The 49146-nt window shown below is 59.1% G+C and carries 32 protein-coding genes and 2 pseudogenes; 9 read left to right on the top strand and 25 right to left on the bottom strand.

Features of this window, described 5'->3' with window-relative positions; translation table 11 throughout:
- Positions 1 to 674: 674 nt before the first annotated feature.
- The 4 genes from AC1DD7_RS23485 to AC1DD7_RS23470 all read right to left on the bottom strand — a co-directional run bounded on the left by AC1DD7_RS23485 (position 675) and on the right by AC1DD7_RS23470 (position 3219).
- Positions 675 to 1004: a DMT family transporter gene (locus tag AC1DD7_RS23485; protein ID WP_131134408.1), complete on the bottom strand. Its 330-nt coding sequence runs from the start codon at positions 1002 to 1004 to the stop codon at positions 675 to 677.
- Positions 1001 to 1354 carry a DMT family transporter gene (locus tag AC1DD7_RS23480; RefSeq protein WP_165478342.1) on the bottom strand — a complete coding sequence of 118 codons (354 nt, stop codon included), beginning with the start codon at positions 1352 to 1354 and terminating at the stop codon, positions 1001 to 1003. The genes AC1DD7_RS23485 and AC1DD7_RS23480 overlap by 4 nt, the downstream gene beginning before the upstream one ends.
- Positions 1351 to 1899, bottom strand: a complete 549-nt coding sequence (locus AC1DD7_RS23475; RefSeq protein WP_165478343.1) for a TetR/AcrR family transcriptional regulator — start codon at positions 1897 to 1899, stop codon at positions 1351 to 1353. Before AC1DD7_RS23475 ends, AC1DD7_RS23480 begins: the two co-directional genes overlap by 4 nt.
- Before the next feature lie 288 nt (positions 1900 to 2187).
- Positions 2188 to 3219 (bottom strand): DUF4192 domain-containing protein, encoded by a 1032-nt coding sequence (locus tag AC1DD7_RS23470; protein WP_131134410.1) that lies wholly within the window; start codon positions 3217 to 3219, stop codon positions 2188 to 2190.
- Between the two features lie 797 nt (positions 3220 to 4016).
- Between AC1DD7_RS23470 and AC1DD7_RS23465 the strand changes: the two genes are divergently transcribed.
- On the top strand, positions 4017 to 4592 hold the full coding sequence (locus AC1DD7_RS23465) for a hypothetical protein (RefSeq protein ID WP_131134411.1): 576 nt from the start codon (positions 4017 to 4019) through the stop codon (positions 4590 to 4592).
- Positions 4593 to 4721: 129 nt separating this feature from the next.
- Here the strand turns inward: AC1DD7_RS23465 and AC1DD7_RS23460 are convergent, their stop codons facing one another.
- The 8 genes and pseudogenes from AC1DD7_RS23460 to AC1DD7_RS23425 all read right to left on the bottom strand — a co-directional run bounded on the left by AC1DD7_RS23460 (position 4722) and on the right by AC1DD7_RS23425 (position 18448).
- On the bottom strand, positions 4722 to 5801 hold the full coding sequence (locus AC1DD7_RS23460) for a hypothetical protein (protein WP_131134412.1): 1080 nt from the start codon (positions 5799 to 5801) through the stop codon (positions 4722 to 4724).
- Between the two features lie 860 nt (positions 5802 to 6661).
- Entirely contained in the window at positions 6662 to 8947 is a 2286-nt protein-coding gene (locus AC1DD7_RS23455; protein ID WP_131134413.1) for a tetratricopeptide repeat protein, read from the bottom strand.
- Between the two features lie 1292 nt (positions 8948 to 10239).
- Positions 10240 to 10525 (bottom strand): annotated as a pseudogene (locus AC1DD7_RS23450) (YnfA family protein).
- A 790-nt stretch (positions 10526 to 11315) separates the two neighbouring features.
- The gene (locus tag AC1DD7_RS23445) at positions 11316 to 12782 is read right to left on the bottom strand and encodes an arylsulfatase (protein WP_477516793.1); all 1467 of its coding nucleotides are present in this window, start codon (positions 12780 to 12782) and stop codon (positions 11316 to 11318) included.
- Between the two features lie 43 nt (positions 12783 to 12825).
- Positions 12826 to 15261 (bottom strand): glycoside hydrolase family 2 TIM barrel-domain containing protein, encoded by a 2436-nt coding sequence (locus AC1DD7_RS23440; protein WP_477516792.1) that lies wholly within the window; start codon positions 15259 to 15261, stop codon positions 12826 to 12828.
- Positions 15262 to 15308: 47 nt separating this feature from the next.
- Entirely contained in the window at positions 15309 to 16223 is a 915-nt protein-coding gene (locus tag AC1DD7_RS23435; protein WP_442017882.1) for a carbohydrate ABC transporter permease, read from the bottom strand.
- Complete coding sequence (locus tag AC1DD7_RS23430; RefSeq protein WP_477516791.1) at positions 16220 to 17179, bottom strand: carbohydrate ABC transporter permease; 960 nt, start codon at positions 17177 to 17179, stop codon at positions 16220 to 16222. Before AC1DD7_RS23430 ends, AC1DD7_RS23435 begins: the two co-directional genes overlap by 4 nt.
- Positions 17180 to 17254: 75 nt before the next feature.
- Complete coding sequence (locus AC1DD7_RS23425; RefSeq protein ID WP_442017884.1) at positions 17255 to 18448, bottom strand: ABC transporter substrate-binding protein; 1194 nt, start codon at positions 18446 to 18448, stop codon at positions 17255 to 17257.
- A gap of 884 nt (positions 18449 to 19332) precedes the next feature.
- On the opposite strand from AC1DD7_RS23425, the gene AC1DD7_RS23420 reads away from it, so the two are divergent.
- Positions 19333 to 20508: a pyridoxal phosphate-dependent aminotransferase gene (locus tag AC1DD7_RS23420; RefSeq protein WP_477516790.1), complete on the top strand. Its 1176-nt coding sequence runs from the start codon at positions 19333 to 19335 to the stop codon at positions 20506 to 20508.
- Positions 20509 to 20966: 458 nt separating this feature from the next.
- Here AC1DD7_RS23420 and AC1DD7_RS23415 read toward each other — a convergent pair whose 3' ends face one another.
- From AC1DD7_RS23415 to AC1DD7_RS23390, 6 genes are all read right to left on the bottom strand, one after another.
- Positions 20967 to 21572 carry a TetR/AcrR family transcriptional regulator gene (locus AC1DD7_RS23415; RefSeq protein ID WP_477516789.1) on the bottom strand — a complete coding sequence of 202 codons (606 nt, stop codon included), beginning with the start codon at positions 21570 to 21572 and terminating at the stop codon, positions 20967 to 20969.
- Positions 21573 to 22972: 1400 nt separating this feature from the next.
- A complete protein-coding gene (locus AC1DD7_RS23410; protein WP_477516788.1) occupies positions 22973 to 23992 on the bottom strand; it encodes an acetylxylan esterase in 1020 nt (339 codons plus the stop codon).
- Between the two features lie 235 nt (positions 23993 to 24227).
- Positions 24228 to 24686: an Lrp/AsnC family transcriptional regulator gene (locus AC1DD7_RS23405; protein WP_477516787.1), complete on the bottom strand. Its 459-nt coding sequence runs from the start codon at positions 24684 to 24686 to the stop codon at positions 24228 to 24230.
- A gap of 256 nt (positions 24687 to 24942) precedes the next feature.
- Positions 24943 to 25224 (bottom strand): hypothetical protein, encoded by a 282-nt coding sequence (locus AC1DD7_RS23400; RefSeq protein ID WP_477516786.1) that lies wholly within the window; start codon positions 25222 to 25224, stop codon positions 24943 to 24945.
- 535 nt (positions 25225 to 25759) lie between these two features.
- Positions 25760 to 26335, bottom strand: coding sequence for an RraA family protein (locus AC1DD7_RS23395; RefSeq protein WP_477516785.1), 576 nt, complete (start codon positions 26333 to 26335; stop codon positions 25760 to 25762).
- Between the two features lie 548 nt (positions 26336 to 26883).
- Positions 26884 to 27471, bottom strand: coding sequence for a TetR/AcrR family transcriptional regulator (locus AC1DD7_RS23390; RefSeq protein ID WP_477516784.1), 588 nt, complete (start codon positions 27469 to 27471; stop codon positions 26884 to 26886).
- Between the two features lie 548 nt (positions 27472 to 28019).
- Here AC1DD7_RS23390 and pdhA point away from each other — a divergent pair.
- The 6 genes from pdhA (at position 28020) to AC1DD7_RS23360 (ending at position 36654) form a co-directional block, all read left to right on the top strand.
- On the top strand, positions 28020 to 29168 hold the full coding sequence (gene pdhA, locus AC1DD7_RS23385) for a pyruvate dehydrogenase (acetyl-transferring) E1 component subunit alpha (protein ID WP_477516783.1): 1149 nt from the start codon (positions 28020 to 28022) through the stop codon (positions 29166 to 29168).
- Positions 29165 to 30184, top strand: a complete 1020-nt coding sequence (locus AC1DD7_RS23380) for an alpha-ketoacid dehydrogenase subunit beta (protein ID WP_442017893.1) — start codon at positions 29165 to 29167, stop codon at positions 30182 to 30184. The genes pdhA and AC1DD7_RS23380 overlap by 4 nt, the downstream gene beginning before the upstream one ends.
- The gene (locus AC1DD7_RS23375) at positions 30181 to 31521 is read left to right on the top strand and encodes a dihydrolipoamide acetyltransferase family protein (protein WP_477516782.1); all 1341 of its coding nucleotides are present in this window, start codon (positions 30181 to 30183) and stop codon (positions 31519 to 31521) included. The genes AC1DD7_RS23380 and AC1DD7_RS23375 overlap by 4 nt, the downstream gene beginning before the upstream one ends.
- A gap of 111 nt (positions 31522 to 31632) precedes the next feature.
- A complete protein-coding gene (locus tag AC1DD7_RS23370) occupies positions 31633 to 33240 on the top strand; it encodes a carboxyl transferase domain-containing protein (protein ID WP_477516781.1) in 1608 nt (535 codons plus the stop codon).
- Between the two features lie 8 nt (positions 33241 to 33248).
- Complete coding sequence (locus tag AC1DD7_RS23365) at positions 33249 to 35498, top strand: acetyl/propionyl/methylcrotonyl-CoA carboxylase subunit alpha (protein WP_477516780.1); 2250 nt, start codon at positions 33249 to 33251, stop codon at positions 35496 to 35498.
- Positions 35491 to 36654 carry an acyl-CoA dehydrogenase family protein gene (locus tag AC1DD7_RS23360; protein WP_477516779.1) on the top strand — a complete coding sequence of 388 codons (1164 nt, stop codon included), beginning with the start codon at positions 35491 to 35493 and terminating at the stop codon, positions 36652 to 36654. The genes AC1DD7_RS23365 and AC1DD7_RS23360 overlap by 8 nt, the downstream gene beginning before the upstream one ends.
- Positions 36655 to 37084: 430 nt before the next feature.
- Here AC1DD7_RS23360 and AC1DD7_RS23355 read toward each other — a convergent pair whose 3' ends face one another.
- From AC1DD7_RS23355 to AC1DD7_RS23325, 7 genes and pseudogenes are all read right to left on the bottom strand, one after another.
- On the bottom strand, positions 37085 to 38017 hold the full coding sequence (locus AC1DD7_RS23355) for a cytochrome b/b6 domain-containing protein (protein WP_477516778.1): 933 nt from the start codon (positions 38015 to 38017) through the stop codon (positions 37085 to 37087).
- 3 nt (positions 38018 to 38020) lie between these two features.
- Complete coding sequence (locus AC1DD7_RS23350; protein WP_477516777.1) at positions 38021 to 38995, bottom strand: electron transfer flavoprotein subunit alpha/FixB family protein; 975 nt, start codon at positions 38993 to 38995, stop codon at positions 38021 to 38023.
- An 11-nt stretch (positions 38996 to 39006) separates the two neighbouring features.
- Positions 39007 to 39786 (bottom strand): electron transfer flavoprotein subunit beta/FixA family protein, encoded by a 780-nt coding sequence (locus AC1DD7_RS23345; RefSeq protein ID WP_477516776.1) that lies wholly within the window; start codon positions 39784 to 39786, stop codon positions 39007 to 39009.
- A 304-nt stretch (positions 39787 to 40090) separates the two neighbouring features.
- Positions 40091 to 42247 (bottom strand): annotated as a pseudogene (locus AC1DD7_RS23340) (amylo-alpha-1,6-glucosidase).
- A gap of 2422 nt (positions 42248 to 44669) precedes the next feature.
- The gene (locus AC1DD7_RS23335; RefSeq protein WP_477516775.1) at positions 44670 to 45548 is read right to left on the bottom strand and encodes an NAD(P)-dependent oxidoreductase; all 879 of its coding nucleotides are present in this window, start codon (positions 45546 to 45548) and stop codon (positions 44670 to 44672) included.
- Between the two features lie 67 nt (positions 45549 to 45615).
- On the bottom strand, positions 45616 to 46038 hold the full coding sequence (locus AC1DD7_RS23330; protein WP_477516774.1) for a nuclear transport factor 2 family protein: 423 nt from the start codon (positions 46036 to 46038) through the stop codon (positions 45616 to 45618).
- A complete protein-coding gene (locus AC1DD7_RS23325; protein ID WP_477516773.1) occupies positions 46035 to 47351 on the bottom strand; it encodes a flavin monoamine oxidase family protein in 1317 nt (438 codons plus the stop codon). The genes AC1DD7_RS23330 and AC1DD7_RS23325 overlap by 4 nt, the downstream gene beginning before the upstream one ends.
- A 242-nt stretch (positions 47352 to 47593) precedes the next feature.
- Here AC1DD7_RS23325 and AC1DD7_RS23320 point away from each other — a divergent pair.
- Positions 47594 to 49146 (top strand): choline dehydrogenase (locus AC1DD7_RS23320; RefSeq protein WP_477516772.1); only part of this gene is annotated, 1553 nt, incomplete at its 3' end.

Here is a 49146-nt window from a genome sequence, read left to right as displayed (position 1 = left end):
CCGCTCAGCTAGGAACGCTGGCCACCGCCAAACAACCAGCCCCCGTAAAGCCACGCGTCAACGAAGACTGGAACCGCCGACCCAACCGGAGGTTTTCCAATGACGCAACGTATTCCCCGTCGCGGAGGTATTGACATGAGGCAACAGGGCCCTCAGCTGGCTCATAGTACGGGTTTGGTGGGTCAGTCTCCGGGGTAGCGCGGGATAGCGCAATCGTGCATGGGAGTTCGTAGGTACCAAGGAGTGCTTGGGTGACTCCTTGGGCTTGCCCTACACATTCCATCGACCGGATGAACCATCTACCGAATCGGCCGTACGAGGGTTTTAACGTTCCGGAAATGCGGAATGTCAACAGAGGAAATCTTTGCCTCATAGGTTTGAGTCAACGCCGGAAGGGCTACAAAATTCGAGTTGAATCGTACTGGAAGGGGTCTGGACTGTGAAGTCTCGAAACTTGGCTTCCCGTGGAGCTGTTGAGTCGAAGTCTCGAAACTCAGCGTCCAAGGAATCAGGTGCATCGTGGTCCGGAGCGCGGGAAACGGCTGATGTTGCGCGAATGTTTATAGGGCCGTATGACGCAGCCTGCCAACGGCCTGGTTGTTTTTGCCTGGAATCCCGTTAGCAGCTGATGTCGTGGGCGCGGCCAAGTCTTCCCTGCTTGGTGGCTTCGGCGTTCAGTGTGCGAGGCCCGCACCGATTTCAACCACCAAAACTCCGGCTCCGATGAGCACTATCCCGACGGCCATGAGTGGCGTCAGTGGTTCGTTGAAGAAGATGCGGGCCGATACTGCTGTGAGTGCCACACCGCAGGCTACCCAGATTCCGTACCCCACCCCAAGAGCAAGCCCTTCGCTCAAGGCCAGGCTAAGGAAGACGAAAGCAGAGAAATAGCCGGCAACTATGGGAATCAGCCAGAGTTTCTTCTTCAGTCCTTCCGAAGCCCGCAAGGACATGGTGGCGCTGACTTCCGTAACGATGGCCAGGCTCAGGAAAACCCAGCTCATGTCGCATCTTTCGCTTCTTGGACGCGCTTGGCTTTCTGCGATCCAAGCTCGACTGTTACGACGCCCGCGAGGATGCACAGCATGCCAAGACCCATCAGCCAAGTAAGGGTCTCGTCAAAGATGAGAGCGGACAAAATAGCCGTGGTGGTTACTCCACCTGCGCCCCAGGCGCCGTAAGCGACACTGATGGACATGCCCAAGCGCAGGCATATTGTCAGCAGTCCGAATGCTGCGATGTAGCCGACGACGACCAGCACGTACCAGCCTGGCGTTTCCATGGCGGCTTTGAGGGCGAGGGTAGCGCTCACCTCTGTCAGGATGGCACCGCCGAGTGCCAGCCACTTCTTCACTCTGCTTCTCCGCCCCGGGTCAGCTCCATCAGTTGCGCCAAAATGACGGATCGATCGGCTGCGCTCGGTCTAAGTACCCCGCTGGCTTGCGCGGCCCATAAGCCATCCGCAGCCAAGCGCGCGGTCATGAGCCGGCTGCGCTGCCCAGGGGGCATACCCTCGGGCAGCGACAACCAAGGCTCAAGTGGGCCAGTCCAGGCCGCTTGCAGCTCAGGCCAATAAGCGGACTGAAACCAAAGCGCCCATTCCGCGCGCATGTTTTCCCCCTGGGCCGCAGCCTGAATGTAGGCCCGGTACCGGTCAGCTACCGTTGCCGTCTCCGGGCTCGTGCCAAGGAGGTCAATCATTCTTCGCCGGAGTTGGTGGGCGGCATGTTCGACCAAGGCCACCATGAGTGCTTCACGGTTTGGAAAGTGGTACATCAGGCCAGGCTTGGTTAGCCCGGCTTCGCTGGCAACCCGCTCAAGGGTGATGGTGGCACCTTGGTCCGAGCCGGCTACGCGTAGGCCTGCGTCAAGGATTCGGGGGCGTTGGCTTTCTCGCACATCCAAACTTTACCATCCGGAAGGTAAAGTTTGTCTGACGTAGGTGGTGAGTTCGTCCTAGTGGCTTCCATAAACTGCACCCTCATCGTGGCGCATACGTGCGCGTGACAACGATGTGGAGCGAGCCGGTTTCGATCGCGCGAAGGTATTGAGTCGACGCGGCTGTAGATGTCGTCGCTGACCTCGAATGAGCCGAACCACCACGGGCCTGGAGAACTGGATCTCATCATGGCCTGCCGGTGACACCGATAAGCGTTCTTCCGTCAAGCTGGCTTGCGAGGGCAGCAGTCATGGCAAGTTGAAGCCGTTTCGGTAGGCGGTGTTTTTGTTGGTGTTCCAGCCTGCGATGATGCCGGCGCCCAGCATGTGGTCGGTGAGGCGTGCGAAGCGGTAGCCGGGATTGGTGTCGAGTGCGAGTTGGAGGTATTGATGGGCTTTGGATCCTCTACCTTCCCACCAGTTGATATAGCCGATGGTGGTGAGGATGGGTGCTGCGTGTTGTGGGGCTGTGAGGGTGTAGGTGTGGGTGAGGAGTTGTTTGGCCCATTCGATCCGAGACCAGTTCGGTGCCGTGGTGGTTTGGGCGAAGAGGATGTGTTCGGGTGGTTCGTCGATGCCGGGGATGTCTGCCATGAGCCGGTCGCGGATGTGGGGGAATTGGTAGTAGGCGATGAGCTTCAGGACGCTGTCGTCGGTGGGGTAGTCCTTGGTCTCCAGCATTGTGGTCCAGAGCTGGCGTGCGTCACGGGCCGCTTCAGTTGGTGACCCGTTGACGATCGTTTCCATGTGGTGTTCGACGGCGGCCGCGTGTTCTTGCTTGTCGGTCGCCACCGGGAGGGTCACCTGGTTCGAAGCTGCGATGGTGCTGCCGCGGTAGATGAATTCGGCGTTAACTTGGGAGTATTCGGTGGCGCTGAGGGGGATGGCGATGTCGGGCCCGGGTGGGGTGTCGTAGGGGGAGTACGCACTGTCGGTGACGTAGATGCCGTCGCGGATGGTGATGCCTTCCTGGGCGAGGACGCCAGTGAGGGCTGCGATCGTGGCCCGGTGCGGCCTGGCCTCGCCGGGCTCTGGCGGTTGGGTCGTGTAGAGGGCAAAGACGATGCATGTCGCTCGTTCGTCCGTGGTGAGGTAGGCGGCGACGGTGCGGGCGAAGTGGACCTCGTAGCCTGGTTGCTTGGGGAGGTCGATGCGGAGTGTGGCGCCGACTTTGTCCATGTCGAGGGTGATGCAGACGAGGCTTTCTTGGGGCCAGAATCCTAGGGTGTGGCCGATGAAGCTGAGCAGGTCGGCGGGGTCCTTGATGGTGAGCGCATTCATTGTCCTGTCTCCCTTATGTGTTGTCTCACGTGACTCGCAGTGGATACCGCTCGAGGGGACCACCGTGCCGATCGCGGCGCAACCAATAGGCTCAGCGAGCGTTCGGCTATTTAGAAGGCCCTACGGCAGAGATGCATCTGGTAATTCATGCGGATCCATAGCCGCGGCACCATGACCGTTGACGTCCCAAACTTCATCCCGCAGTAACAGGTCCAGCCAGGGACAGTGGTGCTGCTTTGCAGGTTGATCCCACCGATCGCGCACATGGGCGTCAGAGTGCACGGGCTTGGTTAGCCCAGACAGTCAGATGCCTATAGGAGAGGGGGCTGGTCGAAGACGCGACATACGCGCCGTTATCGGCAGGGGACGTAAGACGGGGCCATGCATATCTGATGCAACTTGAGATGGACACCGCAGAGTCCCCGCCCGCACTTGAGTAAACACCGTCACGCGTCTGTGTCGGTGCCGGCGTCAAAATCTCTCGTCCACGGAACGGAGGTTGCTGAGTTCCGGGATGACTCCGGGGCTGTCCTGCGTGGCTGAGCCCTCACACATTCCCCAACTCGGCCGCGGCCATGTACATGTCTCTCTGAGGCTCCTATACAGCGACGCGTACTGAGGGTTCATATAGGATGGCCGGGGCCGCCGGGCAATGGGCGCCTTGAAAAGAAGCGGAGTCCTTAGAAACCATGGCTACTATCCCTGAGTTCCCTCACGCTTATTCCTCAGAGCTGAGTGTGTCTTCGGCTACCCTCGACCGTTTCGGACGTCGAAACGATGATGGCCTCACAGCGACAGTGGCTGAATACATGCGCAACTCGGGGTTTGTCATAGAAGTCACCCAGCCGACTGGACTTGGTGGGGGAGGGTTCATCGAATACAAAGTGACTGCCGGTATGATCGTCACTGCGGTAAAGGCCTTAGGAGCCGCGGCGCGTTGGGCGGTAGACGCAATAAGAAAGAAACAGCAGGCAAAGCTTAATACGCGCTTGCCGCCTGTGTGGATTCAGTTTTCCGCCAAACATCAGGGTGGAGCGGTGCCGCTACCGGACGCAGGCTTGCTCGTGGGCATTATTGCTGTCCTCCCTGGGTTGCTTAGCCATCTGGAGGAGAAGTTTCCGAATCGCCAGTTCATCTTTGGCGGCGTCTCCGATTGGTATGAGGCACCCGAAGATTCCTCTCAGTCCCGAAGGATCGTCTTTGAAATAGCTGGGGCGGATCTCAGCCCTGGCCGCCTTCTTCGCATGGCGCAGATACTTGAGGACAACCTGGCTCACTCCGAAGTCATAGTCCGGCTGGTAAGAACCCGGAAATGGCTGCCGCGGAAGGTAGAAATCCAAAAATCGAAAACTCTTTGTGGCCAGGATGATTAGACCAGTCAAAGCCTGCCATCAGTCAGTGCCCGTATGTGAGCCTCTAAGCCTTGGGAGTTCGGTTGGCGAAGTCTTCGGTGTAAATCAAACGCGCTACATAAGTCCGGAAGTTTCGCACCTTGCACGGAATCAGGCAAGCCGAGGTGGGATCAGGCAGACTTGCCAGCGACGATATGGATGGGCTGGGTTTAGTTCACCGATAGTCTGCCACATCAGCGAAGCTCCCGGGGCAACACGGTGGGGGCGAATTACTGTGGACATCGGCATTGGTGGAGGCGGTTCGGACATCAGTTTGGCAACTTGTGCGGCTAGCTTTTCTTCCAGCACGGGAGGAGCTACTTGCGCGGCGAGTCCGCTGTCGTTGTCTTGTAGGAACCAGAGATGAAGTCCATTGGGGTACCTGACTAGGAAAAGGTCCGCGTTCTCTGCGCTTCCAACGTGGCAGCCGGCTCTGATACGGGTTACCTCTTCGTTCCAGCGTCGAAAATACTGGCCGGGCGCCGGCGGGAGGTACGAGTTGTCTTGCCTGACTGCCTGTTGGAACGCGGTAATTTTACCCCTGCGCGCGAGGCCCTCGGCGCCGAGGAAAATCTGAGTGGTCGCCGGATACTCCCGCATATTAGCGGCTAACCGATCGCCGATGTATTGCTCAAGCGCTTCCAGGCTTTCAAAGGCAGCTTGTATCATTCGATCATCAGGGGTGTGGCCCCCATGCACGGCCCTATTGCGCAGATCAGCTAGATTGACCCGCCAGTTACGAATAGGCCCTGGTTGTTTGGTGTTCCACTGGCCCCCCAATCGGCCGGCGAACTGTGAGGTCACTTTCTTGGTGACCGTATCTTTAGTATCTAAAATTTTCGCCACAGCAGCGCTGTCCAAATCTTCCTCCCACATCATTAGGAGCATGATCTCGACCAGCAGCGCCTCCGCGGCGGCGCCGGCCAATATGATGGCCGACAGGTTCTTGCCACACGCGTATGCCATACGTGCTTCTCGTCGCATGTCACTGAACGCCGTGAACAGATTAGGGGAATAATCGTTGAACGCTTGGCTTAACTGTTTGATCTTTTCCTGGGGCAGCTCGGGACCCCGAAAACTACTTGCATACTGCTCGTCCTGGTTCGCCACGAACATAGTCATCTCAGGTTTCGCGAATATCTCACCGGAGGAAAGCACGACGGGGAGGATCGCCGGAAGGCTCTTTCTCACTACGAGACTAAGAGGTCTCGTTGTGACTATGTGGTGCGACCTCTGAAATGAGCGCAGGATACTGAGTGCATTGTCGAAGCCGGTTGACAGTCCATCCTCATCCGCTAGTGCTAGCGGTCCCGTGATCTCGGCGACGGTGACGCTTCGGGGCCTGTGAAAAGACGATGTACGCTCCTTCCCTCTTCCGCCTAACGTGTCCATGACGGCGGCGAGAGCTGTATCTGGAGTTTTGTGTTCGGATTGGTGGAATCGCACCTGCGTACGGAACACACTTTCCAGGCCTTGACGCTTCCCCATAGACACAGACGGTGATTTGTCTCTTGGATCCAATACCTCAGCTATCGGCACCTCGTATAAGTGCGGAACGTCCAGAGGCTCAGGCAGTGGGATGAAGTATGCCACGACGGCTGTTTCTGGGGTCCACTGGCGACGCAGTGAGTGCGGCACGGAGTAGCGAGGCCACCTTGAGATTACGGGGGCAATGAAGTTGAGGCTCAATTGCCGCGGGCTCTTGCTCGCCACTTCATCCATTTTTATTCCTTCAACCTGCCAGTCGATGCAACCACAGCATCAAGTCTGCTCCAGTCGTTTAGAGCAGGGCGTTACCCGCTTCTAGTGGTTCAACCTCCAATGACCAAATACTATTGGCGGCCCCAGGGTATTCGCACGCGCGACCCGTTCAAAGCCGCGTGGTACTCCGCAGATAACGGACAACCGTTTTTGCGAGGGTCCGCTTTGTTGAGTTTCACCAAGACACATCGACGCCGGTTCACTACCATCGGTTTGGACGAATTTTTGAATGCGCTAGTCACCTGTGACTCGTCGGGCAGCGAGGATTCAGTGGCAGTAGTACGGTGCTGTTACTTCTCCTTCGCCTTCAGATGATCATTCAGCACCTTAAGACACTCAGCCGCGTGCCGGTGGCCCATCGTGGAGGCCTGCCCAAGCAGCCCCAGTGCTTCGTCGTAGTCCTCTCGTTCGGCTGCAATCATGCCTAGTTTGGTTATTGATCGAGGTTCCTTCATGCTTGCGGCCTTTTTGAATAACTCCTCTGCCTCCTGCTGTTTGCCCTTGTCTTCAAGGTCGTCAGCGAGGAGGAACATCGCCAAAGGAAGTCCTAAATTGGATGCCTGCTGATAGAGGGCTGTTGCTTCCCCCTTTCGATCCTCCTCTGAGAGAAGAAGGCCGAGGTTCACCATGCTCTGGGCATCGCCGTCGGTAATTGCTTTTCGGTATTGCACTTTGGCTTCTTCAATACGGCCGCTACGCGCAAGGAGGACTCCCAGACAATGTATTCCGAAGGTGAAACCCTGTTCGGCCGACCTTCTGAGTAGCTTCTCGGCGCCGTCGAGTTCTCCGCGCTCAGCCATTCTTTTTCCCTGTAACGCCAGCCCATATGCGTCACCTCTATCGGCCGCCATCGTTGCGAGCCTCTCGGCTTCGGCGTGGTTCCCCATACCCTCCATGTGCGAGGCAAGCACGGCCATGGCCGCCGGGTTACCATGTCGGACCGCCCGAGACAAGAGACGTTCAGCTTCTGCGTGTTCGCCCCGTCGAGAAAGAATGAGGGACAACTGATGCATCCCTGCCCCATTGCCCCTGGCCGTCGCAGCCCTGTAGAGGGCCTCGGCCTGCTCCTGCCGACCCTCGCCCTCTAACTGCATGCCATAGTTGGTCATCCCAAGACCGCTGCCTGCGACAGCGGCCCGCCTGTACCAGCCGCGGCCCTCGTCCTCTTCCCCTCGGCGCATCATGATAAACCCCAAATTGGCCATGGCATCAGCGTCGCCATTGACTGCGGCCTCTCGGAGCAAACTCTCGGCTTCCTCCGTTCTGCCACTACGTAAAAGGATGACCGCTAGGCCCGTCATACCATGAGGGCTGCCCGCCTCAGCTGCCCTACGGTGTAGGGTTTCTGCCTCAGCGATTCGATTTTGCCTCTCAAGTGCCGTTGCGAGGTTTGCCATTCCTTCGGGGTCGCCCATTTCTGCTGCTCGAACGAAAAATCGTTCAGCTATCTCCTGGCGCCCCAGCATATGTGCGGAAACTCCGGCAGTGTTCAGTCGCCCAGGTGAAGCATCACTCTGAGCTGCTGCCTCCCACACTTCGTTCGGAATCGCCTTCCTAGAGGACGCTACGTGGTCCACGAGGTAGTCAAAGGGGCGGAGGTTACCGTCGCTGGCCCGGGCAATGAGCCTGTAGGTGCTCCCGCCTGACGAGTTATCGGTGGCCCATGCCAGACCTGACCGTACTTCCTCAGGATCTAGCGGTGAGGAAGGCTCTGCGAGATAGAGACCGCTAAGCTTGATAGCTGTTTCCTCCGGTATGGCCTCACTAATGCCCGTTCGTTGCCAGTCAATGGCAACAAGTACGAGTGCCGCTCCAATTGGGGTGGTAACACGCCCGCTTTCTAACCTCTCAACGGCCAAGAACCCTCCTCCCGCATATGTTCCCAACCCGTGCTTCAGGATGCCGTCGCGGATCCGTGGGATCGGACTAAGGGCAGCTAACTTATTGCGTTCCTCCGGGGCATTCTTAAGGCGTACGACGCGAAACCTAAGGAGGGTGTCCCATTGGGTCCGGGGCATATCATCACTCGGCTGAAACCGTTCGTAGAAGATTTCTCGCATGGTAGCAACGACCACATTTCCAGCTTGTTGGAGCTGGTCAATCCACTTAGTCTTCAAGTTCTTCGGATCAGCGAGGTACCTCTCGAGATCGTCCAGCCACACTATTGATTCCACAGGGATTTCTCCCGCATTCATCAGGGTTGCGAGGCCATCAGGAATGTCCGGAATGACAACCTGGCGGTTGGGGAAGAGCTCAGCGACCAATTTGGACGCCATTCTCGTTTTTCCTACCATGGAGTCGCCCAGCACGAGTACGGGCCGTTCCTCTTCAAAAGCCTCCACGACCTCAGTTTCGGCGTCACGGTCCAGGTAAGGTATCCCCACCAGCGACTCGTGGACCCCCCAAATGCTGAGGGATACATCCTTGGCCAGCGGTGCATCCACTGCCTCGGGCCCGCTGGTCCTCATGGCTTGCTGGCGTACTCCGGCACTGGTGTCTTTGGCCTTTGCCTTGTCCTTTGCCGCCTGGACGACAACACCTCCCGCCACGCAGACGATGGCAAGCAGGCCAAGCACCCAAGCAGGCCAACCGACGCGACTGGTGACTGCGGTTCCCGCAGCGAAGAGTCCGGCGAAGAACAGAAGCCAAGGGGAGAGTTCGCGGCGCTTTCTTGGGTGCCAACTTGAAGACACAGATTCCCCCTGGAGATCGTAGTTCGAATAGGACCGCTGGTCCTTCCAGAAGTGTAGGCATGCCTTCCGTCAGACATGAAGGTGGAATTCGTGCCAAGCCAGGCCACGGCAGTTCAGCCAGCCGAAGACGCGGGCTCCCGGGGCTGTTACTTGTGTATCCAGCCAACTCGCCTTAAAAGGTCGCTCGGGCGGGAAGAGGCGGACGTTACGATCGGCTCCGCTGTGGCGGAGGTGGTCCCTGCTGACTTCCTGGAGGCCAGGCCTATAGGTTGGTCATGCAGGTCGCTGTTCGTTTTTCCATGAGGCGTTAGGCGAGGAGGGACCGGCCACCATGATGTTCGTCGATTCCAGCAGAACGGCCGCACCGTAGTGCGGTGCTTATCCGGCCGGTCCGGTTCCGGAGGCCTACTCATCAAATTCGAGCGGAATCGCGCCCTTCACGGACGGCCGTTCAAGCAGCCCGATTGGGTGGCCGAAGTGGGCAAAAAGAGGGTGTGCACAATGTGCACACCCTGGGCTTCGGATCGGGTCGTACTGGTGCCGGACTGGCTCGGATTCCGCATGTTTCCGCCACGTCCCAGCGATAACAAGGAGGGGAATCGCGTTCGAGTCCCACCTCGGGCACGGCATACCCCCTCGTCAGAGGGGGTATTTGCTTTAACGTGTGTACATTCTGGTTGGTCAGGTCCCTCTGACACTGGCCGCGGGGTGTGCCTGGCGCCGCGGGTCGCCTGTGAAGTTGTGGGGAGCGGGTTCAGGGTCTTGGCTGGTGGGCCCTCCGCTTGCTCTGAACTGGGGCTATAGGTTCCTTTATCGATCCGTCTGGTCGGCCGTGGTTGGCCTACACCTCTTCATGGGTAGAAGGACTGGGCACAACATGACTTCAAGATCCTGCGTCTCGATCGCTTGGCTTAGGCTCGTTCCTAGAGCGAGAAGGCCGGGCAAGCGAACGCTTTGTCAGGCCAAAGGAGGTGTGGACATTGTCCACACTTAAATCTGCTTTTTGGGCGGGCAGGTATGCTTCGGATTTTTTACTCACACAGCTTCATTGATGGTCGCAATCACGACGACATGATTGGGTTTGAGGACAGGGACTCTGCAGCGGACGGTTGGCCCTGGCCGTAAGCGCGTCTACAGAGCAACCCGTGCCCAAATCCCCTGCCAGTGGGCCTCTCCTAGGGGGGCGAGAACATGATCACGGCAACGCCCAGCAGGCAGACCAGGGAACCAATGATGTCCCAACGATCGTGACGGAAAACCGTCCTAGGTCATGCCACATGCGAGTGATTCTGCGACGAGAAAGCCACCATAAGCGGCTAGGATCCTGCCAAGGTGCGCGTCGGGCTGCAGGGTGGCGACGAAACCATAGATCCCCGAGGCTATGATGCCGAGACCGGACCACCAGGCTTTGCCTTCCCGCACCGCTTGCCACAGCAGCCACGCGCCCCCGATTTCAGCCATAGCAGCGAGTGCGAACAACAACACGGACTTGGCAATTGGGCATGACCCATCCTGTCATTTGTGGGGACTGGTCATGATTCCAGACCTTGATGGAGGATAAAAGCAGTAGGAGAACCAGCAGCGGCATAAGAACGAGACAGGGAACGAGTCCCCACCGACGATGGTCCTCGTGATGGAGCCTAATGTCATCGTGACCAAGAAGGGCTTGTTCTGGCCCAGGACAGCGAAGCTCTTGTCTCTACTGAAGCGGACGAAGGCCCCGAGCATGGGCGGGCAGGGACACCGGCAGGGAGAGTCTGTCGGCGATTTTGATGTCGGTGCCCTTGGCACCATCGCCGACCATGACCGTGACCAAAGAGGCTGGCTCGAGGCGCGCTCAATAGTGCTGCCGCACCAAAGACACCGCGGTATCAATCCGGGGATGGTGGTGAAGCAGAAATGCGTCGGCTGTTCAAACCACTTCGTTCCAAGCTATTTTACGGCGATACGATCATTTCGGTGAACACCAGCTTGCAACAGAAAGCCGGGGCATCTCATCCAGGGAAGTCTTGCCAGCCATGTGGCCTGCTCCATTCGCAGTCCGTCGGCGGCAGCGGTCGAACCAGTGGGCGCCGGTTCACATGCTGCGGCGAGAGAGATTTCAGCCGGTCGTATCTGTGCCCGGACTGAGGGCGGCAACGTCCACGACGATTGCTTGTGGCTGCCTGGGCTATCAGGAAGTCCGCAACCTGTCTGATTACCGCGGGGGCGCTGCGGCTATAAACGTTCTCCCCTCACTTCGCCTCCCAGCCTACGATTGTTTTGGAAGCAGCGTAACGACGGCCTGTCCAGGTACTAGCTGGCCCGACTGCACAAACTCCTCCGGACGACCAGAGAGTTCGGCGATGAGGCTGGCTCGAAGTTTAAGGAGCTCCGTGTGGCAACTGGGGTCTTCACTGAGATTCCGGGTTTCCGCGGGGTCGTTGTGGAGGTCGAAAAGTTGCTCGTTTCCATTCTTCGAGAACCAGATGTATTTCCATCTGCCTGCTCGCACCCACTGGATGGACTGGCCTAGGAGTACGTGCTCACCATGTAGGTAGGGCCGCAATTCAGCATTGTTGCCCTGCTGGTCAGCTTGCGTAAGGCCGAAGAGGCTAATGCCGTCGATGCTTCCGGGCACTGGAAGATGTGCCGCGTCGAGCAGAGTAGGCATCAAGTCACGAAGTTCAACGACGGCATCGACCCGCTGTCCGCCACGTATTCCCGGGCCGGATATTAGCAACGGCACGCGAGATGACCCCTCGTACGGATATCCTTTACGCCAGAGGTCGTGATCACCCAGCATCTCACCGTGGTCGGACGTAAATACGATGTACGTGTCTTCCTTCAACCCGAACTCTCGAAGTACCTCCATGAAGCGGGCAACCTGATGATCGATATGCGTGATGTTGCCGTAATAACCGGCACGGGCCCGGTTCAAAGTCTGCTGATCGTATGCCGCTACGTGGGCGTCTGGCCGATTATCCGTCCTATACCACTCAAGGTCAGCAACCCAGTCGCCCATTGGGGGTTCATGATCTGGAAGGTTCAAATACTGTTCAAACGCCCATGCTGGCGGATTATATGGCGGGTGCGGGCGGTGGAAGGAGAGGTATAGGAAGAATGGAACGGTTGGGTCTCGGCGGTATAACCACGAGATTGCTTCTGTCACGACCCAGTTGGTGGGGTGAAGGGATTCCGAGCGGGACCAGGGACGTGCGACAACTGAGTTGCAATTTATGCCGTCGTCAAAATAGTCCGAAACTGCGCTTTCTCCCGCTTGGCTGCGCAGCCAAACCAGATAGTCGTCGTACCAATCGACTTCGCGACCGCGTTTCCTGGCAAAATTTAGGTATCCGTCATGAAGAATAACGTTGTTAAACCCAATGCGTCCGCGTTCAGGGTAGTAATGCATTTTCCCGATCGCCTGTGTTTGATATCCAGCCTTCGTGAACTCTCCCGGGAGTGTTAAGGAAAGGTCGAAATCAACGCCGTCGGTATAGCCAACCCTTCTGTGGGAACGGGCGGCAAGTCCCGTCATCAGGGCCATGCGGGCAGGAACACAGGTTGGCGTGGATGAATAAGCATTCGAGAAATTTGCGCCTTCTGCGGCGACTGCGTCCAGATAAGGTGTCCTGACAATTGGATGACCGTTGATGGAGAGGCAGTCTCCCCTCCATTGATCGGTACAGATGAGGACTACATTGGGAGTGCGCGCCGTCGAGCTAGCTTGAGTCATATAATGTCACCTTTGCATTCCGCTTCTTCAAAGCTCGTACCGTCTATGTCTCCTGTGGGATTACTAATGTCGCGTCCGGATAGCCGTCAGCTCTGACTGTGATCGTCACGGGGCCTGGCTGGGCTCCGGCACGAACGACCGCGAGGGCTTGGCCGTGATAGGTGAACGCGACATTTCCAAGGTAGTCGCAGGGGGCTTCAGGATTGGCCGATCCTAATCCCTGCAGTGTCGCAGGCCCTTGCACGGTGACGGCTACTTCCACATCTGTATTCGGATTGGGGCGGTTTTCCTCGTCCACCAGCGTGATCTCTAAGTGCACGAGGTCGACAGTGTTGGCGGTGACCGCGGACCGGTCGGCTGAAAGCCTCAGTTTGGCTGGCCTGTTAGCGGTTCTTAGCTCCCGGCGGCCCAGTTCGGCGCCATCGCGGTACGAAACGACTTCCAGGCGCCCGGGTTCGAATGGGATAGCCGCCTGTACAAGGTAGTCGCGGTTCACTCCAACCTTTTCGGTGGCCACAACTGCTCCGTTCAGGACGAACTGTACTTCATCACCGGAGGCGTAGGCTTCGACGTGGATGGGAGTTCCTGGAGTGACATCCCAGGTCCAGGACGGTACAACATCTGACCAGGTCCAGGCTTTGGGTTCGATCACATATCCGTCATCGCGGGGTTTTCGTACGGCAATGTAGGGGACATCGGTCAGTCCAAAGACGATTTCTCGGTAGTAGGAGATGGGCTTGCGGTGGCCTATGAGGTCGATGTCTCCGCACACGGCGGCGATCCATGGGTAGGGGGCGCGATGTTCCTGGAAATCTTCGGGGTACACGTGCCTACCCGTACCGACCTCACCCAGGAAGTCCCACCCGGTCCAGGTGAAATCACCGACTACGTTGTTTCTGGCGAGAATCATCTTCCATAGCCGATCAATGTGTGTCGGAAATGATTCTGAGTTGAAGTAAATGCGACGGGGGAATTCGTCTTGGTCGACTTCGTAGCGCGCGTCTCCATAATTCAGACCAACGATATCGAGCACGGATGCCGGCTCCAGCAGCCGCTCTCCGAGAAGTTCCGAGGCCATGACCCTGTTCATGAGGTGTGTTACCTGGCCCAGGTAGTCGTTGAGCCCGCGAATCGTGGAGCTGTCCTGGTCTACCTCGGCGCGGAGTTCCGGGACTTTGTCCCTGGCCATGTACATGCCCTGCAAAGCATGGGTCACGATCCGGGTTGGGTCCTGCTCACGGGTACGCTCTGCAAGCAACCGCCCCCACCGGGCGCCATGCCGGGTTCCCGCTTCAATAATTTCGTTTCCGATGGAGTACATGATGACGCTCGGATGATTGAAATCCTTCGCCACCATGGCGTCGATATCACGCTCCCACCACTGGGGGAATGATCGGGAGTAGTCATCTGTGGATTTGGACACCGCCCACATGTCGAACGCCTCGTCGAACACCAGCATGCCCAGCCGATCACAGGCGTCGAGCATCGCCACACTGATCGGATTGTGTGCCGAGCGTATCGCGTTGAAGCCCGCATCCTTCATCCGCTGAACCCGCCGCACAGCGGCGTCGGCGAATTCCGCTGCTCCGAGCACCCCATGATCGTGGTGGACCGCCGCGCCTCGGAGTTTGATGGTCTCTCCGTTCAGGCGGAGCCCGCGGATGGGGTCAACTGCGAGGCTCCGGATGCCAAACGTCGTTGATTCACGGTCGATGGGTCCGTTCTCGTCCTGGAGGGTAACGGTTGCGCGGTAAAGAGCGGGATTATCCGGGCTCCACAGGGACGGATGCCGCACATACGTCCGCTGATGGGAAGTCAATGTTTCGTATGGCAGGAGCGTGACACGGGATTTTTCTGAGACCACTTCCGCACCTGTGTCGTCACAAAGTTCGAGCACAACATCGACGGTACGAGTAGTTGCCCCTTTATTGGCGATTGTTGATCTGACCACGACAGTGGCAAGCTCTTCATCAACGTCGGGGGTGGACACCCGCAATCCGGTGGGGATGATATGGACAAGTTCACCGATAAGAAGATGCACCGGGCGGTAGAGCCCTCCGCCTGGATACCAGCGTGAATCTTCATGGGAACGTGCGTCAACACGGATGGTGTTGGTCTCTCCGTAGTTCAGGAAGGGGTCTGCCTCGATGTGGAACGAGGAGTATCCGTTGCTCCACTGGCCAGCAAAAGCTCCGTTGAGGTAGACCATGGCGTCCCGGTGAACGCCCTCGAATTCAAAAGTGATGCGTTTGGTCGCCCAGTCGGAAGGGACATCGAATAGCTTCTCGTATGTCCAGGAGCCGCCGTCGAAGTAGCCGGTTGGTGCTCCGCCTGTCCCATCCGCCGTTCGGCCGCTGGCGAGCATTGCATCGTGCGGGAGGTCGACGAGATTGTCACTTGGCGGGGCTACCCGAATCGCTTCATGGACTGAAACTAGAGGGCCAAACTGCCACTCTCGGTTGAACGGGATGCGTTTCATCTACTATTCCTTCATTTCATGGTTTGCCGTCTTCGTTCAAACGGCACTTATTTCACTCCGCCTGCGGCGAGGTCGGAGCGCCAGTAGCGCTGAAGGATGGAGAAAGCGATGAGCAGTGGAATCACGGCCAGGAGGGATCCTGTGATCGTGATGTGGTAAGAGATTCCCTCGTTCAGACGCTCACGCCAATTGACAAGGCCAACTGACAGGGGCTGAAGGGTGTCGTTGTTGAGCATGAGCACGGGCAGGAGGTAGTTGCTCCAGATTGCGACGAACTGGTACAGGAAAACAGTCACCAGGGCGGGCGACATGATGGGCAGACCGATCCGCCAAAAAATCCGGGCTTCATTGGCACCGTCGATACGGGCTGCTTCGAGGAGTTCGTTGGGGATGGCTTGTTTTGCGTACGTGGCAGCGAGGAATACTCCGAAAGGGCTTACGAGACTGGGCAGGAGAACTGACCAGTAGGTGTTGACCAACTGGATTTCGCTGAACATCAGATACAGGGGGAGCGCGAAGAGGATCGCGGGCACGAGAACGGCGGCCAGGATGATGTTGAAGACCAGCTTTCGGCCGGGGAACTCATACTTGCCCAGAGCATAGCCGGCCATAGCTGCGAACACGGTGGCGATGGCGGCACCTCCGACGCAGTAGAGCACCGTATTTCCCGTCCAGACGGCGAAGATACCGTTTTGCTGCGCGAAAACGTCAGCGATGTTTTCCCATAAATTGAAGTCGGAGAACAGCATGGGATTGGTCGTGAACATGTCCCCCCTGCTTTTCGTTGCGCTGACGATAAGCCACCAGAGGGGCACCAGGCTGTAGACCGCGAATGCGGCCATCACGACGAAGGAGAACGTGCGCGCCGAGAACGGGACGCGTTGTTGGCGCCATGGCATTCGACTGGTTCCGCGGGACTGCGTTGGGCGCCGGACTGTCGTGCGCGGGGGAGCGGTGGTCATGAGTCAGCTTCCTTTCGCTGAGTGAATTTGAGGAATCCGAACGACAGGACCAAAGCAACTAGGGCCAGGATGACCGATTGAGCGGCTGCCAGGTTGTAGTTGTTGGATGCGGCCTGTTGTTGCGCCGCCATGATCGGCGTGAACGTCGAGGAGATTCCTGGTGCCACTTTGGACAGGATCGCGGGATCGTTGTACAGCTGGACAGTGCCAATGATCGAGAAAACGGCGGTGAGGATGATGGCTGGCCGCACTGCGGGGATTTTGATGTGCCATGCGGTGGCCCACCATCCGGCCCCGTCCAGGCTCGCGGCTTCGGTCAGGTCTTCAGGAACTGCCCGTAGCGCCGAGTAGATGATCAGCATCTGGAAGCCTGTAAAGCCCCAGGTCATCATGTTCCCGATCGAGAAGAAGACCATGTTGTTGGCAAGGAAGTTGACGTCGATGCCGATGGCCCTCAGCCATCCGCTGAGAGGCCCGAGATCCGGCTGATACAGGAACGACCACATGATCGCCGCGATGACGCCGGGGAAAGCGTACGGCAGGAAGTAAATCAGTCGGAATCCGCGCCGGAAGGGTGAGAAGGCAGAGTCCAAAAGAAGCGCCAGGAATAACGCAATGGTCAGCATGAGAGGGACCTGCACGATCCCGATCAAAAATACGCGTCCGAAGGAGGCTATGAAGTCGCCGTTCTGCAGCGCGACCAGATAGTTCCCGAAGCCCGCGAAGATGCTCTTGGAACTCCCGACGCCAAGGCCGCTGCGTTCCGTTTTGAAGAAGCTCTGGTAAATCGCGTAGAAGATGGGAGCAACCTTCATGGATAAGAACATGATCGCGAACGGTACCAGGAAGAGCAGCGCAGACACCGTGGTCTTCCGGCTCAACCGTGATTTGGGGGGCTTAGCTGTTGTCGTTCCTGGTTGCACGGGCCGCTGTGCGGAGAGGGTGGGTGCCTTCATGGCTAATCCTTTTGGTGATGAATGGAGCCCGCGGCACCCAGCTGGCTTCACAACTGGGCGCCGCGGGTTGGGGCTTTACTCCTTGACGCTCAAACCTTGGCTTTTCAGGTCAGCGATCGTGGATTTCTGGAGTGTGTCAAGCAACTCAGAGATGGTTCCCTGTCCCGAGCCGATGACTTTCAGACCGTCATTCAACTTGGGTTGAAGGCTGGTCATGTTCGGACCCCACACCCACTGCTCCGGTATGTTGCTCGCGGCTGTGGAGAAAATTTCAGCGGTCTTGTCAGAATTAATGAAGAAGTCCGACCCTGCTGTTAGCGCAGGCAATTTCTGGCCACTGATGGCAGCCGGGTAGATGCCCGTATCATTGATCAGGCTTGTCACGCTCTCCGCGTTGGTCGTCATCCATACCGCGGCCTCAGTGGCTTCTTTCGGGTTCTTGCACCCCTTCAAAACAGAGACTGACCCGCCGCCGCGGTTGCCGGAAACCTTTTCGCCTTCCTTCCACTGAGGCATGGGGGCTACTGCCATCTTGCCTTTGAGTCCTGGAGCGTTCTTCTCCAAGAGGGCGCCGGTCCATGCAGCACTGACGTAGGAAAGTATCCGTCCGCTCTGGAGGTTGGTGTACCAGGCCTGGTCGAAGGCTGGCTCGGGGACAACGAGCTTCTTGTCAGCCAAACCCTGCCAGTACTTTGCCACCTTCTTTGACGGGTCATCGTTGAGGGACACCTTCCAGGCATCATCTGCTGTACTGAACCATTGGGCCCCGGCCTGTTGAGAAAGCGCGCCGAGGTCGTAGGTGTTCAGCGGGAAGGTGGCCAAGTAGGCAGCAGGATCCTTCGCCTTCACCTTTTCGGCATCAGCTTGGAATTCGTCCCAGGTTTTCGGAACTTCAATACCGTACTGCTGGAACAAATCTGCCCGGTAGTAGAGTGCCATGGGTCCCAGACCCACGGGAATGCCGTAGACGTTTCCGCCGAGGCTGGAAAGCTGCCATGCCACAGGTGAGTACTGGTCTTTGCTGCCTTCGGCATACTTGGTGATGTCCTCAAGCGAACCCGACGCCGCAAAGCTGGGAATGGTGTCGAAGCTGATCTGGCCAAGGCACGGAGCGTTGCCGGCTTGGACAGCGTTCAGCATCTTTGAGTAGCCGCCGGCCGAACCCGCGGAAATCTGGGTGTACTTGATCTGGACATCTTTGTGTGCAGCGTTGAAGATCGCGACTGACTTCTCCTGGCCAATCGCCGCCCCCCAGTACTCGATGGTCACTGGTTCACCGGCAGGGCCAGTCTCGGCCGGGCTAGAGCTGCTTGAACAGCCCGTTAGAGCGGTTGCAGTCAAAATGGCAACGGCTGCCGCCGCGCATGTGTACCAACGTGGTGCCATTGAAACTCCTACTATCTATGTCCCCTGTGGGATTGGTGAGTTATTCGTGTAGCAGCGCTTGCCCGGATCTGGTGCCTGGCGGCCCCTAATCAGCCGTTCGATAGCATCTGGGTCGTGGTTTCGCTTCGTGGCCACCCGGTCGGCGGTCAGGTTCTGGCCGCCGGGGGCGGTCCCAGAGGTTGGGAGCCGGAACGAGTTGAGATCCAAAACCTGTCTCTCATTAAGACGAGTATGAAGCTGTCGACCGCTACAAGGTACTGACTTCATCACGGCCATTAATTGTGAGATGAATCTCGTAATTGGGAAAACTATCTCACTCCGGGAATGCCTTGTCAATGCCTTTAGGCCGCTCCGAGGTTGTGATTGCTAGCGTCAGACGCCCTGGGCTTGTTTCACGAAAAAGGAACCCCGCTCGCGACGTGGCCTATCGCCACGCCGCGCCTGGCGAACAGCAATATTGGCCGCGGAAACGACGGCAAGGAGTCCGCCGAGGCCCTCCCGCAGCAATGACGGCTCTCCTCAAGTCCGCGTCTCTGCGGTCTCAATCTCTCGGTTATGGACGAGGGCCCCGAAGGGTCTTCGGGCCTCGCAACGTCCGTGTGCGAGTCCCTGAAAGCGCGCAGCCTCGAAGCCCGGCCCTGGCACCAGCCCTGGAAGTGAACTCATGCTGGACTTTGCTGTGGAAATATTGTACTAATTGGTAAACTATTCCTACTTTCCGCACCCACACTATCGATCTGCGACTCAGCAGGAATCAGGATGACGACATGACTTCCGAGAAGACCTTTGTCAACTACGGCTCGAACAGCTCAGACTCTGCCCAGCGCATACTCTTGGCCTCCCGGCGACCGGCGTCCTTGGGATCGACACCTGCTGGCGCCATTGCCTTGTCGATGGGAGAGCCTGACGCAGGGACACCAAGTCCCATCGTTGAGGCAGCGGTTAGGGCCTTGCGTAACGGCAGGACACGCTACACAAATCTCAGTGGAGCCCCCGAACTCCGCCGCTCCCTGGCTGAAAGGCTGACAGTTAGGTCCGGTCAGAATGTCTCGCCGGAGCAGATTGTGGTCACCCATGGAGGAAGCGCGGGCCTGGCAGCTTCGATACTTGCCCTGATCAACCCGGGAGATAAGGTTTTGATTCCGGAACCTACGTACTCGTTGTATGCGGACCATCTGGCCATGGTCGGTGCCGAGGCAATCTGGGTTTCCAACCGTGCCGACGGAACGCTGGATCTTGAACGGCTGGCTCGCGAAGCGGCTGATACGCGCATGATTATTCTGTGCAATCCAGGTAACCCAACAGGCCGGGTCTACAGCATGGCGGAACTGCGGGAACTGGCAGTAATTTTGGAGGCACATCCTCATCTTCTGCTTCTTTCCGATGAGGCCTATGCCGACATCGTCTTTGACGGCATGAAGTTCCTATCTGCCTTGGAACTCCCTGCCGTTGCAGATCAGGTCATCTGCTGCAGCACATTCTCCAAAACCTACGCCATGACAGGATGGCGGCTGGGCTACGTAGTCGCTTCACGCAGACTGTCGGAGAAGATCAATCTTCTCCACCGAACAATTAACGGTTCCATCAATACCTTCGTGCAGGACGCCGCCCTCATCGCTTTGGAAACACCTGCTGAACACCTCCGCGCAATGGCTGAGTCATACCAGGCACGCCGCGACATAGTCGTCGCCAAGCTTTCCGGTATCCCGGGACTCAGCATGCTCCCGCCCCAAGGTGCGTTCTATGCCTTCGTCAAAATCGATTCAGTTCTCACCTCCGATGAAATGACCGCCCGATTCGCAGCGGCCGGAGTAATCGTCCGTTCCGGCAGCGAGTTCGGGCCATCCGGGGAAGGACACGTTCGCCTCTCATTCGCCACCGACCCTGAAAACCTTGAACTCGGCTTGGACCGGTTCGTGGACGCCGCGCGGAACTTCATGTGAGAGGAACTGCCCGGCTTTCAACCTCCCACCACCAAACCTGTACGGCCCTACGGACCGTACTGGGAAGTCCACGAAGTTCAACGCAACTTGTCGATGGAGGGGGTTGGCTGGGGCGGAAGTCCGTACGGGAACCGCTTGCCGCTATTTCTTGCGCTGGATAAGCTCCCGGAGGCCTGCATCATTAGCATTGCTGAGGGCTTCCGTGACTCAGGTCCACGGGCACTTGCGGTATTCCGTGGACTTGCGGGAATGAGCACGCCGGCCTACCAGCGTTGCGGTTCTTTAGGAAAATAATTCCGGAAGAGTTCCCGGGCGCGTTTGCCGCGGTAGGAAAGGTCTCGCTTGCGTCAGAGGCTTAGCGGAGGTTCCCAGAAGCGGGTTTGGGCGCTTCTAGCCGAGGCACGCGACGGCTGGCTGTGGCCTGATTCAAAGGATCGGAATCCAAGGCGCACTCCGGCTTACCGAAGACCCTGGGCATCGTTACTGAGCAGATCTCCACCCGGTCCTTCACCCATGGCGTTCGCCCATCCTTGGAGAGACCCGGAAAGTGCTTCCAGAAGCTGGTTCGCAATTTGCTCCGGCTCCAACTTCTCCGTTTCACTGAGGTCGAGGATTTCGCGGGGGTCCGAGAGAGCGTTGTTCAGGAACAGTGCCTGCCGAAGCAGCGTGTCCGGCAGGCCGAGATCTTGGAGAAGTCCCCTCAGGGGCTGTTCCCAGATGGCTCGGGAGGCGGCGATGACCGGGTCGCCTCGATCCAGTCGATCGAGGTATCCAAAGCGAGAGCGTAGCTGGACCATGACTTTGCCGTGTTCCAGCACCAAGGTGATCCAACGTGACAGTACGGCGTTGTACAGTTCGCTCCCCGTCAGGGGGCATTCGTGGGCGAATTGGCGGAGTTCCTCAGTCGTGTTGATGGTGTACGCCTCGAGCAGCTCGTCCAGCGACGAGAAATAGCGGTAAGCGGTGGCGGTCCCGATGCCCGCACGAGCCGCAGCGCTTTGCATGGTCACACCGGCTGGATTCTGATCGATCTCTTCACCCACGGCGCGCATGAGACTTTTCATATTTCGACGTGTGTCACTTCGCAACTGACCGCCGCCTTTCCTTCGGTTCTCGGCCGTACCGCCGGCAATTCTCCAGGGAAACGTTCGAGGACGCCCGGTCTAAAGAAACTGTACCCGCGTCACTTCCGCGCAGCGATTCCCCTGGGTCTTCGGCGCCTGGAAACGTGCTGCAGACTAACATGCAGCTTTCTCTTTCATGTCGAGTGCGTGTTGGCTTGCCCAACACGAGGAACCGTGTCAGATCTCAGCCATGACTGGAGAAGCCGGGTCACGACGGGCAGCACCGAAACTGTCATGATCGGCGTAAGTATGGTTGTAGTTACCAAAACCCTTGCAGTTGTCCACAATCCGCTCCACGCGGGGTACAAGGCTTCAACCAGAAGAGCAAAAATCAGGCTGACAGGGAAGAAAGCAAGCCAGACACTCACCGCTTGCTTCCAGCGGGCAGGTCGGGGTGGGGGAGAGGGAAGACCTTTGTCGGACTGAGGCATGGAATCAAACCAACCCTCGATTCCAGTAAGTTTCTCCACGCTCCGTTCCTCGATTAGCCCGACTCCTTGATCAAGCCATCCTTTGCGGGAGCTGGAACTCTCCCACTCGCTGAGGCAGGAGGAGTCTGCAAACCGGTAAAGCATGTACCACTCGTCGCCGCGGGTTGAAGACCGGATCCATCCGGATCCAAGGAAGCCTGGCCAGCGGCTGGCCAGATTTACCCCAGACTGAATCCAAGCCGTCACGTCATCGGCGCGTAAAGGGTCTACTTTTCTCGTGACAGACACAGTCACCGAAGAAGATTGAACGTCTTTAGTTGAAGCCATGTTCCTCCATCCACCGGGACTCTCTTGTGTGGTGCACTCGTGCTTTGCCTCCCATGCGGACCATGGAGTAGGCGTGGGACCAGATACCGACATGAACGCTGGCCCGAGCCTTGGCTTGGGCTACGGATGCTCTCTCAAGGATCTTGAGAATCAATCGGTAATTACATCTCAAGTAAGAATATGTTATCTTTAGGAAAATGGCTACCGGATCGAGATTCACGGCCTTCTCGGTAGTACTCTCGCCGTAGGAAGCAAAATGACCCTTGAATGTAGCCTTCTGCTCAGTTGACGGGCGGGAATGGGAAGCCTCCGCTCTGGAAGCGGTACCATATTCGCGTTCCATCTGGTTGCGTTCCGGCCTCGTCTGCATCGGTTGCGGAGTGGCGGCACGATTTCAACCGGCGCGCAAATCGCGCGCCGCGACGTTTCTCGCCGACCACAATCCTGAATGCCCTGCTGTAGCCCCTACTCAGAGCGCGTTTCGATTTTTGCAGTAGAAGAGATGCGCTCACAAATGATGCACGCGTAGTTCAGTGGCAGGTTGAGTTCTTGGGCGCTTACAGCCGGTGATACAGCGGTGACTTATCCCAGGAGCTTACGGAGAAACAGCAACTGCCTTATCCAGTGGTGTTCCTGACCCCCTTCATGGTTGTTAAACCTGTACACCTCAATCTCCTTCGTTGGGCCGGCGCTGGACTCATCCGGAGTGGCTGAGCCGTAGTAATTGAAGCTGGCAAAGACAGTGGACGGCGGGCAGATATCGTCAGTTTGCGCTGCCGAATAGAGCGCCGGCGCCATTGCCCACCGTCCAAGGTTGACACCGTCGAAATAGCGGAGGACTTCAAGTACGGGCTCATACCGGTCCCGGTGGCGGGCCAGGAAGGCAGCCATTTCCGGGTATGGACCACGCGGAGTGATGTCAATGGCTCGAGGAAAATCCTGCAAGAACGGGACGTCGGGCAACGCGGCCACGACGCCGTTGAGCCGGCCGGACACGAGCCCGGCGACGGCCACAACTATGCCGCCTCCTTGGCTGAGGCCGGCAAGGATCACCCGTGCTGGGTCCACCTCTGGGTGGGATTGCGCTGCCTCCACTGCCCGGAAGGCATCCGTATACACCCGCCGGTAGTAGTAGTCTGCGCGGCTGCCCACGCCCCGGGTCATGAGACCGGCATAGCCCACACTGCCGGCGGACGGATGGGGATCGGCCGTGTCACCGAGAGCAAAGCCGTAGCCCTGGCCGCGGGTATCCATGATGAAATGCGCATACCCCGCCTGGGCCCACCTTGTTTCCTGGTTCACCAGACCCCGCCCGCCGGAGTAGCCGACATACTGGATCACGACAGGCAGCCTGGAACCTGGCTCCCTGGTGGCGGGCAGATGCAGCCAGCCCTTGATGGCGTCCCCGCCGAATCCTGCGAACGTCACGTCAAAACTGTCAATGACGGAAAGGTAGTTCTCCACCGGCTCAAACCGGGCGTCTAATGGATAAGTTCTGGCCTCCCCGATCGTGGCGTCCCAGAATTCGGGAAGGTCTTCCGGCATGGTCACATCGGAGGTGTAGCTGCGTAGCTGGGCCAACGGGAGGTCAAAGAGGGGCATATGCGCCTTTTCTGTTGTTGTTGAAGTTAATGGCCCCCAAAGGGAGGTGGATCTCCGATTTGTCCCGCCGCGGCCACGGAGCCAGGAACCCAGCTCGCCTGCTGGGTCGCTCGACGCGGCCGTGGCTGATGTGTCTGCCTATTTCAGCGGCGATATCGAGAGCTTCGCCGCATCGATCGAGTTTCTGGTACGACCTCTGGCTAGAACCGCGGGACTAACGGGAACTGTCACAGGATCACTTCTTAAGTAGTTGGCCGATCCGGTAGGGAACGAGTTTCTTCAATAAAAGTGAAGTCATGGTCCGACGGATTCCTGGGCAGTTGCTGATCTCCTGGCCCACCCGAAATAGATCTTCCGCGTTCTGGGCTACTACGCGGAGAAGAAGGTCAGCGTCGCCGGCCATCGCGTGAACCTCTATGACTTCTGGGATTCCATGCAGCGCCTGTACTGCGACATCCAGCGATGACTGTTCGACTTCGGCCGTCACAAGGGCCATCATCGGTAACCCCAGCGCTTCAGGCGTGATCCTAATGCTGTTAGGGAGAAGGCAATCATCCGTAAGCCTCCGCTCGAGGCGGCTCTGCACCGTGCCCCGAGCCAGTCCCAGTCTTCTGGCGAGAAAAAGCATAGGAACGCGAGGGTCATCATCAAGGGCGAGGAACATGGCCTTGTCAGTGCCATCAAATGCGTGCATACCGCTCCATTAGTGATCAGGCGGACAGTGGGGTAACGACCAATGGCCATCCGGAAACATAGTGTCAGGGGCCCAAGTAGAAGGTGCGAGCTCTGAACGCGGTTAGAAGAATCAGGCCTTATCGCTGCCAGCCGCAGTGGTCGCTGAGCGACCGCGTCCGATCACTATGTCTTATTGCCGGCCCATGCAGCCTGCAGTCTTTGGATTACAGACATCGTGCTGCGCCAGCCGAACGGAGAGAAGTGGAAGGGACCATTCAACGATCTGGCGCGTTTGCGTCGTCTTTCCATTTCAGGGCCGCCCTGGTCATTCGGTAGGACATCTTCCCATCCAGTTGGCGGGGTTCAACCCAGACTTCAACGCCTTCAGCGGCATCAAAGAGAGCTCTGGTGTCCGGCCCGTCAGCCGCCAGCCATATCAATGAGGAGTCAGACATGGCGTCATCGACTCTGCCTGACCTGATCAGATCTCCATTTTTGTAGGTTTCTACGATGGCACCGATGAGCAGATGCCACTGGTCGTGTCGGTAGTTGGTCATTTTCATTTCCACGGATGGCGACGGCGTAATGGGGAAGATTGATGCGGAATCCCAAAGGATCTAGAGCGACGTAGTGCCCTGATCCCTGGTCCGCCTGGGCCAGTTCACTCCCTTGTCACAGGCAGTCCTTCTGGCTTGTACGGAGGAACATGCTTTTGAGGTGAAGGTCGGTTCGTCCACTGATCCGTGGCTGTATTTCCCGTGGCTTTGACGGCGAAGGCAAGCGCCGGGCCCGAACTGCTTTGACGTTGCGAACCGATATGTCGGTCAGCATTCCTGGTTTGAACGAGAGCTCTGCTTTTCATCTTCGGTGTGTTTTTCTATGCGAGGCCAAGAACGCCCATTGGCGGTGTGCTGAAGGGCGGTATTGAATAGTCGGGCGGATCTTTACATCTGCCGTGCTCGAGCTCGGACGCGGTGGTGGGGCTCGGTGGACATGTGCCCAGCCGGACTGGTTGCAGAGGGTGGCGAAGCCGTCCCGGGGGGCCGTTGATTGATGTTCCGTCTTGGTTCTGTTTGCGTTGCCTCCAGGTTCTTACAGCGCAGCGGCAGGGTTTTTGACGGAGTTTCGGATCTTTGCGCGGAGCTCGCGTTCAAAAATGTTGATGTCCCGGAGCTTGTCGAGGACGGCCGCGGAGATGTCGGAAGGGACTACTGCAACTCCGTCACCGTCTGCAGAGACAAGATCGCCCGGATTGACTACGACGCCTCCGCAGGCTATCGGGACATTGACCGCCCCTGGCCCGTACTTGGTTGGACCCGCCGGCGACACGCCTCGGGCCCATACGGGCAGAGCCATCTCCTCAATGTCAGCCCGGTCCCTGATTAGTCCGTCGATGATGACAGCTGCGATGCCTGCAGCTAGGCAGATTTCAGCGAGGAGATCGCCGAATACTGCCCGTGTTGTTCCACCCAAGGCATTGATCACCAGAATATCGCCGGGCTCAGCGTCGTCGAGGGCTCGGTGGATAGCAAGGTTGTCACCTTCACGGGTGAGTACGGTCAGTGCGGGTCCCACGCAACGGCCGCTGGTCCACTGCGCTGCGATTCCGGAGTCCATGAGGTTGAGGCGGTTCATGGCATCGCCGACGTTAGCTGTTGGATACTGCATGAAAGTTCGGACAACCTCCAAGGGGCCGGTGGCCGGGCGCGGACCCACGGTCAAGGAACTGGTAGGGGCGTCGATAAACATAGATCCCTCTCGTAGACTCATCCTAGTGAAATTATTGTACCAATTGGTAATTACTTCTTATTTTGCACCGTAGTCGAGCTCCAAGCAATAGCTAAAGGCAAGTTGGCTCCGGATCCCATGGGGCCCACGGGTTCCAGCCGGCACATGGCCTCGGATCGGATTTTGCGGCTGAAGCACCAGGCCTTGGAGCTGATAGCCGTGTGCGCCTCTCAGCGGAGACGGCCCTTGCGTCGGAGAAGCCGATTGAATAAGGAATCGCGCGAGGCCCCTCGCGACTCTCAGTTTCTGGCGTTGCCGAACGCCATTTTCGCTCCTCATGGATTTGCCAGGCTGCATTAACTGGCTGATCCCGTTGTCGCTGGAGGACGAGAGGATCAACGATGATTGAAGCAAGTCCCTTGACGCGGAGTACCGAGGTTCCGCGTGTCCGTCCCGACGCATTTTGGCCTCGGGCACGTAAGCAAGGCTTACTGGGGGTGAGCGGCCCTTTGGTGGGGGCGGAGGGAACCGCTGACGGCGGCTGCCACGAGAGTAGTGACCTGACTGGCTGACATTCCGTCGGTCTCATGGAGGTCAAGGATCTCGCGAGGATCCGTAAGCACATTACATAGGAAAAGCGCGCGCCTCATCGACACGTCGGCCAGTTCCTGATCGTCTAGCAGGTTGGCCAACGGACGCTCCCAGATCTCTAGTGAGGTCTGGATGACCGGGTCTTGTCGGTCCAGTCGCTCCAAATAGCCCGAACGGGAGCGAAGCCGGACGAGAACTTTCCCATGTTCAAAGACCAGTTCGACCCAACGGGATAGCACGGCTTCGAACAGTCTGCGACCCGATAATGGAGAAGTCGCCGAGAATTCGGCGAGTTCCTCCATGAGCTGATGAAGATAAGCGGAGAGGAGTTGATCTAAAGACGCATAGTAGCGGTAAGCACTAGTAACGGCTACTTCGGCCCTCGCTGCAATGCTTTGCAAAGACAAGGGCCCAGGGTTCTCACTGACCTCTTCGGCCACGGCTCGCAAGAGCCGCTGCTTGTTTCTTCGGGTATCGCTACGCACAAATGGGTCCTTTAAGCGGGGCGGAACGGGCACTACCCATAGCTAAGCTCCGGGGCAGGGCAGCTCCGTCGGGTTTGCTGTCTAGCGGGCCAACCCTCTGGCGCGGCGGCCTGCAATGGAACACCGAAACTCACCATGCTCTCAAAACCCTGTGGAGCTCCCCGGACGAAACTGACTGAACCGTGAAGGACTAATTCATGCCCGTTTATGATTTAGGACCAGTTTAGCAATTGACACTTCAGTTTCAACTACCCTCCCACACCGACGGGTCCGCCCGCCTCCCGGTCCGGAGTTGGGGCTGGCGGTTGTCATAGAGGGAACCCGCGGTGTTCAGGACTGTCCGTTCTCTGTGCATAGGGATCGGACACCATGACCAATGTCGTGCGAGACAGAGCGTCCCCTTCAGACACGGTGTTCAGTGCCGCAGAGCCGTGTTGTCTCGCGCATGACCGCGTGAGTAGCGTCACAGCTGCAGGGCAAGGCAGCCCCGTGCAGCAGGACCCGCCGCAGATTCAGGTCGCGCTGGGCAGAAGAAAAGGGTGTGAACGTTGCGTACAGATGAGGCAAGCCATTCCGCAGATCAGCAGGACTCCGGATTAAGAGGGGACGGCGGCGTTATTCAGTTGGTTAGTCCTGAAGGTGATCTGGTAGGCGATCTGGACTTTGACCCGTGGGTTGAAGACGTCTCTGACGAGCAGCTGTCTTCGCTGTACGAAGACATGGTTGTCATCCGCAGGATCGACACTGAAGCCACCTACCTCCAGCGGCAAGGAGAACTCGCCTTGTGGCCACCTCTTCTCGGGCAGGAAGCTGCACAGATTGGATCAGCGCGGGCACTGCGCAGCGACGATTTCGTCTTCTCCAGCTACCGGGAGAATGGCGTCGCATACTGCAGGGGAGTTGATTACGGGGACATCGTCCGGGTGTGGCGTGGGAACGCCCACTCGGGGTGGGATCCCTATGAGCTGAATATGGCAACACCCCAGGTCATCATCGGCGCCCAAACCCTGCATGCCACCGGCTACGCCATGGGCATCAAGAACGACGGCGGCACTTCTGTCGCCGTCACCTACTTCGGCGACGGCGCGACAAGCGAGGGTGATGTCAACGAGGCACTGGTGTTCGCTGCCAGTTTCCAAGTGCCTGTGATCTTCTTCTGCCAGAACAACCAGTGGGCCATTTCGGAACCGGTGGGGCTTCAGTCCCAGATTCCCATAGCGTCCCGCGCAAAGGGGTTCGGTATCCCATCACTCCGGGTTGACGGCAACGACGTCCTGGCAGTTATGGCCGCCACACGTCTCGCTCTGCACCGTGCTCGAAACGGCGGCGGTCCGACATTTATCGAGGCAGTCACATATCGAATGGGCCCCCACACCACAGCAGATGACCCAAGCCGCTACCGGGACGCAAACGAACTCGAGATCTGGGCGGCCAAAGACCCTCTTGCCCGTGTGAGAGCACTTTTGGAGAACAAGGGGATTTTCACGCCGGAGCTTGAGGCTTCAGTGGCCGCCAAGACAGACGCCGTCGCCAAGGAAATGCGAGAGGCGTGCATCAACATGCCGGACCCATTACCCATGGACGTTTTTGCCCACGTTTACAGCACGCCGAACACCACATTGGAAACGCAAAAGGAACACTACCTCCGTTACCTCGACACGTTCGCGGGTGAGCGGAGTGAGGGGATAAGCCGATGAGCACCATGACGTTTGGCCGAGCCATCAACGCCGGACTGCGCAAGGCAATGGAGGACGACCCAAAGGTTGTACTCATGGGAGAGGACATCGGCAAACTGGGCGGCGTCTTTCGAGTCACCGACGGTTTGCAGAAAGACTTCGGACCTCATCGGGTCATCGATTCCCCACTTGCGGAAGCCGGAATCGTGGGCAGCGCCGTCGGCCTCGCCTACCGGGGTTACCGACCCGTTGTTGAAATTCAATTTGACGGGTTCATTTACCCAGCATTTGACCAGATCGTGTGCCAGGTAGCGAAGCTGCACTATCGGACGCAGGGCAAAGTCAGGATGCCGATCACCATCCGGGTGCCCTTCGGCGGAGGGATAGGCTCGCCGGAACATCATTCCGAATCCCCGGAGGCCTACTTCACTCATACCTCCGGCCTGCGGGTGGTCAGCGTGTCCAACCCCCAGGACGCCTATACAATGCTTCGGCAGGCCATTGCATCGGAAGACCCGGTACTCTATTTCGAGCCCAAACGCCGGTATCACGTCAAAGGCGAAGTCGAACAAAACATTGACCTTGGAGAAGCATTTCCACTTGGCAGCGCCAGCGTGCGCAACGCCGGCAGCGACGTCACCTTGGTCACGTATGGTCCCCTCGTAAAAACGGCTATGGACGCAGCATTAGCTGCAGCCGACGACGGAATTTCAGTTGAAGTCATAGACCTCCGCTCACTTGCACCGATCGATTTCGCACACGTTGAGGCTTCGGTGCGGAAGACCGGCCGGCTGGTTATTACTCACGAAGCCTCGCGGTCGGGCGGCCTGGGAGCCGAGATCGCCGCGACCATCACCGAACGTTGCTTCAACCACCTTGAGTCAGCGCCGGTCCGGATAACAGGCTTCGACATCCCCTACCCGCCGTCAAAGCTGGAATCACACCACCTGCCCGATCTGGACAGGATTCTTGACGGCGTAGACCGGGCCCTTGACCGACCGAACTCTCTGACTGGACTGGGAGGACGAAAGAGATGACCACAAGGGAATTTAGGCTCCCGGACCTGGGTGAAGGGCTGACCGAATCGGAGATCCTCCACTGGAAGGTCGCCGTCGGCGACGCCGTCGAACTGAATCAGGTGATCGCCGAGGTCGAGACAGCAAAGGCGGTAGTTGAACTCCCTTCGCCCTACGCCGGAATCATCGCCGTACTCCATGAGCAACCGGGCACCGTTGTTCAAGTTGGTACCCCCATCGTGTCATTCACGCTCCCGGGAGATTCTGACGGCGGCCCGCCCTCAGATATCGCCAACGACGGGCCAGCAAAACGGATCCCGACTCTCGTTGGTTACGGGGCCGAAATTGACAGTGCCGGGCGGCCAGCACGCAAACCCCGCAAGGCTTTTCACCCACACTCGAATGCCCAGACCGCTCCTATTACCCCCGAAACTCCAGCTCCGACTTCCTGGGGTTCGGACAGCCCAGCAGATCGACCCCGCTCCACACCGCCGGTCCGCAAGCTCGCACGAGATTTAGGCGTGGATCTGGCATCAATGGTTGGCACCGGGCCACAGGGCCTGATCACCCGGGCTGACATCGATGCCGCGGCGGGATACGCCGCCCGGCAAGCAGCGGACAGTCAAACGGCCGATATCGAGGCATCTGGGGAAAAGGAACGGGAAACCAGAACGCCCATCAAAGGCGTACGCAAGCACACTGCCTCTGCGATGGTGTCGAGCGCATTTACCGCGCCGCATGTAACTGAGTTCCTGACTATTGATGTCACGACGAGCATGGAGTTGCTTGAGACGTTGAAGTCCAGCCGTGAGTTCGCCGGCTACAAGCTCACACCGTTGACGCTTGTGGCGAAAGCCGTGCTCGTCGCGTTGGGCCGCAATCCCTCGTTGAACTCCCGATGGGACGAAGCTCGCCAGGAGATCGTCCAGTTCAATTACGTCAACCTGGGCATCGCCGCCGCAACACCGCGTGGGCTCACTGTGCCGAACATCAAGGACGCGGACCGCATGGGACTTTTGGAACTCTCCGCCGCCTTGAATCAACTCGCCCAGACGGCCCGGTCAGGCAAGACGGCGCAGGCCGAGCTGTCGGGCGGCACGATCTCCATCACGAACATAGGCGTCTTCGGCATCGACGCCGGGACACCCATTCTGAACCCCGGAGAGGCGGCTATTTTGGCTATCGGCTCCGTCAGGCGCCGACCGTGGGAGCACGCCGGCGCTGTCGCAATTCGGAGTGTCATGACCCTCAGCCTCTCCTTTGACCACCGGCTGGTTGATGGCGAACAGGGCTCACGATTCCTTTCCGACGTCGGGGCCATCATGTCCAATCCGGCAGTGCTCATCACGATGGTTTAGCCCGCCCCGTTCTGAACTGCCGCCGCCACTGATTGCGCTGGATCCCGCGACCATCTCCGCACCTGCTACTTACAGGGCAGGAACACCCATGCACGTTGAAATGGAAAGCCTATGCACACGATAAAGAGCCTGGTGGACACTACCAGCAAGGTCTTTGAAGCCAACAACATCGCCCAACGGGTGCTGGCAGGAGAGCTTCAAAAACGTCTGGCCCAAACGGCGTTGGGTGGACCGGAGAAGTCGCGTGAACGCCACGTAGGCCGGGGCAAGCTGTTGCCGCGTGAGCGGATCGACCAGTTGCTGGATGAGGGCAGTCCGTTCCTGGAGATCGCTGCGCTGGCAGCCAACGGTATGTATGGCGGTGATTGTCCGGGTGCGGGAGTGATTGCCGGCATCGGCCTGATCCATGGCCGGCATGTGCTGGTGATCTCCAATGACGCCACGGTCAAGGGCGGCACCTACTATCCCATGACGATCAAGAAGCACCTTCGCGCCCAAGAGATCGCCCTGGAGAACCGGTTGCCCTGCATCTACCTGGTGGACTCGGGCGGGGCGTTTTTGCCGAAGCAGGATGAGGTCTTTCCGGATAAAGAGCATTTCGGGCGGATCTTCTTTAACCAGGCGCGGTTGTCGGCAGCGAAGGTCCCTCAGATCGCGTCCGTGATGGGCTCGTGCACCGCCGGCGGCGCCTACGTCCCGGCGATGAGTGATGAGACGGTGATCGTCCGGAACCAGGGAACCATCTTCCTGGGCGGTCCGCCGCTGGTGAAGGCTGCGATCGGCGAAGTAGTCACCGCGGAGGAACTCGGTGGCGGCGAAGTCCACTCGAGGATTTCCGGCGTCACGGACCACTTGGCCGAAAACGATGAGCACGCCCTGCAGATCATCCGCGACATTGTGGCCACCCTGCCCGGGCCGGAGGCCCCCGCCTGGGATGTGGAAACCGCCGTCGAACCCGTGGCCGATCCCGCCGGGCTGTACGGGGCCGTCCCTACGGATGTAAACGCGCAGTATGACGTGCGTGAGGTGATTGCCCGGCTGGTAGATGGCAGCAGGTTCCACGAGTTCAAGAAGGAGTACGGGACAACCCTGGTGACGGGCTTTGCGAGACTGCACGGACATCCGGTGGGGATTGTGGCCAATAACGGGGTGCTTTTCAGTGAGTCTTCGTTGAAGGGCGCGCATTTCATTGAGCTGTGTGACCAGCGCGGGATCCCGTTGGTCTTTTTGCAGAACATCTCCGGTTTTATGGTGGGGCGGGATTCGGAGCAGGGCGGGATCGCCAAGAACGGCGCAAAGATGGTCACGGCGGTCGCGACGGCGCGGGTGCCGAAGCTGACCGTGGTCATTGGCGGGTCCTTTGGTGCAGGAAACTACTCCATGTGCGGCCGGGCCTACTCACCGCGCTTCCTCTGGATGTGGCCTGCCAGCCGGATTTCGGTCATGGGCGGCAACCAGGCCTCCAGTGTGCTGGCCACTGTCAAGCGGGACCAGTACGAAGCCGCAGGCGAGGAATGGTCCGCCGCGGACGAGGAAGCGTTTAAGGCCCCGATCCGGCAGCAGTACGAGGACCAGGGCAGCCCGTACTACTCCACCGCCCGCCTCTGGGACGACGGTGTGATTGACCCGGCAGATACCCGTACCGTGCTGGGGCTGGCGCTCGACGTCGTCTCCCGCACCCCGCTGCCGGAAACCTCCTTCGGCCTCTTCAGGATGTGAGCCCAGCAATGACTGAAGCACCCCAACTGACTCAGCCGACCGTGAAGCCGGCACTGTTCGGTACCGTACTGGTAGCGAACCGGGGCGAGATCGCCTGCCGGGTGATCCGGACCCTGCGTGCCCTGGGCATCCGGTCGGTCGCCGTGTACAGCGATGCCGACGCCGATGCCCGGCACGTACGCGAAGCCGACGCGGCCATCCGGATCGGTCCCGCCGCGGCGGCAGAGAGCTACCTGAAGATCGAGGCGATCATCCGGGCGTGCCTGGAGACCGGCGCCCAGGCTGTCCACCCCGGCTACGGGTTCCTGAGTGAGAACGTCGGCTTCGCGCGTGCCCTCGAAGCCGCGGGAATCACTTTCATTGGCCCGGGGGTGGAGTCCCTGAACGTTATGGGTGACAAGATCCGTTCCAAAAACCACGTGGCCGGCTACGGAGTCCCCGTCGTGCCGGGCATCGCCGAGCCGGGCATGACCGACGCCGAACTGGTCGAGGCCGCGGACGCCGTCGGGTTCCCGCTCCTGATCAAACCCTCCGCCGGCGGCGGAGGGAAAGGGATGCACATCGTGGAACGTCCCTTGGACCTGGCAGCCACCCTGGTCACCGCACGGCGGGTCGCCTCCAGCGCGTTCGGGGACGACACGCTGTTCCTAGAGCGGCTGATCCGCACGCCGCGGCACATCGAGGTCCAGGTCCTTGCGGACAACCACGGCAACGTCATCCATCTGGGCGAGCGTGAGTGTTCCCTGCAGCGCCGGCACCAAAAGGTCATCGAGGAGGCACCCTCTCCGCTACTGGAATCCCTTCCCGACGGCGACGCGGTGCGGGAACGGATCGGCGAAGCCGCGTGCCAGGCAGCCCGCAGCGTCCACTACAGCGGCGCGGGAACCGTGGAATTCCTCGTCTCCGACGACGCCCCCGACGAGTTCTTCTTTATGGAAATGAACACCCGCCTCCAGGTCGAACACCCCGTCACCGAAATGGTCACCGGCGTCGACCTCGTCGAATGGCAGGTCCGGATCGCCGCCGGTGAGGTACTCACCGTGGCCCAGGCCGACGTCGAACTAACCGGCCACGCTGTCGAAGCACGCGTCTACGCCGAAACCCCCGAAAAGAACTTCCTTCCCGCCACCGGTACGGTCCTGCTGCTTGACGAAAAACCTACTGGAGAGGCAGGCAAACGCGTCCGCGTGGACTCTGCGCTGCTGCAAGGACTCGAAATTTCCTCCAACTACGATCCCATGGTGTCAAAGGTCATCGCCTGGGGCGAGGACCGCAAAGCGGCGATCCAAACCTTGAATGAGGCCTTAGCGGATTACACCTTGCTGGGCGTAGACACCAACGTCGAATACCTGAGACTGCTGATGAATGACCACGACGTCTACGCAGGGCGCCTCGACACAGGTCTGATCGAACGGAAAATGCCCGGTTTCACCTTCAGGCACGTCGACGACGCTGAGTTGGCGGCCGCTGCCGTCTACATCTGGGCTTTCACCCAAGCAGTTTCCGGATCGGAACGGGACAGGAACAGTGCGTGGGGCAAAACTGACGGCTGGAGGCTGGGCAGACAGGCGCCATGGCGGGTGACCATGAAGACACCCTCCGGCGAATTAGCATCCGTACAGATAACCGGTATCCGGCCGTCGGCTTCGGTCCTGGTGCGCGTCAACGATGGCCCCGAACGGACGGCCTCGTTGGCGGCACTGGCAGATGCCAGGCTTCAGCTCACCCTGGATGGCGACGCCTCCATCTACGCGATGGTTCCCGGATCCGGTCCCGGCGAGCCCCAAAGTACCTCATCGGGCAGGGCCCGCTCCTGGGAAACAAGCTCAGCGCTTCCTGGCGAAATGTTCCTTGGTAACGGGGGGTGGGGATGCCGTTTGGAGATCCTCAGCCGGGAATCTCGGCTCGCATACGTGCTTGCCGCCATTGAGAGGGACGAAGGCAGAGCAGATCCGCAGGTCCGCGCGCCCATGCCCGGAACTGTGGTTTCGGTAGCTGTCAGCAACGGAGCAATCGTCGCCGAAGGCCAGCTGCTGCTGGCCGTCGAAGCCATGAAGATGGAGCACCAACTCCTGGCACCGCTGGCTGGCACCGTCCACCTCACGATCCGCACCGGTGACCTCGTAAAAGCCGAGGAAGTGGTGGCAACAATTCATCCCCACGATTCCGTTCCGGCCGAGGACCAACCATCGCATCTGCCAGCGAACCAGACACAAAGAACAGATTCCAATAATGAAATGGAGCAACACCATGGCTGATTTTGACCTCAGCGAGGAGTACCAGGAACTCAGCAAGACAGTCCGAGAGTTCGCGGACGAGGTCGTTGCCCCGGCCGCCGCCAAGCACGATGAGGAACACAGCTTCCCCTACGAAGTGGTGTCCCAGATGGCCGAGATGGGCCTCTTCGGGTTGCCGTTCCCGGAGGAGTTCGGCGGAATGGGTGGGGATTACTTTGCGCTGGCACTGGCGTTGGAGCAGTTGGCCCGGGTGGACCAGTCGGTGGCCATCACCCTGGAGGCCGGGGTCTCCCTTGGCGCCATGCCGGTCTACCGCTTCGGTACTGACGCCCAGAAGGAGGAATGGCTACCACTGCTGGCCTCGGGGCAGGCCCTCGCCGGCTTCGGGCTGACGGAACCGGAAGCCGGGTCCGACGCGGGCGGCACCAAGACCCACGCACGGCGTGAGCCGGGGAACTGGGTGATTAACGGGAACAAGGAGTTCATCACCAATTCCGGGACGGACATCACCCGGCTGGTGACCGTCACGGCGGTGACGGGCCAGAAGGAGCGCAAGGACGGGAGCGTCAAGAAGGAGATCTCCACCATCCTGGTGCCCACGGACACGCCGGGATTCAAAGCCGAGAAGGCGTACAACAAGGTGGGCTGGAACGCCTCGGACACCCACCCGCTGACCCTGAAGGATGTCCGCGTCCCGGAGGAGAACCTCCTCGGTGAGGAGGGCCGCGGCTACGCGAACTTCCTATCCATCCTGGACGAGGGCCGAATCGCGATCGCTGCGCTGGCCACGGGGGCGGCGCAGGGCTGCGTTGACCTGTCGGTCAAATATGCCAAGGAACGCAGCGCCTTTGGGCACCATATCGGCAAGTACCAGGCCATCTCTTTCAAGATCGCCCGGATGCAGGCCAGGGCCCACACCGCCCGGCTGGCGTACTACGACGCGGCCGCCAGGATGCTGGCCGGTAAGCCGTTCAAGACGGAGGCGGCCATCGCCAAGATGGTCGCAGGCGAGGCAGCCATGGACAACGCGCGGGACGCCACCCAGGTATTCGGCGGCTATGGCTTCATCAACGAATTCACCGTGGCACGCCACTACCGCGACTCCAAGATCCTTGAAGTGGGGGAAGGCACCACGGAAGTCCAGCTGATGCTGATCGCCCGCGAACTCGGCTTGTAGCTGAGAGTAGCCACACTCATGGATGAAAGATAAAAACCCATCGCTGACGCTGTCGCCTCCGGCTTCGGGTCAAAGGCATGTATCCACCCAAACCAGGTAAGTGTCGTATGTGACGCCTACGCACCCACTCCAGAGGAAGTCTTGGCCGCATCGAAGCCGCTCAGGGTGGCGGCGGGTAATGGCGTCTTCGGCTTCAACGGAAAGATAGTTGACGGGCCGATCCCTCAAGCATGCGCAGGCAACACTCATCAGTCCAAAGATCGTGAAGTAAGCAGGGCCCTCGTCGAGTGACGAGGGCCCTGCCTTTCTGGGACGGACCACGCCGGCGCTTCGCTTCTCCCAGTTACGGAAAAGCGGGGAGCCCAGCATTGTTGCTGGAGAAGGCAACTCCGACGGCTCTACCGCCGTCGGGGCTGTCCAATGGGCGCTCCTAGCGGGTGACCGAGCCTGTCAGTGAGGCCACGGGGCGCAGAAACAGCGGTTTGGTCAGGAACCAGGCGGCGACCATAACGAGCAGTGAGGCACCGAAGATCCAGAATCCGGTCCAGTTGTCCTCGTTGCTTGATGCATACATGTGGTTAAGATTCCGCAAGGCGCCTGTGGCGAGTACCAGGGCCACATGAACGACGACGAACCCTACGAAGTAGATCATCACCGGAAAGTGGAGTGCCCGGGCGGCTTCAATGGGGTACATCCGATTGAGGTTGCTGAGTTGTTTTGGCCACAGTGGGGACATCCGCAGCCCGGTGAGAAAAGCCAAGGGTGCCGCGATGAAGACGGTGACGAAGTAGGCCAGTAACTGCAGCGCGTTGTAGCTCACCCAGCCGTCCTCCGTCGGCCAATCCAGAGCAAGGTACTGCAGCCCCGCTGACAGTGCGTTGGGAACGATATCCCAAGTCGTGGGAACGATTCGCTGCCAACGCCCTGTCGAGAACAACAGGACAATGAAGATGAGCCCGTTCAGAATCCAAAATACATCCAGGCTCATGTGAAGCCACAGGTTGAGACTGATTTTGGTTGGCGCCCTTTTGGTTCGAATAAAGCCTTTGTTGTTCCGAGTCCAATTCCCCTGTGGGCGGGTGTCAGTCCGAATTTGCCAGCCGCTCCTGATGATCAGCACCAGAAAAAACATATTGAGAAAATGCTGCCAACCTAGCCAGGCGGGAAAGCCGGTCTGCGATCCTTCCGGAGGGCGCGTGTGCCCGGGGAATTCTTGGAGGAACGAAGCGGTGCTGTCAAGGGCCGTGAACCATTTCGTTGCCAGGACGGCGGCAAGGAGCAGCAGCAGGGCCGATGCCGCGGTCAAGACCAGTCGTGTCCATTTTGTCTTCGTCGTTTGAAGACTTTTCGCTGAGGGTGCCATGGCCTAGATGCTCCCCTGTGACCGAGACCGGATGGCGTCGATCAGCTGCGGTACTACGTTGAAAACGTCCCCAACGATTCCAAAATCAGCCACGTCGAAAATTGGTGCGTCCTTGTCGGAGTTGATGGCCACGATTGTTTTTGCCCCCTGCATCCCCGCCCTGTGTTGAATAGCTCCAGAAATTCCGAGGGCGACGTAAAGTTGCGGGGTTACATTCACTCCGGTCTGCCCGACTTGGGAGCTTTGAGCAACGTAGCCGGCGTCCACGGCGGCACGAGAGGCGCCCACCGCCGCGTCGAGCACGTCGGCGAGCTCTTCAACCAAGGCGAAGTTTTTCTTGGAACCCATGCCCCGACCGCCGGACACAACCTTCTCAGCCGTGCGCAGATCGGGACGGGACGAGGCGAGGACGGGTGTGGTTCCTTCGATGACAGCGGACCTTTCCACACCGAGGGTCAGGTGATGCACAGTCACGTGCGGAGCCACTTCAGGTGCCCTGCCTTCCAGGGCCCCGCGCTGCACTGTGATGATGGGCAAACCCCTTTCAGCAGTGGATTCCACCGAATATACGCCCCCGAAGACTGAATGGGTGGTCAGGATGCGTTCACCATCGAGTCGAACCGCGACAGCGTTGGCAAGGAGAGCGCCTTCGGTGCGTGCGGCCAGCCGTGCCGCTACTTCGCGACCGTCAACTGAGCTTGAGGCCAGCACAGCGGAGGGTCCGAACTGTTGAACAGCATGCCAGGCAGCTTCAACTTGGGGTGTCAGGAGCAGCGTCGGTTCCGGTTCGGTTTGGCCAACGAATATGTGCTGCGCTCCGAGGTAGCCCAGCTCCGCCACTATCTCGGTTGCCTCACGGGGTGTGGCCAGAACCGCAACAGGGGTGCCCAGTGTGGAAGCCAGGCCGAGCAATTCGCTGGCACTTTGCGAGATCTTCCCGGCGGTGGAAAGCTCAACGAGCACTAGTACATTTGACATTTTTGTCCTCTTTAGAGCAGTCGGCCGGCGGCAAGGTATTCAGCAAGCTCAACACCGGCGGTACCACTGTCGATGATCTTCTTTCCTGCTTGACGGGCCGGGCGTGCTGCAACGGAAACGACCACTGAGCGTGCTGCGGCCAAACGTTCGGAGGGATCGAGGTTCAGGTCCGCCAGGGACAAGGTCTTCACGGGTTTTCGCTTCGCCGTCAATATGCCTTTGAAGTTGGGAAAGCGCGCCTCCGGTGAACGCTCAGTCACAGTGGTAACTGCCGGCAAGGAAGCACGAACACTGAGGGTGCCTGATTCAACCTCACGCTGACCTCTGACCGAGGTGCCGTGAATGTTCACGGCGCTGATCGAACCGAGAAGGGGAAGTGAAAGGCGTTCAGCCACCATGGCTGGAACCGATCCAGAGCGCCCATCGGTCGACTCGTTTCCGGCGAGGACGAGATCAAATGCAGTTGTTTTCAGAGCGGCCGAAAGCGCTTTCGATGTCCATACGGCATCCGCGCCCGCAAGATCATCATCCAGGACATGAATGGCGGAGTCAGCTCCCATGGACAAGGCCTTTCGAAGGGCTTGACTGGCGCCCTGAGGCCCCATGGACAAGGCCACCACTTCAGTTCCTTTGTGGGAATCCTTGTACTGAAGAGCCACTTCCAGGCCGCGCTCGTTGACTTCGTCGATCACGCCTTCAGCTGAACTTCTGTCAAGAAGGCCGGTTGCAGAATCAAGGTGCCTCTCCACGGACGTGTCTGGCACCTGCTTAATCAGAACGATGATCTTCATTGAGCAACTCCTTGTGGAACTGGGCCTGTCTCGGCAGGCACGTCGTGATGCGGCTGGCGGGCCTTGGTTGCCCGCCACGCTAGTAACCCGCTTTCCAACAGGCAAGAGCGCGGAACTCAGCCAGTCACCGTGCACGGAATTGAAGGTTTGGTGATGGCTTGGTTGTGCATCGTGTCAGCTCGGCGTCAGCTATCCGGAATCAAGTTCGGGTTCTGAGCGGGCAAGATCAAGACACCTGAAAGCCAGTTCCTCAGCAGCCCTTGGGTTGTGCTGCCGACACGGATCGGACCGACGGGGCACCGGATTAAGTCCTACCAATGCGGCCCACTTGTTCCACGAGCTCCGTCATTGAGGGACGGTGCCCGCGGTGAAACACTACTCCTTCGGGCAGTCCTCGGATTGACGGTTTGTTTTTCGTCACGTCGATGGTGATTCGGCCGCCTGCCATGGGTGCATTGCGGATGTGGAGGTCGCCGTAGGACTTGGGCAGCGCGGGATCCATCCATACGCCGCCGAGGGAAACGTGTGCGTCATACTGCATCAGGCTCGTTATGAGCAGGATCGGCGCTGCGGCCGCCCAGGCTTGCGGTGAGCATGCCGTTGGGTAGGGGACCGGTGCCTTGAATTGCTCACGGCCGAAACCACAGAACAATTCCGGCAATCGGCCATCGGAGAATTCAGCTGCCTCCAGCAGGGGCGGTAGAGATCCGTTGCGCCTCGGCCACAAAGCCGTAGCGTATGAGTCCTTGAGCGATGATTGCGTTGTCATGGGGCCAGACCGAGCCATTGTGGTAGCTGGCCGGGTTATAGGCACCCATGTTGCTGGCGAGCGTGCGCACACCCCAGCCGCTGAACATCTCGGGGGACATCAGTCGTTCGGCCACTAAGGGTGCCTTGTCCTCGTCCACGAGGCCGACCTATAGGCAGTGGCCCATGTTGGAGGCGCACGCGTCGACCTGCCGCTTCTTTCCATCCAGGGCGATGGCGTAGTAGCCGCGGTCAGGCATCCGGAACTGCTCGTTGAACCGTTTCTTGAACTTTGCCCCGCGGTCGGCGAGTTCGTCACCCACGGCCATGTCGCCGTCGTCGTACGCCTTCCATGCGCGGGACATGTGCGCCTGGTAAACGTAGGCCTGTACTTCGCAGAGCGCGATTGGCGGCTCGGCCAGTGTGCCGTCGGCGAAGTTGACGCCGTCCCAGGAGTCTTTCCAGCCCTGATTGATGAGCCCCCGGGGGTTGAGGCGGTTGTACTCGACGAACCCGTCGCCGTCCTTGTCCCCGTAGTCGCGGATCCAGTTCATTGCCCGGTCCGCGTGCGGGAGCAGGGCGGCGATGGTTTCCTTGGCGAAACCCCACCGGCTGACTGTGCCCAAGACGCAAACGAAAAGGGGGGTGGCGTCGACGCTTCCGTAATAGACGGACTTGCCGCCCAGCGAAAGCCCACTGGAGACATCGAGCCTTACTTCATGCAGGATATTGCCCGGTTCCTCCTCGCTCACCGCATCCACTACCGTACCCTGGCGATCGGCCAGCGTCTGAAGTGTACCCAAGGCCAGGGAGGGATCCACGGGCGCGGCCATGTGCGAGGCCAGCAGGGAGTCCCGGCCGAACAGGGTCATGAACCAGGGCGCCCCTGCCGCCACCACTATACGGTCCGGATGGTTTGGATCTTCGATGCGAAGGGCATCGAGGTCGTCATAGCTCCGTCGCAGCGTCCGTTCAATCGAGCGGTTTCCCATGCGGACCAAGGGAATTTTCGCCACCCACTCCTGTCGGCGGCGGTCATTGCGGACATGCCGTCTGCATCAAGATGAACGAACGACGGCGGCGGACTTGTCGCCTCCATGCTCGGCACCGCAGTGATGACGGAACTCCACTGGCTATGCGGGGCAACCGTGACTCGATAGCCTAGGCCCTCCGGTGTGACGTCGGCTCCCGGGGCCTGGATGAGGATGCCCTTCCGAACGTCCTGCCAGGCAGCCCTGATGGTCAGGGTGTCGCCGTTTACGTGGCGCGTTTGGTCCCAACGCCGCTGAATTCGGGCCTCCTTGACTTCGAAAAGGTCGGCGAAGTCAGCTTCGACTTTCAGGGAGACCACACATTCGGCAGGCTCGTTCGAGAAATTGCGATGAGTGAACTGCTCTTGAATGCCTGCGCCCACTTCGCGCAGGCGCTCGACGATCAGCGGACTGTCCCTGTGGCCGTCCAAACGAGTCACCCGGCCGGCAAACAGGGCCCGATACGGTTCCTTCGTCTCCGCGGCCAGTGGTTCAATGGGCTGGCCATCGATGGTCATGATCCAGTGGGAGAGGATGCGAGTGTCCTGAAAAAAGACGCCGTGCGGATGTTCGGGGCGGATATCCCCGTTCGGGTCAGAAATGCAGAAAGAGGATCCTTCCACCAAAGTGACCGTTCCGGCCCCAAGGGGACCAGCAGCCGTGTCAGCATTCCATCCAGCCATCCCGTCCCCTTTATGAGACTGACTCTAGTGAGCACGGGCGCGCGGGAAATATTGCTGCCCTGCAAAATTGCGTAGCTTCCGAGGCGCCATTTCTGCTATGGACGCTACTCTTGCTCGTTAAGGGGCGCCAGTGCCGCTTGGACGGCCCGATGTCAACGTGGGCCTGCGCCGAGCTCCGCCCTGGTCTACGATCTCATTTGGATCCGCGCACTCTGAAGCGCGGATTTCCGAAGGCAGCACTTTTGTCAGGTACGTAGCCGACTGCCGATAATGGACATCTGCCGTCGGACCGGCCCAAACGTCTTGTCATGATGCTCGATATAGTTTCCGCCATGCTCTTAATGAAGGAGGTGCAGCCATTGAGTTGGATATTTCTTTGTTCCGGGGGGCGGAGTGCAGTCGGTTTTGGGTTGTTCGACAGGGTCGGAAAGGGTGCCAAGGAGCAGGCAATCTGCAGAACAGTCGGCTCCGATTTTCAGGTGCTGGATACGACTGCAGGGATGAGCTGGATCTTCTCTTTCGGTGGCCGACCGAGCAAAAAAGAAGTGTGGACACTGTCCACACTTTTCGATTCGGACTGCCTCGTACAGCCGCCGGACTGGCCCGGTTTTCGCATGTTCCCGCCACTTCCCAGTGTTTGCAAGGCCCGGAATCCCGTTCGAGTCCCACCTCGGGCACGGCATATCCCCTCGTCAGAGGGGGTTTTTGCTTTAATGTGTGTACATTCTGGTCGTCACGTCCCTCTGACACTGGCCGCGGGGTGTGCCTGGCGCCGCGGGTCGCCTGTTTGGTTGTGGGGAGCGGGCTCAGGGTCCTGGCGGGTTGGCCCTCCGCATGCTTTGAACTGGGGTTATGTGTTCCTCTCTTGGTGCGTCTGGTCGGTCGTGGTTGGCCTACACATCTTCATGGGTACGGCGGCTGAGCACAGCATGACTTCGCGATCCTTCGTCAAAGTTCTTGGTTTAGGCTCGTTCCTGGCGTGAGAAGGCCGGGCCGGTCGGTACTTTGTCAGGCCAAAGTGGGTGTGGACAAAGTCCACACTTAAATCTTCTTTACTGTGACTGCTTGCGGCCATTGGCTCATCCCTCCTTTCGTCTTCATCTACTCATTCATGTGAGTGGCCATAGCGACATGACGCGTTTAAAAAGGCACGGCTTTCATGCGCGTCAACGTGGTTTTAGACGAGGCCCGACTCCTGTGCCGTTCGGACATGAGCGCTCAGTCGACGCGATGCACAGTGTTGCCTGGGTTATTGTGGGCGCACTCATTTATCCAGAGGTGTGAAAGGAGCGGCGGCACGGTCGTTGGCGTCAGGGCATCTAACTAGTGTCGATGCAGGAGCCTGTCCGCTATTAACGCGGCCTATGGACAGGAGCAGCAAACCAAACAACTGCCGATATAGGTGCATTCCGTTTCGACGGGCCATTGGCTGAGCCTCTAGTGCCGGGCCACATGTGCCATAGTCTGTGGTGCATATGCATATATGTGACGCAGTCCCAGGCTCTGGGCGGTTAGGTACGTTCTTGGCCTGATCGTAGCGAGACTGTCTTCACGATCGCCACGGCTTTTCCCTTCCCGCCTGATCCTCCTGAGGCTCGGCGGCCCCGTATATATATCGGGAGTTGGTCTGGACTGCTGGACCATCAGGCAGTGGGGCAGCGTTGGAAGGCAGGGGGAAGCCTCGCAGTCGGCGTTTGCGGGGCCAGAGGAATGTCGCTGCAATTGAGCGCGTGAGTCGCGATTGCGCAGCAGGCTTGTTGCGCAATCGTTCAAGTCGCCTCGCCTCTTGAGGGTGGAGGCGTCCCTGCCCCCTCTAAACCCTCAAGCAACTAGGCCAAAGGCCGAGAAGCACCCTTCCGTCAGCCTGAGCTAGGGGAGAGGCGCCTATGCTCAGTGAGCAGCAGACAATTAAAGTTGAAGCCAGCTCCGTCCAGGAAGCCCTACCACATTTGGCTGCCCTCGTGCCTGGGGCTGGGAACTTCGACAGAACCGGACCGAGAAGTAAGGACGAACCCGACGCGAGTCTGCGGGAGACTCAAGCGTGGGGTCCCGTAGCTGCTCCGCAAAATGGGGGGAGATGCGGAGACGCCGCCACGACCGTAGACATGCACCCGCTGCAGCAGCGAATCGAATCCCTTTCGTTGCTAACCGAATGAGAATTCCCTTTTGGCTTCCCCCTGCTTCCCGCCCCTTAACGGCTTCCATTCGTCAGACTGCCGACATGGTCCGGGATGTGTGCGGCGGCCGAAGTCGCTAGGACACCTTCGGCGCCAGCATATCCAGGAGCGCGTCGCCAGAGTGTGGGGCCGTGTTGCCCGTTCGCGCTGACTAGGACAGGGCTTCCCGCTCTTCATCCGATAGTCCCAAGGGGCCTGAGGCCACCTAACGCTAGCGATACCCCCCTTAGCAATACGGACAGGATTCAGGGCGCATTAAACTCAGCGGCGGTCCGGGACATGATGCGCAGGAGCGCGCCGACTTCGAGGTGGCTGAGTCCCAGCTGGGCCGCTGAGTCGAAATAGGAGCTCACCGCATCAGTAAGGCGGTGCTCGATGTCGGCAGCTGTGAAAGCCTGCGCCACTGAGGCCAGCGCCGCAGAGTGCACCGCGTTTGACGCTTCGGATCCGATAAAGTCCTGCCGTTCGATCTGGTCAACGGACGCATCTATCGTCGAACCGGCAAGGCCGAGCGGAATTCGTACCAGAGGAGCCATGACGTCGGCTGAAATACCTAACCGATCAGCGTAGGCCACCGCCTCAAGGAACGACAAGACACTGGCGTAAAAAATCGATCCGAGAGCCAGAGCTAAAGCGTTGGCTTGCGCGAGGTCTGAACCCACGTAGTGAATTGGGCCAAGCGACGCTAGGAGGGAGCGAACTTCCTCGATAGACCCTGTTGGACCTGAATACAGTATGTCCCCCTCGGGGTGCCCGATGGCTTCGGGTCGGCACAGCACGCCACCTTCTACGTAGCGACCGCCCCGCGTCGACACCAACTCGGCAAGTTCGCGAGCCTCATCTGTCGTTCCCCAGGTGAGGTTGATCACAGTGCGCTCCGTTAGGTCGAGCTGATCAGCCATAGCGTTCTTCAGAGCGCGATAGTCCAAGACTGAGGCGATGACCACAGGAGCACCCAAGATGGCACTCGTCGGGGTAGGCGCCACTTCCGCGCCCTCGTTCGCCAAAGGCTCGCACCTCGTCGCGGTTCGGTTCCACACCAGGACACTTCGACCGTCGGCGAGTAACGCCCGGGCGACTGCAGCCCCCATGTTGCCCATCCCCAGCACAGCTACGTCGGCCATCGGGTTACCTCGATTTCTTGTGGTCTTGCGTGTCGTTAGGAGAATCGCGGATGCGGGTTTAGGCCCGTCAGCTGACCAGCTTAGGAGCTGACGAGAGCTGGGATTCGAATTCGCTGCGATCCCAGTAGAAGCGCTCATGGACGATCCTGCCCTGACTGAACGTCTCGACGACGCAATAGCGCATCACGACGTCGTGGATATCCGAAGGGGATCCAGCATCGGGCGAATACTTAGCGTTCACCTCTAGCTCGGCAAAGACCCGGTTACTGCTCGTCGCAACAGAAGCGATCGTGACCTGGACTTCCGCTAGGTGAGCGAAATACTCGGTCAGGAACCTCCGGATCTCAGAGCTCCCAACCCACAGCGAATCCGGCTCGCTCATGTCTTGAAGTACGGCTTTATCATCAAAGGAAGTCATCAACATGTCGATGTCCATCTGGCCGTATGCAGCCATTTGAGTCTTGAACAGCTGGAGATTCGTGTCGTTCAACTGGTACTCCTCATATGAGACAGGGTTTCACTTATCTTGTCGGCGGCTGCCCGCCCACTGTTGATGGCGCCGTCGATCCAGTTGCGCCACACGGAATCGTCGAGATCGGTACCCGCGAATACAACACGTCCGTCCGGCGTATTCATGACGCGTACGAACTCCAGGGCTTGTCCCGGTGGGTCGACGCGGTAGCCGCCGCGGAAAAGTGGGTCGGCGCACCAGTCGTGAGCATCAACGGCGAGGACCTCGGCGTCGGGGAAGTACTCTCGAACCGCCACCTCTGCCTCCTCGCGCGAGAGCGGGTCCGAAAGCGATTTGTCGTCGCCGAAGGCAACCATGACGCAGGAGCCGTCCTCGCACTCATAGCCGAGAATGAGGGAATGGAGCCTGCCCGATCCGAGCGTGAATGACCGGCGAGGAATGTTTCTCACTAGGAAGGAGCCTTTGTACGCGCGGCCGAGGTGATCCTCGGCAAGAAGTTCCACTTTGCGCGGACCGAGCTGCGGTGAGAACTCCACCTGGCGAAGGACGTTAGTCGGAATCGCCATCACGCAAGCCTTGGCGTGGATCACCTCTCCGCTTTGTGTCCGGACAGTGACGCCGTGGTCGTTCTGATGCACCTGCGTGACAAGATGGTCAAGCCGTACCTCAAGGCCACTGGTGTCGATCATTTTCTCTAAGAGCACGCCTGCGCCGCCAACGAAGCGCTCACTGAGGCCGGTGTAGAACCCCACGGGGCTGTGACCGAATCCAGCGGTCTGTGCAATGGCGCCGAACACCGAAACGGCACGTGGGTCCGCGCCGGAGTACCACGCAATGAGCGCATAGAACAGATCAGTCGTTGCAGGACCGAGGTCCATCCCGTGGATGAACGCCTCGACTGAGATGTCGAGGTCATTCAGGGGCTGTTGGCTGAGCGGCTGGCTGGGAGCGATGCGCCTGGACGCGTCCCGCAAGCGCATGAATGCGCGCTCAAGATCGGGCAATTCTGACATTGGCACCGGAAACGGGCGGCGGATGCCATCCGTGATGAACGCTGCATTCTCTGCTGGGACATCGGTCTTGACCTGGACGCCGTATCGAGCGATTTCTCGACGAATGTTGGGTTGGAGAGCGCGACTGATCCAACTGCCCCCGAGCTCGACCGTTAAGTGCTCCTGTCCCTTAAAAGTTCGCGCGTAAGTCCGACCGCCAACCCTGGTGCCGCCTTCCAGTATCACGACTGAATGACCGCGCTCGGCAAGGTCCCGGGCCGCCACGATACCGCTGAAGCCGGCGCCAACGACCACGACGTCTTGCGTTCTCGCCATCATGCATTCCTCCTAGCATTTTTGCCTCTAGGCCCCCATAGAGCGCGGGCTTCCCCAGCCACTGTCGGCGGGGCCGGCCGCGAATTGCGGGTAGACATATGTCATGGCTCACAAGTTGCCATGCTGCACTTCGTAATCTTCCCTAGCCCATCCCGTTGGCATCTGGGGAAAGATAATCGTAAGGCCATGGCTTTGCGTCGGATGACGCCGCTCGAGAATGCCATTTACCAAGTGAGGACAAAACAGTGAAGCTTGACGCTTATGACTACATCATTGTTGGGGGAGGTTCGGCAGGTTGTGTCCTCGCGAACCGTTTGAGCGAGGATCCGCAAAATCGGGTGTTGGTTCTTGAGGCTGGTCATAGGTATTCCTTGTTTGATGTGCCGGTGCGGGTGCCTGCGGCTTTCCTCTTCCTCATGGGCCACCCTTTCTATGACTGGCGTACCAAGTCSGAGCCTGAGACTGGGCTTAAGGGTCGTCGAATTGACCATTATCACGGCAGGGTCATGGGGGGAAGCAGTTCGATTAATGGGATGTTTTATCAGCGCGCCAATCCGCTCGTCTACGAGCGCTGGGCCCGGGAGACCGGGGCCGAGGAATGGGACTACGCTCACGTTCTTCCGTACTTTAAGCGGATTGAGTCGTTCAAGGGATCGGATCCAACGGGTGAGTACCGAGGTCGGTCTGGACCTATTCCGGTTAATCAGCATCATCACAAGGGTTCGCGGAACCCGTTGTTTGGTGCGCTCTTTGAAGCGGCCGAGCAATCGGGCTACGAACTCGTCAACAACGTCAACGGCTACCGCCAAGAGGGCTTCTCCTCGTTCGACTCAAACATTGAGAACGGCGAACGCTACAACGCCGCGCGCACGTATTTTGCCCCGGTGAAGAAGCGGAAGAACCTCGACGTCATCACCGGTGCGCGGGCAACGCGGGTGGTCTTTGAGGGGACTCGCGCGGTCGGCGTCGAGTTTGCCACCCGGTTTCGGAAGCGGAGCATCGCGAGAGGCGCTGAAGTTATTTTGAGCGGCGGCGCATATAACTCGCCGCAGCTGCTGCAGCTTTCGGGTGTCGGTAACGCCGCTGAGCTGAGGGAGCACGGCATCGATGTTGTCGCCGATCTGCCGGGCGTCGGTGAGAACCTGCAGGATCACCTTGAAGCGTTCATCATGTTTGAGTGTAAGCAGCCGGTCTCCAACCAGAGCATCGTCAAAAAGTACACTTACCCGATGACTGGGCTGAAGTGGTTGTTCAATAGGACCGGGCCGGGTGCGTCGAATCACTTCGAGGGCGGCGGTTTCGTCCGCTCGTTCGATGACGCCCCGATGCCGAATCTGATGCTGACCATGCTCACGCTCGGGGTGCGGAACGATGGCACTCCTGCCGAGACGCCTCACGCGTATCAGATCAACCTCGGTCCGCAGCAGCCACAATCCAAGGGGCACATCAAGTTGCGGAACAGTGATCCGTTCGAGCAACCCGTTGCGACGTTCAATTATCTGTCTACCGAGCGTGATCGCCAGGAATGGATTGACGGTGTTCGCACTACGCGGGCGCTCATGAATCAGCCCGCTTTCGCAGCATTCAACGGCGGTGAGCTCTCGCCCGGCCCGGAAGTCCAGACGGACGAGGAGATCCTCGACTGGGTCTCCCAGGACGCCGAGACCACCTATCACCCCTGCGGGACCTGCAAGATGGGCAACGATGACCAGTCCGTCGTCGATCCCCACAGCTTCCGGGTGCACGGCGTTGAGGGCCTTCGAGTCGTCGATGCGTCGGTGATGCCTTCCATCCCGAA

Source organism: Paenarthrobacter sp. 10L412, assembly GCF_056395565.1.
Note: the sequence above shows the minus strand (reverse complement) of the source record. Positions and strands in the feature narration are given on the sequence as shown.

What these genes read in the sequence shown, in the direction of transcription:
- AC1DD7_RS23445 (WP_477516793.1), bottom strand. Translation starts at nt 12,782, where the DNA reads ATGACTCAAGCTAGCTCGACGGCGCGCACTCCCAATGTAGTCCTCATC.
- AC1DD7_RS23410 (WP_477516788.1), bottom strand. Translation starts at nt 23,992, where the DNA reads ATGCCCCTCTTTGACCTCCCGTTGGCCCAGCTACGCAGCTACACCTCC.
- AC1DD7_RS23335 (WP_477516775.1), bottom strand. Translation starts at nt 45,548, where the DNA reads ATGGCCGACGTAGCTGTGCTGGGGATGGGCAACATGGGGGCTGCAGTC.
- AC1DD7_RS23360 (WP_477516779.1), top strand. Translation starts at nt 35,491, where the DNA reads ATGGCTGATTTTGACCTCAGCGAGGAGTACCAGGAACTCAGCAAGACA.
- AC1DD7_RS23420 (WP_477516790.1), top strand. Translation starts at nt 19,333, where the DNA reads ATGACTTCCGAGAAGACCTTTGTCAACTACGGCTCGAACAGCTCAGAC.
- AC1DD7_RS23380 (WP_442017893.1), top strand. Translation starts at nt 29,165, where the DNA reads ATGAGCACCATGACGTTTGGCCGAGCCATCAACGCCGGACTGCGCAAG.
- AC1DD7_RS23345 (WP_477516776.1), bottom strand. Translation starts at nt 39,786, where the DNA reads ATGAAGATCATCGTTCTGATTAAGCAGGTGCCAGACACGTCCGTGGAG.
- AC1DD7_RS23325 (WP_477516773.1), bottom strand. Translation starts at nt 47,351, where the DNA reads ATGATGGCGAGAACGCAAGACGTCGTGGTCGTTGGCGCCGGCTTCAGC.
- AC1DD7_RS23370 (WP_477516781.1), top strand. Translation starts at nt 31,633, where the DNA reads ATGCACACGATAAAGAGCCTGGTGGACACTACCAGCAAGGTCTTTGAA.
- AC1DD7_RS23375 (WP_477516782.1), top strand. Translation starts at nt 30,181, where the DNA reads ATGACCACAAGGGAATTTAGGCTCCCGGACCTGGGTGAAGGGCTGACC.
- AC1DD7_RS23470 (WP_131134410.1), bottom strand. Translation starts at nt 3,219, where the DNA reads ATGAATGCGCTCACCATCAAGGACCCCGCCGACCTGCTCAGCTTCATC.
- AC1DD7_RS23485 (WP_131134408.1), bottom strand. Translation starts at nt 1,004, where the DNA reads ATGAGCTGGGTTTTCCTGAGCCTGGCCATCGTTACGGAAGTCAGCGCC.
- AC1DD7_RS23405 (WP_477516787.1), bottom strand. Translation starts at nt 24,686, where the DNA reads ATGCACGCATTTGATGGCACTGACAAGGCCATGTTCCTCGCCCTTGAT.
- AC1DD7_RS23365 (WP_477516780.1), top strand. Translation starts at nt 33,249, where the DNA reads ATGACTGAAGCACCCCAACTGACTCAGCCGACCGTGAAGCCGGCACTG.
- AC1DD7_RS23400 (WP_477516786.1), bottom strand. Translation starts at nt 25,224, where the DNA reads ATGACCAACTACCGACACGACCAGTGGCATCTGCTCATCGGTGCCATC.
- AC1DD7_RS23355 (WP_477516778.1), bottom strand. Translation starts at nt 38,017, where the DNA reads ATGGCACCCTCAGCGAAAAGTCTTCAAACGACGAAGACAAAATGGACA.
- AC1DD7_RS23435 (WP_442017882.1), bottom strand. Translation starts at nt 16,223, where the DNA reads ATGACCACCGCTCCCCCGCGCACGACAGTCCGGCGCCCAACGCAGTCC.
- AC1DD7_RS23415 (WP_477516789.1), bottom strand. Translation starts at nt 21,572, where the DNA reads ATGAAAAGTCTCATGCGCGCCGTGGGTGAAGAGATCGATCAGAATCCA.
- AC1DD7_RS23430 (WP_477516791.1), bottom strand. Translation starts at nt 17,179, where the DNA reads ATGAAGGCACCCACCCTCTCCGCACAGCGGCCCGTGCAACCAGGAACG.
- AC1DD7_RS23440 (WP_477516792.1), bottom strand. Translation starts at nt 15,261, where the DNA reads ATGAAACGCATCCCGTTCAACCGAGAGTGGCAGTTTGGCCCTCTAGTT.
- AC1DD7_RS23350 (WP_477516777.1), bottom strand. Translation starts at nt 38,995, where the DNA reads ATGTCAAATGTACTAGTGCTCGTTGAGCTTTCCACCGCCGGGAAGATC.
- AC1DD7_RS23395 (WP_477516785.1), bottom strand. Translation starts at nt 26,335, where the DNA reads ATGCAGTATCCAACAGCTAACGTCGGCGATGCCATGAACCGCCTCAAC.